Source organism: Dickeya oryzae (genome assembly GCF_009372235.1).
GTDB lineage: Bacteria > Pseudomonadota > Gammaproteobacteria > Enterobacterales > Enterobacteriaceae > Dickeya > Dickeya oryzae.
The window spans coordinates 54,158-111,828 of record NZ_ML762923.1 but is presented as its reverse complement, the minus strand read 5'-3'; the positions used below and the strand labels follow the sequence as shown (position 1 = coordinate 111,828).

The following is a 57,671-nucleotide window of genomic DNA, read 5'->3' as shown; positions in this document are numbered from 1 at the left end:
TCGGGTTATGGCTGGCGGTCACTTCAATACCGCCGTCCATGCCAAAATGAAATGTCGCAAAATAGACTTCTTCTGTACCGGATAAACCGATGTCGTAGACATCGACGCCGGCATCGCGCAGGCCATCGGCCAGTGCGTGTTTCAATGACTCACTGGTTAGCCGAACATCGCCCCCGACAACGACACGTTGAGGTTGAATAACTTCGGCATAGGCCCGTCCAATGCGGTAGGCTATCTCTTCATTAAGCTCAACGCCCAATTCACCGCGAATATCATAGGCTTTAAAGCAGGTTAATGCGGACATCTGCCCTTCTCCCTTTATACCCGACCATAACGGTCATGCAAACGAACGATGTCGTCCTCTTCCAGATAGCGGCCTGAACGCACCTCAATCATCACCAGATCAATCAAACCGGGGTTTTCCAGCGTGTGTACTGCCCCTGGTTGGATAAACGTGGACTGGTTTTCCGACAGAAAATAGGTGTTGTCATCAACCTGAACCCTGGCCGTGCCGGACAGCACGATCCAGTGTTCCGCTCGGTGAAAATGTTGTTGCAACGACAGGCCCTGCCCTGGACGCACAGTGAGTTTCTTCACCTGATAGTGCTCACCGGCATCAATGTTGCAGCTCTTGCCCCAGGGGCGAAATGACTCGGTGTGATCACGAAACTGATGGCGGTTTTGCGCTTTCAGACGCTCTACGACTTTTTTGACGTCCTGCGCCCGTTCTTTCGCCGCGACCAGCAATGCATCCCCGGTGTTGACGATAATCGCGTCATCAATACCGATGGTCGCCACCAGCGGTGCAGAAGTAGAAACGTAGTTGTTGTGGCTATCCAGCGTGATGACATCCCCTACGGTTACGTTGCCCTGCTCATCCTTCTGCGATACCTCCCACAAGGACGACCACGACCCCACATCGCTCCAGCCAGCATCAAAGGCGATAACGACCGCATCGTGCGTTTTTTCCATCACGGCGTAATCAATGGAATCATTGGGGCAATCGCTAAACGCACGCGACTCCACGCGGATAAAGTCCATATCACGCTGACTGCGTGCCATCGCCACACGCGTCAGTTCGTAAATATCGGGTTGATGGTGTTGCAGTTCATCGAGGTATTTGGCTGCACGAAACATAAACATTCCGCTGTTCCAGCAATATTTACCCGATGCCAGATAACGCTCGGCGGTTGCCAGACTCGGTTTTTCAACGAACTCATCGACCGTAAACCCGCCATCAGTAAGGGGTTCACCGGTCTTGATATAGCCATAACCGGTTTCCGGCGTGGTCGGGACAATACCAAACGTCACCAGCTTGTTTTCGCAGGCATACGGCAACGCCTGCTGAACAGCCAGATGGAAGTTTTCGGTTTTCTTAATCAGATGATCGGCGGCCAATACCAGCAATATGCTGTCAGGGTCGGTTTTAACACTCAGGTGGGCGGCCAGCGCAATCGCTGGCGCGGTATTGCGCCCGGTGGGTTCCAAAATAATGTTGCCACCCAGTTGTTGCTGTTCGCGTAACTGTTCGGCGACCAGAAAACGATGATCCTCATTGCAGATAACCAGTGGTCGCTGCTGTACCAGAAACGGCACCCCCTGCAAGCGCGCCAGCGTATTTTGCAATAAGCTGTACTGGCTTTCATCGCCCAGAGACAAAAACTGTTTGGGAAATAATTCTCGGGATAGCGGCCATAATCGGCTACCACTGCCACCAGCCATAATGACAGGAATAATGTTAGACATATCACACCTTACTAAATGTGGTGGTGATACCCACATATTTCAGGCAGCAACGACGTGCACACGTTGCGCCTGAATCATATTGGGCATAGGGGTATTACTGAAGTTTATTGAATAAAATAAATCTCAGATTGAAGACGTAATTCAGCCTGTCACCAGGAGTAATTAATCTAATTCATCGATAAATTGATTAATAAAAAAACTAACTACAACGAGGGTGTTTGCCCCTAAAAAATGCCTGAATGGCAACCAAAACCGTTTTAAACCGCAACCGAGTAAATTGCTTAAACAGCCGCCAGCCAAGATGATAATACAAATGAAACTTGGGATATCGACGCGCTGATACCGCCAAATCAATCAGGTTTTCCGTTATTCTGAATTCACTTTCTTTCTTTTCAGAACGAGAAAGCGCATGCTCCAGATAACAACTGCTTTTCAGCAAAAAGTTTTCGCCGCCTGCACTCAGCCGGTGTATACGACGAAACACGCTGACATCAACCCCGTACAGCGCATAGTTCTCATCGAATAATGATAACCCATGCCGCTCAAACACATCCCATAACCGACGGTGAATAATCAGCCCCGAGCCAATAGAAAACGCCGTTGCCGGATCTAACTCCTGCTCATTCAGTACAATCTCCCCTTGGGATACTGGGTAGTAAGTTTTGTAATTAATACTGGAAATAATCCTGGGGCATTCAATATCAGCCTGACTATGTTCTACCGCAAACCAGAAAGATTCATTTATGGTGGTATCATCATCTAAAATGACCCATCGTTCCACCTGCAGATTATGCATAATAAATTGATTATATACCTGACTCAGTGGTTTATTCTCAAGACAATTCACCAGGTCAACTTGCTCATAAATCGTTTTCAGTCGCAGAAAAAAAGCATCCTCCTCAGAAATACGAAATGGTCCGTTATTATGAATCGTTAATTTAACATGTTTAAATGGATGTTGGATCAACGTCTGCAGCGTTGTCGATGATTCCAGTCCCTTATTGTACAACACCACCAGAATGGTATTTCTTATCATGACTCTCTCCTGGGAAAACAGGGTGACAACAGCGACCCCATTCAGATACTCGGTATTATCCCCGTTTATGATTCAATGCTGATACAGTCGTTACATTATTGATGGGATAGCTATTGATGGGTTAGCTTATTGGGATAGATCTGCCATCCGATGACCCAGTGTGTTCTTTTTCATCACCATGCCAAAGAAGAGTACGGTAATGATAATTTCCGTCGCCCCGACGGCCACGGCGACGCCCGCAACCCCCCACCATTCGGCAAAGAAAAACAGATAGGAAAAGTGGCATAACAGCCCAACGAAATAGACGCGTTTCAGATAAAGACTCAACCCGGCAGGAATAATGATCAGATTAACCAGAATGATCGACAATGAAATCACAAACTGCGTGACTATCATGATGGTCAGCAGCGCATTAACATTGTACTCCTTACCGAACACCCAGTGGATTAACGGCGCACCCACCAACAGATTGCCCAAAAAAGCGCAGCCGGTCAGCAACGAAAACATCATGAGTACCTTTTTCAACCGGGCCCGAATGGCACTGTACGCCTGCTGATTGTACAAACTGCAAATATGGCTGAAATTACCCTGCACAATCGGGTTATACAACTGACGTAATACGGATGCCAGCCTGTCCGCTACTGCATAGTGGCCCAGTGCCGCATCGCCAAACAGAAACTTGATGAAAACAGGGTTAAGATAAGTGAACCCCAACGTGAAGAGTGACGCAGAGAAGTTGTGAAAACTCTCTTTGATTTCACCCATCACGGTTTGCCGATTGATACCTGATAACTGCCAGCTTACCGATTCGCGACGTTTCAACTGGCACTGAATTACCAGCCCAACCAGCACTGGGGGAAACAGTTGAATCAGGGCTGCCAGATAAATATCCGCTGGTGAAGCCACCAGCAAAAAGATCAGGCCCAGCGCCAGCACGCGAAAAATCAGGTTCAGGATAGCAAGATGGGAGTTTTTCCCCATCCCTTGAAAGAGCCAGGCGGCTGACAGCAGCGAACTCAACGACGACACTAAGCCGATAAAAAACAGGATACCGTCCATTTTCGACTGCGCCATTAACAAATCCAGCACGGTTCCTGTCACCATCATTACCGCGAATAATAGAGTCTTGGCACATTGCACATTCGAATACAGGATAGTGATCGCGGCCATGTCACCGGCATAAGCGCTGACTTTTCTGGCGGCGGAGAAGTTAAAACCAAAATCGACAATAAATAGCGCGATAAAGCTGATGGACTGGGCGTAACTGAGCTTGCCGAAAAACTCCGCACCTAACACTCTGGCAAGGTAAGGAAACGTCACCAGCGGCAGCAGCATGTTGGAAATCTGGATAACGTAGAGAGAGATAACCTCGCGCTTTATTGCCTTTTTATCACTCATACCATCCACCAGATTGCACAACTCAGCAGCTTCCGCTCGCCGTTACGTGCCCGCCGCATCAATGACAGCTTGTGCCGCATTCCAGCTTCTCCGCGGATCACGCGTAGAAAATCGGTATGTTCAGACTGATGCTGCTGACAAAAGAGCTTCAGTGCGCTCAGCATCATATGGCTGTGTTTGCGAGTGGTGGGATAACTTCTCAGGCACAGCAGGCTGTCTGGTAACAGACGTTTTCGCAAAAGACCAGGCGCACCAACGGTATTGTTACCATGCTGACGGTATTTAATCAGCGGCCTATCCACATAGGTTATCTTGCCGCTATGGGCAGCTATCATCGCAATCCACCAGTCGTGCATGCGGATATCGTCCGGCATCGGTTCTATCAACTGCTTCAATGCGCGGTTAAACAACATCGCGCAACCTGGAATATGGTTGCTGACGACAAAATCCTCCGGCTGGCAGGCCGCTGACGATTTAATCGAAGCACGGTAGAAAGAGGGATACAGCGGCTCCAACTCTGTATCCACAATTTCCAGATCGGAAAACGCCAGCACCGGCATACTTCCGCCCTGTTCATGGGATTGGACCTCGTTTAACAACAACGCCAGTTTTTCCGGTACCCAATAATCATCCTGATCGCACAAGGCAATATAACCGTCTTCACAGCAGGCAATCGCACGGCGGAAGTTTTTCATCGCGCCAAGTCCTCCCTCGCCAGGATAAAGGCAGATTTTACCTTGCTGATAAAGCGCATGGCTGCGCACCACATCCAGTGTGTTATCACGGGAACCGTCATCACACACATGGATCATGATGTTCTGATGCGTCTGATGCTGAATAGAATCCAGTTGTTGTTTGATATAACGCCCACCGTTATAGGTGGCCAACGCGATACTGATTCGATCGTGACCTGTCATCTTTGCTACCGAAGATAAGGAAATACGAAAACGATGTGCGGTAAATCCATGCACGGAATTTACCGCGCCTGATGATTATCAGCGTAATTTAGGAATGATAGTGCTTAACGCCGCCCGCCAGTCGGACGGTGGAATGCCAAGACGGGCTATCTTGGCGCAATCCAGTGTGGAATACGCCGGTCGCGCCGCTGGCGTCGGATACTGCTCGGTGGTAATCGCGTTGACCACCGGCACACGGGCCAACACCTGCTGCTCATTAGCCAGGGTAAAGATAGTGCTGGCAAACTCATGCCATGATACTTCTTCATCACCACAGAAATGGTAGAGCCCACCATCAGCCTGCTGCTGTAACAAACCCATAATGGCATCGGCAATATCACCGGCATAAGTTGGGCAGCCTCGCTGATCCGCCACCACCCCCATGCTCTCGCGCTCCCGGCCCAGGCGCAGCATCGTTTTAACAAAATTGTTGCCGTATTCGCTGAATACCCAGGCCGTGCGTACAATCTGCGCGGCCGGGTTCACTTTCAGCACAACCCGCTCACCGTCGAGTTTTGTCTGACCATAGACACCCAGCGGGTGAGTGGTATCCGTCTCGATATACGGTCGGGTAGCGGTTCCGTCGAACACATAATCGGTAGAGACATGGATAAAACGGGCCCCCTGCTGACGAGCCGCGCGCGCCAGATATTCCGGCCCAGCCACATTGATACGCGTAGCTAATTCCGGTTCCGACTCCGCTTTATCAACCGCGGTATAGGCGGCAGCATTGACGATGGCATCCGGCTGCCACGACTTTACCGTCGCCTGCACCTGTGCCTCGTTAGTGATATCCAGCGAATCGGCGTCCGTCGCCAGCACCGACCATCCTTGCAGCAACCGATCCTGAAAGCAGCGCCCCAGTTGACCGTTAGCACCGGTTAACAATACTTTCATCCCCATAGCTCCTTAAATGTTTTACCTTTTTTATCTTTCTCTGATAACAAAGGCGACGCTATCGGCCAGTCGATGCCGATATCCGGGTCATTCCATAACAAACAGCCCTCATGTGCCGGGTTGTAATAGTCGGTGCACTTGTATTCAAAATCCGCCAGTTCAGACAGCACCACAAAACCGTGTGCCAAGCCGGGGGGGATCCAGAACTGGGTTTTATTTTCCTCTGACAGCGTAACGCCATCCCAGCGGCCAAAGGTGGGGGAATCGGGCCGGATATCCACCACAACATCAAACACAGCACCACGCACTACGCGTACCAGCTTGCCCTGTGGGTTCACCATCTGAAAATGTAATCCGCGCAATACGCCTCTGGCCGAACGGGAATGATTATCCTGTACAAACTCCAGGTCGATATCCAACATCTCCTGATAGCGTTTTTTCTCAAACGTTTCCAGAAAAAAGCCTCTGGCATCACCAAAGACTTTAGGCTCAATCACTTTTACACCCTGAATGGCAGTATCATGAACTTGCATATCATATCCCTGTCAGCAACTGGGCCAGATACTGGCCATAATGGGTTTTAGCAAGATAACGGGCTTCGTCCGCCACCTGTTCACGGGTCAGCCAGCCTTTACGAAACGCAATTTCCTCAAGGCAGGCGACCTTGAAGCCCTGACGTTTCTCGATAGTACTGATGAACTGGGATGCCTCCAGCAGGCTGTCATGGGTGCCGGTATCCAGCCAGGCGAAACCACGTCCCAGCACTTCCACATTCAGCTTGCCCTGTTGCAGGTACATTTCATTGAGTGTGGTGATTTCCAGTTCGCCACGCGCTGAAGGTTTAACCTGCTTAGCCATTTCCACCACCTGATGGTCATAGAAATAGAGCCCGGTTACCGCCCAGTTAGACTTTGGCTTGCTGGGTTTTTCCTCCAGGGATATGGCCTGATTGTTAGCATCAAACTCCACTACACCAAAACGTTCTGGATCCATCACCTGGTAACCGAACACCGTCGCCCCCTCAGTACGGGCGGCGACGCTCTCCAGTTTTTTACCAAAGCTCTGCCCAAAGAAGATATTGTCACCCAGTACCAATGCGCAGGTATCACCGTCGATAAAGGTTTCGCCAATCAGAAACGCCTGTGCCAAACCGTCCGGTGACGGTTGCTCGGCATAGCAGAGATTCAACCCGAATCGGCTACCATTACCCAGTAACCGACGATACGCAGGCAGATCCTCTGGCGTGGAAATGATCAAAATATCCCTAATGCCAGCTAACATTAGTACCGAAATCGGATAATAAATCATCGGCTTATCGTAGATGGGCAACAGTTGCTTCGATACCCCACGGGTAATCGGATAGAGTCGAGTGCCGGAACCGCCTGCCAGTACAATGCCTTTCATTGAACTTTCCTTAACTAGAATACGATTAAAGGGGTAAACCTAAGCGTTCACCGGTATAGGAGCCATCCTTAACGCTGCGCCACCAGGTTTCGTTCGCCAGATACCATTCCACTGTCTTACGGATACCGGACTCAAAGGTTTCCATTGGTTTCCATCCCAATTCCCGGTAGATCTTCGAAGCATCGATAGCGTAACGCAAATCGTGTCCCGGCCTGTCGGTCACATGGGTGATAAGCTCAGCGTAATGGTGGATGCCGACCGGTTTCTCCGGTCTCAGCTCATCCAGCAACGCACAGATGGTTTGCACCACCTCAATATTTTTCCGTTCGTTATGACCGCCGATATTGTATGTCTCCCCGACCTCACCGGTAGTGACGACGGTGTAAAGCGCCCGCGCGTGATCTTCGACGAACAACCAATCTCGAATCTGGTTGCCTTCGCCGTAAACCGGCAGCGGCTTACCTTCCAGCGCATTGAGGATCATCAGCGGGATGAGTTTTTCCGGGAAATGATATGGCCCATAGTTATTGGAACAATTAGTCACCAGCGTCGGTAAACCGTAGGTTCTCAACCAGGCACGCACCAGATGGTCGCTGGCGGCTTTGGAGGCGGAATACGGACTGCTCGGCGCATACGGCGTGGTTTCGGTAAACAGATCGTCAGTACCATGCAGATCGCCATACACCTCATCGGTCGAAATGTGATGGAAACGAAACGCTTCTTTACGTACTTGCGGTAACGCCGACCAGTACTGCCGCGTAGCTTCCAACAACGTATAGGTCCCGGTGATATTGGTTTCAATAAAGGCGGAAGGCCCGTCTATAGAGCGATCGACATGACTCTCCGCCGCCAGATGCATCACCGCATCCGGCTGAAAGGTCGTAAACACCCGATCCAGCGCAACCCGGTCGCAGATGTTGACTTTCTCAAACAAAAAACGGGGATCGGCCGCGACCTCTTTCAACGATGCCAGATTGCCGGCATAGGTCAGGCAATCAACTACCATGACCCTGTCCTGCGTATGCTGAATGATGTGACGTACCACGGCTGAACCAATGAACCCAGCCCCACCCGTTACCAGAATATTCATGAATAGTGACCTTTCAGAAATGAGTTAATACGCGGATTTACTCACAAATCCTTTGAAAATTGTCAGAAAGATAATCTTGATATCCAGCCAGACACTCCAGTTTTCGATATAAAACAGATCGCATTCCACCCGTTTTTCCATCTTCTCCAGTGTGTCGGTTTCACCACGCCAGCCGTTAATTTGCGCCCAACCGGTGATACCAGGCTTCATTTTATGCCGCAACATATAACCCTTGATCAGCTTGCGATACTGTTCATTGTGCGCCACCGCATGGGGGCGCGGCCCGACAATCGACATCTCACCACGAATCACGTTGATAAACTGCGGCAGCTCATCCAGCGATGTGCGGCGCAAAAAGGCGCCTACCGGTGTAATACGTTTATCCCCCTTACAAGCTTGAATAACCGTGTCGCCGTTTTCCATCACCGTCATACTGCGAAATTTCCACACTTCTATCGCTTTGCCGTCCATGCCGTAACGCGTCTGCCGGAATATCACCGGCCCTTTGGAGGTCAACTTGACCAGCAACGCAATACCCAATAGCAGCGGGGAAATAAGCACAATAATCATCGAGGCGACCACGATGTCCTCCAACCGTTTGAGCAACCGATTCACGCCGCTCATCGGCGAGTCATACAGTGACACCACCGGAATACCGTTGATGATGTCGCTACGAGACTGCAGTACGTTGAATGCCAGAATATCTGGCACCAGCATCACCGTGCAGGTGGTATCCGTCAGTGCTGACGTCAGGTGGTTGATCAGATCCGCTTCCTGCAACGAGAACGCGATATAGATCTTATCCAGATCGCCTTTGCGGGCCCGCCGTACCAGTTCCTCTACATCCCCCAGGCAGCGGATGCCATTGCGCTCATAGCTGTACTGAAACTGGCTGTTTTCAGAAAAATAGCCGATGATGTTCAGCCCCAGCCAGGGTGCCTGCTTAATACTCTCCACCAGATATACCCCAGCCGGTTGTGCGCCGATAAACGCCACATTGACCTTGTTGTAACCCAATTTTCGCAAATATTGTATCACGACCCGAATCAGGGTGCGTGATATCACAAATCCCGCCACGGTAAATAAAAACCAGACCGCATGGAAATGGTAACCAATATATTGATTAGGCACTAAAGACAGAATACCGGCACCAAATGTAACGCTGAGCCCCCAATTAATAATCAGCGTGCGGATCTCGGCATACAATCCTACCCCCCGCCATGAGCGATAAAAATGGGTAAAGCCCGCCAATAGTTGGAAAACAGAGAAGCTTATCAACGCAATCAAATACGACGCTGTTGATATTTCTTTTTTGGTTACCAGACATGCCAACACAACACTGATAAAGATTACAGCCATATCAGAAAAACGCTGTAATACCGACACCAGAGAGGGAATAGCATAAACCACATTTTCTTTTTTCCTGACCATAGTCGTTCACCTGTAGAAGTAGAAGTTATTGCCAGAATCTTTTATGCATACTCAGTTTGCTGATTAAACCATGAGGTATTTTTTGATAATGCTGCCCTAACTTATATCCCGCAATTTTCAGGGCATTGTGCACACAGGCACGAGGGATCCACAGATAATGATTTTTTTTCATCAGATAACGGAGCTCGGAAAAAATAAACCGCATCCCTTCGCCGCCAGCACCGCCAAACGCCTCCCTAATCCATTTTTCGTCACAGTGGAAAACACCAATATCGAAATAACGTTTAAATTCCTCTATCGGCGTGTAATTATGCGAATGCTTAACCGCCGCTTGTGCGACATAAGCAACCCGATATCCCGCCAGTACCGCCTGGGCTGCCAGATACATATCCTCACTGAGAATTGTGTTAGACGGGAATCCACCTAATTCATGGAATACCTTCACCCGGTAGGCGGCAAACGAGTTCGAACTGAACACCGTCTTGATGCCATGCTGCGCCTTATTCATCATCCCCATAATCTGACTGCGAGAACGGTAATTAAAGCGGCGCGCATGGCAGGCCAGCGGGTTGGCATCGTCATGTGGCAACTGACGGCCATACGCCACGGCAACCCGCTCATCAGTGAATGCCGACACAATCTCACGAATAAAATAAGGCTGGGGAATCGCATCCTGGGTCAGGAACACCACCACATCACCGCCACTCATTTCCACACCGAGGTTACGCGTGCCACCGTGATTAAATTCGGCGGAGGTAATCGAGTGACAACGAAAACCATAGTGGGCAGCGACATCAAGCGAGTTGTCCCGTGATGACGAATCAATGACCAGCACCTGCTGAGGTGACAATTTTTCAGCGACCAGACAGGCATGCAGCGCCGCCGCACACTGCTCCCAGATACTGCCGCCGTTATATACCGGAACGACAAAGTTGACTTTCATATCGATTCTCTTGCACATCTGAATGGCACACAGGAATAGCGAAAACGCTATTGGTTTGGTTACACCGCACAGGGTCTCAATGCTCCAGTACACGTAACGTTTCAGATGCACACCGCTTCCAGGTCAGCGATCGCGCGAATGCTTCACCGTTTTCCCGCATCCCTGTCGGCCCTTGACCGGCCACCAACTGGTGAATACCTTCAGCGATAGATTCCACCGACAATGGGTCGACCAGGATCGCCCGTTTTTCACACAACTCTCTCATTGATGTGGTGTTGCTGGTTAATACCGGCAGGCCATAGCACATGGCTTCAAGCGGCGGTAAACCAAAACCCTCGTACATCGAGGGATAACAAAAACCGCGCGCGTGCTGATACAAACTCACCAGCGCTTCATCACTGACATGGCCGGTAAATACCACCGCTGGGTTGTCGGCCAACGCTTGCGTCCCGTCATCCTCAAAAACCCGTGAGACGCCTTTCTTACCCACAATTACCAGACGCATATCCGTGTGGCTTTCCTGCCTGAAGCGTAGAAATGCCTTGATTAATCGGGGAATATTTTTCCGTGGTTCCAGTGACCCCACCGACAGTAAGTAATCACCATCCACCACTGGCAGACTTTTTCTCGTTTCACTACCGTCAGCCTCTGGCTGTAACACATCCACGCCGTTATAAATCACCGACACCTTACTTGCGGGTACGCGTAAATGGTGGATGATGCGTTCTCGGGAAAATTCAGAAATAGTGATGATGTGTTCTACTTTTTTCGCCAGACGCGGCTGCATAAATTGATACCAGGCCACAAATTTTCTATTCAGCCATTCGGGGTGGTCAAAAGGCACGGTATCGTGAATAGTGACAATCTGATTTTTAATCAATAAAGGCCCAGTATTACAAGGAGACCATAATATTTCTCGTGAAGAGATATTCATTGGCAAAGAAAATTGCTCCCATAAATGCCCTTTCATTCCGTAAATAACCCGTTCAGGCTGTATTGACGCCACCCTGACACCCTCAGTGGAAATATAATCAATAATCTTTCTGGTATAACGTTGCACACCGGTAGTGTGCCCCAGTAAATTACGTGTATTCACATACATGAATGACATCCCCTTCCAGTTACACTAAATAGTGAAACCGTTTAGATAAGATAGAATATTTTTGCTGGGTTTCCTTACCCAAAGACAAGTGAGTTAATACATTGATCGCGTTAACACATCGATCGAGTTAATACGTTATTCAATTTAATACACTGATGTGTTTTATTTTTCACCTTCTGCGGGTGATAAATAATGCTGATGGTATTCAGGCATCAGTATTTTCATGTAAGCGCATTCAAATTCACCGGCAATTTTCTCTGGCGTGAAGGCATGTAGTACTTCCGGACTGATCGGCTCAACATGTTTATTAATTACTGACTCGAGAGAGTTCTCTTCCATGAAATAAATGTTCGGTAATAGAGTCGATAATTCACTGACCGCCCCCATACGGTTAGTCAGTACCCTCTTTCCATAAAACACACTCTCTACCACTACCCGACCGAAGGGTTCATGCCATTTCACCGGCAATACCACAATATCCACCTGTTGCATAAACGCCTCCAGGCTCACAAAGCCCAGTAACGTCACCCCGCTATCGCGAGCTTCCGCCACCAACGGATTACCAGGATTGATATGCCCAGCAGCACAAAAGACATACTCCGGATGATGACAGTAATGGCGAGCCAGCAGGCAAAATTCGTCAAATCCCTTATCCTGAGCCAGCTTACCGATAAAACCGATACGCCAGCGTTTTCTGTTGTCTGCGACTACCGTGTTTAATTCAGCATCCTCAACCGCAGGTAACACAATGTCATAAACGAACGACTGCGGTACGCCAGGAAAAAATCCTGCCCGATGATGGCGTTCAAAAATAAACTGGCTAATACCGACATAACCATCCACCAGTCGGCTATAGCGTCTTTTCAACCAGGACAGCAGACGAATACTGGCAGCAGATGGATCCTGATTTCTCCCCCGGCTAAACAGCGTCGCGTTAGGATGAAACAGATAATAATCCCGACTGGTGTGCAGAATTTTTACCCCACAAGCTTTCGCTGCCGACCAGGACGATACCGAAAATCCAGCAATATTGTTGGTGTGAACCAGATCCGGTGCAAAATCCCGAATAACCTCCATCACAGTGGCACGCATCTCACTGTTGTAGTGATCTTTCAGATGCCAGCGTATTTTTTGACAGAAAGATCTTTTTTCACCATCAAACGGCCAGTAATTGTTAGCTAATGGCACATAACACACAGCAACGCCATTGATTACCGTTTCACTGCGCTGCTTTTCCGGCGTCAGACACAGTACTTGTACCTGGTGATGCCGTTGAACCAACGCTTCCGCCATCAACTGCACGGAAACTTCGGCTCCCCCTACCTTATAAGGGTGATATAGCGTATTAATAATCAGAATTCGCATGTTGCATTGTCCCTGGCAAATACGGGGTCGGCACAGACGATGGCCGCCTTCTCCGTACTAAGTAAATGATGTTAAGAATCAAATTGATAGCAAAACAAACCCAGAGTAAATTAAAGCAATGCGTTAAAGACCACATTCTTGATTGCAGCACCATGACCGCCAGTGCAACATTATGCGTTTTCTTTATTCATCATTTCATAGGCAAAAGCGAAACTGCCTTTGTCTATCAATATACGGCTGATTGATTCAGCTCACGTGAAACACACTGATACGTTGGATTGTGTTGTATTAAGCGGGTATATCAGACACCCAGTACGTTGTGGTACGCCTGTTCATATTCTTGCGCGACCCGGCTGGGTGTGAAATGTGCCAGCATGTCGGGACAAAGTGGTTCAACATGTTCCATCACATCGTCAACCAGAGTCTCCTCCATGAAATAGATGTTCGGTAAAATAGAGGCCAGCTCACCCACAGCCCCCATTTGATTGGTCAGAACCACCTTTCCATGGAATATGCTTTCTACCACCACGCGACCGAACGGTTCGTGCCATTTCACCGGTAACACAACCACATCGACCTGTCGCATAAAATCGTCCAGATTGACAAAACCCAACAATCTCACTCCACACTGACGAGCCTCTTCCACCAGTAGGTTATCCTGAGTGATACAACCTGCGGCATAAAAGGCATAGCCGGAACGATGATGGTAATGTCGGGCCAGCGCGCAAAAATCATCAAACCCTTTATCCGCCGACAGTTTGCCAATAAAACCGATTCGCCTGACATCCGTTTGCACGGCGCGCTTCTGATTTTCGCTACCGCCTCTGACTGCCGGTACCGTGTTATAAATAAAGACATGGTGAGCATGAGGGAAAAAACCGGCCTGACGATGCATCTCGCTAATAAACTGGCTGATGCCGACATAACCATCGACCAGACGACTCAACCGTTTTTTCATGACTGACATCAGGCGTATAGCTGGCGCATCGGGATCCTGATTACGTCCTTCAGAAAACAGGGTAGCATTATGGTGAAACAAGTAATAATCCCGGCTGGTGTGCAGAATTTTCACCCCGCAGGCTCTCGCCGCTGACCAGGCCGACACCGAAAATCCGGCAAGATTGTTGGTGTGTACGATATCGGGCAAAAACGCCTGAATTTCACGCATGACCGCCTTGCACATATCGCGGTTATAGTAGTCTTTCAGGTGCCAGCGTATCTTCTGAACGAAAGTGCGCTGTTGCCCGTCGAACGGCCAGTAATGATTTGCCAAGGGCAGATAGCACACCTCTACGTCATTGACTTTCTGCTCACTGCGCTGTGGGTCAGGCGTCAGGCATAACACCCGAACCTGATGGCCGCGTTGCACCAGCGCTTCAGCCAGCAACTTAACGGAAACCTCTGCGCCGCCCACTTTATAAGGATGATATAAGGTATTGATAATCATTATTTTCATGTTGGCTATCCTTATTCTAATCGTTTATACCCGTCCCAATTCCTGATGGCCGCCCTCTTTCCCCCTTATGCCTGACATAGCGCCAGGGGAACCAAGCCAGCGCCATATCCTGTCACTTCTCTCTCTTTTTTCAGTGCTCCCGGCGCTTTCGATGTGCCATCAGGACATACGTCATCCTGATGCACACGCCTGACTACTTTTTATCTGAACCGTAAGAATACTGATAAGAATCATAACCATAGCTGTAATAACTTAATGCCCGGCGGATAACCGCGTTCAGGATAACCCCCTTGATCGGTGCCCCATTCTGCTCAAAACGCCGGATGCTGATTTCCACTTCTTTTGGCGTATTCGTTTCAAAACGCGCCACCAGCAGCGAGGTCCCCGCCTGTCGGCTGATAATTGCTGCATCGGTCACCGCCAGAATGGGCGGCGTATCTAACAGTACAATGTCGAATTGCCGGGTCGCCCAGTTGATGAAGTCGGTAAAGTGACTGTGCATCAACAGCTCTGAAGGATTAGGCGGGATCTGACCGCGAGGAATAAAAAACAGGTTCTCCACCACCGTGGTACGCAGTGCTTGTTGCGTCTCGATCTGCCCGGACAAGATATCCGACAACCCACGCTCAGGCGTCGCTCCCAACAGGTGGTGGGCATACCCTTTGCGCATGTCACAATCGACGATCAACACTCGCTGGCCCGCCTGAGCGATCACCGCCCCCAGATTGGCACTGATAAAGGATTTACCGATCCCTGGACTAGCGCCTGAAATCATCAGCACATTGTTTTTCGCCTCCATCATGGCGAAGTGCAGGCTGGTGCGCAGACTACGAATCGCTTCGATCGCCAAATCGGCTGGATTGCCCACGGCTAACAGCGAATCAGAGCGGGCATTGCGTTTGCGGTTCTTGCCGACGAATTCCCGATCTTTCTTCTGTTGCCACTCCGACAGTGGCACACTGGCGTATACATTGATGCCAAGCTCTTCGAGTTGCTCCGGGCTTTCAATCCCGCGATGCAGCAACGTTTTCAGCAACACGAACCCGATAGCCGCCACACCACCCAGCATTGCGGCCAGCACAATTACCAGCGTTTTCTTGGGTTTCACCGGTTTTAACTGCACCACTGCAGGATCGATAATGCGCACGTTACCGACGGTGCTGGCTTTATTGATGCTCAGTTCCTGTTGCTTATTCATCAACTGGACATACACTTCCTGCCCGACATTCACATCCCGTGTCAGACGGACAATTTCCTGCTGAGTTTTCGGCATGCTGCTAACGCGCCGATTCAGGCTGTCCCGCTCCTTTTCCAGCGTGACGCGTTTTTCCAGTAACGCCCGATAAGCCGGATGCTCACGGGTATACAATTTGGAGATTTCCGCTTCGCGGAACGTCAGTTGGTTGAGCTGAGACTCGACATCCACGATGGTATCCAGCACTGACTTGGCTTCCAGCGACAAATCCACCGAGTCCTTCTGCTGACGGTACTTATTGAGTTTGTCTTCCGCTGTTTCCAGCGACGCCCGCACCAGCGGCAATTGTTCCTTCAAAAATGCCAGGCTTCTGGCCGCCTCTTCTGACTTGCGGTCCACATTCTGTTGCAGGTAGTTATCGCTGATACTGGTCAGCGTCCTCTTCACCAGTGCAGGGTCGCTGCCTTCCAGCGTTAACTGCAATACGCCGGTATCCTTCCCCTTATCCGCCACCGACAGTTCCGCCAGAATGTCATTGATAGCCGTTAGCGTATTTTTTTTCCTGACGGTAAACACGGTTCCCGGTGGTGCGTCGGTACTGCTTACCAGCAGACTAAAACCATGCTGAGAGGCGACTTGCCCAATGTGGCCGGTAAAATCCGCATCCTTACCGGCGCTAAAGCGATAAGTGCCATTCTCCCCGATAGCCAGCGTCATTTTTTCATCCAGCCAACTGTCTGGTACCGATAAACGGGGCACCACCACGCGAGCCGGTTCTTCATTTTTCAGGCGGGCGAGACCTTTGCCGAACAGTGGGAAGTACTGCTGCTCCACCTCGGTATCCAACCCCAAATCCTGTACGGTTTTCCCGACCACCATCCGGGAGCGGAGCAATTCGACTTCCGGCGCGGACTGCGGTTTGGTATCCGGCAACACTTTGGAAATATCGCTCATGAGCGAATCGCTGACGTTCTGTTCGACCTGTACCATCGCATCCGCCTGATACACCGGGGTTGCCAACAGCGCATACAGAATACCCAGCATGGTAAAGATGGTGGTGATACTGATAATGAGCCAGCGGTGATCCAGTACGGTGCCCAGTAAACGTCCCAGGTCAATTTCATCCGCCTTGTCCGCTTCAGCTGTTTTCACGGCAATTCTCTCTGACATCGTAATCCCTGACTGGTTAACGGCTCAGCGCCTGTGCCCATTTACGGGCAGATTGTTCAAGTTGGGTATACACAAACTCAAAGGCTTCCCGGCTCTTACGGTACGGGTCGGTGATCTCCTGCTGGTTAAACCAGTGCCCGAACAACAACGTTTTCCCCCGGACTTCCGGGGCGAAACGGCACACGGCATCAATTTGAGCCTTTTCCATCACCAGAATCAGGTCGTAATGCCGACACAACGGCGAGGTCAACTGACGCGCAACATGTCCATCTAGCGATATACCATGCTCAGCGGCGACCAGACTGGCCGTTTCATCGGCCGGTTTCCCCTCCATCGCTCGCCAACCAGCGGAGGCCACGGTTTTCTCCGGCAAGGCCTGTTTGAGTAAACGCTCACCGGTCGGTGAACGGCAGATATTGCCCTCACAAATGACCAGAATACGGTTAAACATCAACACCTCCCTCGGTAATTACGGCCAGTTACGAACGCGCAAGCTGCCTTCACTCAGGTTATTAAACCCACTGATAGTCGGTACCAGTTGCGAAATCAGGCGGTTCCAGCGTGCGACCGGCGCAGAGGTGACATACACCACGTCATAGGGTTGCAACGGGAACTCAGATCCCATCACCAGTGCTGTAGCGTCTTTGGTGTTGAGCTGATAAATGTTGGCCAGTTTTGGCCCTTGCGTACCGCGTAGCGGACGGATAACAAATATGCCGGTCGCATCAGCCACCTGTTGGTTTATCCCTTCTGCACTACCCAGCGCTTCGGTTAGCGTCATGCCGCTACGATCCATCTTCAGGGTCGATTGTTTATTCACTTCCCCCATCACGAAAACTTTCAGGTCATCGTTACGGGGTACAAACAGAATGTCGCCGGGGTACAACAGGCGATTCTGAGACAAATCTCCGTTTTGCATCAGTGCCTGTAGGGAAATCCGTTCATCCTTGCCGTTATGCGTCAATACCAGGTTGCGCCAGTCAGCGAACTCGCTCAACCCACCGGCATTGTTTATGGCATCCAGAATCGTCAGCGGTACATTGGTGATAGGTTGTTGCCCTGAGTGCACCACTTCCCCTGTCACATAGGTTTTTTGTGAACGGAATGCGGCGACGCTGACCTCTACCTGCGGTGATTCGATGTATTGCGCCAGACGGCGCATGATTTCATCACGCACTTCGGTCAGTGTTTTGTCCACGACACGCATCTTGCCGATATAGGGATAAAAAATGGTGCCGTCGGCGTGAACCCAGTTACCGGTGTCGGCAGCCGTACGGTAAGTCCCTGCCGGTGTGGTCAATTCCGGGTGATCCCACACGGTTACCATCAGTACATCGCCGATACCAATGCGGTATTCGTAGCGTTTTAGTTCCGCCTCCAGCGACGGGTTATTCTGGGCAATCGCCGGTCGCAGGCGCATTTTATCTATCAGCAATGGGGTGATAGGGTAAATGTTGACCAGCTTATTGATATTGAAATCATCATCCGGCTGTTCTATGACCTCTTTTCCACTGGTAGAAAGGTGTGTGCCTGGCACCAGCGTACAACCCGCCAGGAATGTCGCCGACAACATCAGCGGTATAACTTTCAGTGTTGGTTTTAACATCCTTTATGCCATCGCTTTTTAGTAAAGTAAGAAACAAAAGAGCAGCATTGCTTGACCGATCCCGCTTCGGGCAACCAGACGCTTTTCGCTCATGCGCTGATCGGTAATGAATTGATGAGATGTATTTTCGCTCCTGTTCCAACGTCAAATTCGTATAACCAGAGCTGCCGTCGCTATAGCAACGCGCTCAAAAAGAAAACAAAACGGTGATGTCAGCGGATAAGCCGCAGAATGTCGGGCACGACAACCCGAAGGACTCCCGGCGTGGGAAACCAGGTGGATAAAACGGCGGCATAACGCGACGTTGCTATCCGAACATTGTGTTTGAAAATCGTATTTGAAAAGTGAGGGAGCGCGTGAGCACCAGCCGGTTGAAAACGAATCAATCGAAAACAAGTCGTTTCATCAGGTCGCGCGGTTACATCGCTGTGGGCAGAACAAGGCGACGCGGAGGCGAATAGTGCGCCGGTCGGGGGAAATGTCGCTGGTTGTGCCAGCGGTATAGGTTTTCGTGTCAGAGTAAACATGCTTACGCCATCGCCTTTCAGTCAAGTGAGTAACAGGCAGCCCACACGTCAGGATTCACGGTGGACCCATCGACCTTGTCGCCGTTTCGCTCATCACTAACCGGCAATCCGGTAGCTGAACGGTTTCAACGTCATGGAGGGCATATTCTGAAACACCAGCGTACGCTTGCGGGAGAGCGGTTCAGGTACGCTACCGCCCTTGGCTTGTAGCTACCAACTCGCTGCCTCAATGTTGTTCCAGACTCGCCCAACTATTGCTGTGACTCGTCATTAACTGACTCGTAAAAATGGCTTGCAAAAACATTAATGACACTAAAGTTTCGAATTAAATATTTTTAAAGTTGTGTCAATATCGCCACACCGGAGAGTAGTAAAAAATATTTGTTTATAACAAGACAAATATCTCCCTGATGTTTTTTTTCGGAAAAATACTAATATTCCATGCAATTCATCTTATGACATAGAATATTTTTATTCTTTAAAAACAATGAAATAAATATATAGGAGACATCTTAATAAATATTTCACTTTCATATAATAATACTGTTAACACATTAGCAAACACCTAATGAGGCCACCGATTGCGCTATTTTGCCGACGTTTTAGTGCATTCGGCATATAATGCACCCCCTTAATGAAATAGATTGTTTTTTGACCTAACTACTGTTTTTTCTGTTTCTCAAAATGCATTGCAATCCATTCCATCTTGCTGAAAGTATTGTGATCACTCTCACAGGAGAAAAGTGGGATAGCGTTGCCCGGTAATTTGATATCTATCAATCGAGATCGGTCGCGTTATGGTTGAGCGACGCAACGCCTGATACGCTATGCGCAATGTAATTTGAAAAGGAAAAGGTGAACTCAGCCTATGGAATGGATCGTTGATCCGACAATGTGGGCCGGTCTGGCTACTCTGGTGGTGCTGGAACTGGTCCTGGGTATCGACAACCTGGTTTTCATCGCCATCCTGGCGGAGAAATTGCCGGAAAAATCACGCGATCGGGCGCGAGTTGTCGGGTTATTGCTGGCTTTGTTGATGCGGTTCGTGCTGCTGTCCTCCATCTCCTGGCTGGTCTCGCTGACTCACCCACTGTTTAGCGTTCATGGGCATCCGTTTAGCGCACGCGACCTGATTATGCTGGTTGGTGGCCTTTTTCTGCTGTTCAAAGCCACGATGGAGCTGAACGAACGGCTGGAAGGTAAAGATCAGGCGCAGCAAACCCAACGTAAAGGGGCGCGCTTCTGGCCGGTAGTCGCCCAGATAGTGGTGCTGGACGCCGTATTCTCACTGGACTCGGTGATTACCGCCGTCGGGATGACAGATCACCTGCTTATAATGATGGCCGCAGTGACCATCGCCATCGGGCTGATGCTGCTGGCCAGCAAACCCCTGACACGTTTCGTCAATGCACACCCCACCATCGTGATTCTGTGCCTGAGTTTTCTGCTAATGATAGGCTTCAGCCTGGTGGCGGACGCGTTTGGTTACCTGATTCCAAAAGGTTACCTTTACGCTGCCATTGGTTTCTCAGTGATGATCGAAATGCTCAACCAGCTGGCACAGTTCAACCGTCGGCGTTTTCTCTCTTCATCGACCCCATTGCGCCAACGCACCGCTGAGGCGGTACTGCGATTACTGCGCGGCGAACATGACGAGGCGGAGCGTGACAAACCCGCCACCGAACGGGTAGCGGATAACACCAGCAATGCCAACCAGCCAGTGTTTAACCGGCAGGAACAGCGCATGATCGAGCGCGTACTCGGCATGTCGCAACGTTCTGTCAGCAGTATCATGACCATCCGCCATGATATCGAGCAGGTGGATATCAACAGCGATCCCGCCGATATCCCGGCATTGATGGAGAAAAACCAACACACACGGCTGGTGATGTTCGACAGCCATGTGTCCAGTGAGCCGTTAGGTGTGGTGCACGTGATAGACCTGCTACGCCAGCAATTAAACGGCCAGGCATTGGATCTGCGGGCACTGATCCGCCAGCCACTGGTATTTCCGGAGCAACTATCGTTGCTGTCGGCGCTGGAACAATTCCGTGAGGCTCACACACATTTCGCCTTTGTCGCTGATGAATTTGGGTCTATTGAAGGCGTTGTCACCCTGAGCGACGTCATGGAAACCATTGCCGGTAATCTGCCGCTGGAAGGGGAAGAGCTGGACGCCCGCCACGATATTCAGGAAAACGACGATGGTACGCTCATCGCCAACGGTTATCTGCCAGTCGAAGACCTACAGATGTACATTCCACTGCAACTGGATGAAAAACGGGAATACCACACGCTGGCAGGTCTGTTGATGGAGTATGCGCAGAAGATTCCCCAGGAAGGGGATGAAGTACATATCGACAATACCTTGTTCCGGGTACTGGCGGTAGAGAGTCATCGCATCATGAAGGTGCTGATTATCCCTGAAACTGACCCACAGCCGGATTATGAAGTGTAACTCACGCGACAAATCAGTCGGTATGTCATAGCAACGGGGGTAATGACAACAAGAAAGGCGACCTGAGTCGCCTTTCTTGTTTCATCAAACATACCGCAGGCACATTACGGATTTGTGGCCGGGGCCTTAGCGGCAGGTTGATTTTTCTCCGCCCAATCACTCAGGCGTTTTTTCATCTCATCCTGTAGCCGTTTACGCAGCACCTGATCGACCTGCAACTGGTAGTTTAGATTACCGAACTCACCGTACAGCCGGAATGGGATAGCGGTATCCTGCAATATCTGCACCCACCGGTCATCTCCTTTCCATCCCTGCTTCACCCGCACATTCATATTGATGTCGCAGCGCTGGGCCGGTAAATCGAACTGACCATCCCCCCCTAACGTCAGGGCCGCTGACTGCCCGGACAACGATTGCAAATTCAGTTTGCCCGCGTTAAGCGTTGCCTCACCACTCATCTGTTGGATATCGGTATAGCGACTATAGTCATCAGGGGCTTGAACGCTGCTGTTATTGCGCACGACCGCTTGCTGGATCAACTGCTGGATGTTCAACCCGGAAAGCCGCAGTTGGTCAACCTGAACTGATGCAGAGCCCTGCCACTGAGAGATAAACGCCTGTCGTGACAGATCATTACCGCTCAGCCGCCCTTGCAGACTCACTTTCCCGTCCAAACCGTCAGGCAACTCAAACACCGGCAACAGCGTAGCGAGCGGCAAAGCGGTCAGCGTTGGTTGAATAGAGACAACCGGAGAAGCGTACACATCCATAGTTCCCGGTATGGTAAAATGCCCCTCGCCAATCTGACCGCTAAAATCCGTCACGCTCACCTTGCCGCGCTGATTACTACCTTTCAGCACAAATGCCTTAACCGTCATACCGCGGTAGACCAGGGTCGTCGCGTTCACCGCTACCCGCGCAATCGAATTACGCAAGCCTTGATAAGGTTCGGGCGGTTGGTCGTGCGAGAACACCGGTTGTGCGATGACCGCTTTGTCCCCACCGTCACCGGATGAGGTAGCATGCGCCAGCCCCAGCAGGGCATCCAGATCCAATTTTTCTGACTGCAACGTCAGCACGTATTCCGGTACTGTGCCGAATGTCGCCGATAACGCCCCATTCAACTGGCTGTTATTGGCGCTAAGTGCGAATTGGTTGACGGTCAGTTTCTCTGGCTGGCGCTGGTAGCTGCCGCGAATCGTCCCTTTACCGCTGATACCTTCTGCTGGCAACCCCGCGCCTTGCAACTGGTAACTGATGCTACTGACATCCGCAGCAACCTGTTGCGGGTAGTTTTGCATATTCAGTACAGCGTCGAGCGAAAACGACAAATCACGTTGATCGCGATTAAAACGGCTGGAAAGCGATACCTGCACCTGGCGGGACGCATCGCTGCGCATGGTCAGGTTAATGTCCCGGACATTCAGTGCCGGTGCGTTGCCGCGCTGGAATACCAACACGCTATCGGCCACTTCAACCTGATTGATATCGAAATGCCACGGTGTATCGGCCTCCGGTGCCGATGGCCCTGCTGGTGCAATCGGTGCCGGGCTGGCAAGACGCGCTTCGCTATCCGGTGTCAAACGAATCACAGCGCCTTTCAACATCACCTGCTTGACTTCAAGCTTGTGGGACAACAGCGGCCAGAGTTTCACATCCAGCCGCATGTTTTCAGCGTTGATTACCGGTGTGGCAGCACCCGGCGCACTGACCGACACCTTACCGGACAGGATGCTCAGTTGCGGCCAGACGTGCCAGCGCAGCTCACCGTCCAGACTCAATCGATAACCGGTACGCATCTCGACCTGACGCACCATATAAGCCCGAAAATCGTTCGGGTTGATTAGCACCACCAACGCCGTCATGCCTGCGGCCAGCACCACCAGCAGGATTACCAGCGTGGTAAACAATCTTCTCATGCCATCCTCATTCGCTGTCGTACCTGGCCCAGCTAGTCTTTATCTATCCGGCTTGCTACTGCGCCCTGCTGGTCCTTGTATTTCGCGTCTTCACGGCGGTTATACGGCCGCGCCGCCGGGCCGGAGAGCGGTTCAAAACTCAATGCGCCGATAATCATTCCCGGGCGCAATGCCAGCGGCAGTTTACCCGAGTTATAGAACTCCAACACGATGCGCCCCTGCCAACCCGGATCGATACGATGTGCCGTCACATGCACCATCAACCCCAGACGGGCCAGCGAAGAACGGCCATCCAACCACCCCACCAAATTATCGGGCAGTATCACCGATTCCAGCGTCACCGCCAGCGCCAGTTCACCTGGATGGAGGAAAAAGGCCTCGCCCTCTGCCAGATTGATTTCATCGCTCATGACGCGATCCAGCGCGGCGCTCACTTCATCCTTTGGCCCGCTCAGATCGATAAACGGTGCGGTATGACCGCTAAATACCCGGAACTGATTGCCTAATCGCACATCCACCGTCGCACCATTAATCCGTTCGATCGGGGGACGTGGTGTAATCACCAGACGGCCATCATCCAGCCAGGCTTCAATGTCACGGTCGCACAGTCTCATCATCTTCTCCAGTCAGACTCTTGCAGGTGTCCAAACTGCCACAGCAGCGCCGGAAATACCACGCCGATCCCACCTGCTTTAAGGATTTTCTCAGCGAACAGCTTACTCAAAGAACTGGCTGATTTTCGCCTTCAGAATATCAATGGCGATACGATTTTTGCCGCCACGCGGGACGATAATGTCCGCATACTGTTTGGACGGTTCGATAAATTGCAGGAACATCGGGCGCACGGTTTTCTTGTATTGTTCCATGACGGAATCCATCGAGCGACCACGCTCGTTGACATCACGGCGCATGCGACGCATCAGGCAAATATCCAGCGGGGTATCGACAAAAATGGAGAAATTCATTTCATTGCGCAGTCGCGCATCGGTCAACAGCAGAATACCTTCAAGAATAATCACCTTTTTCGGTGCCATCTGTAGCGTTTCCTGCAAACGCGTATGCTGCACATAGCTGTACTGCGGCAACGCGATCGGCTGACCGGCTTTGAGCATCTGCAAATGGTGCAACAACAGGCTGTGATCCATCGAACTCGGGTGGTCGTAGTTGGTTTTGACCCGTTCTTCCATGGTCAGGTGAGATTGATCCTTGTAATAGCTGTCTTCCGGAATAACACCAATGTGTTCATCACCAACCTGATCGCGCAATTCACGATACAGCGTACTGGCAATAAGACTTTTTCCGGATGCGGACGCGCCGGCAATCCCGATGATGACACACTGGCGAGACTTATCAGTCATGGCAATAAAGACCTGATTAACAATAAAGAGGGAGGGGGACACACCGGACGGTTCAGGCGCGATTCGCACGGGATCGTGCACCGAAGGATAACCATCAGCAACAGGCGCGGTTGATTGCGCAACACAGTCAAGGGTGTCTGGACGCGGGCAATTATAGGGAGTTAGCACGATTCGCGCCAGCATTACACAGGCCAATCCTCTGATCAGATGCGTCAGTTCCCTGACGGATACGACACACTGGCATGACCGGCCCGCAATACCAAAGGCAACGGATACCGCACACCTCACAGTATCCGCTTCATGAGGGTCAAACCGCGCGAAACGCGATTTCCGTCGGGATGACTTCCCCCTGCCAGTACAACTGTGCGGCTACCTGGCCTGCCAGTTCGCGGTACAACTGGGTAAACTCGCTGTCCGGTTTACTGACTACCGTCGGTTCGCCACGATCCAGGTCTTCACGCAATGAAATGTGCAGCGGCAACTGGCCCAGCAAGGCGCAGTGGTATTTTTCCGCCAGCTTTTGCGCACCGCCGGTACCAAAAATCGGCTCCAGATGACCGCAATTGCTGCAAATGTGCACACTCATGTTTTCCACGATACCTAATACCGGCACGTTCACTTTCTCAAACATCACGATGCCTTTCATGGCATCCACCAGTGCGATGTCTTGTGGCGTGGTGACCACCACCGCCCCGGTCACCGGTACGTTCTGCGCCAGTGTAAGTTGGATATCACCGGTACCCGGCGGCATGTCCAACACCAGATAATCCAGATCCGGCCACAGCGTATCCTGCAACAATTGCAGCAGCGCCTTACTGGCCATCGGCCCACGCCATACCATGGCGTTATCGTCCGTCACCAGATAGCCGATAGAGTTGGTGGCAAGCCCGTGCGCCATGATCGGTGCCATGTGCTGCCCATCTGGTGATGTTGGCCGCTCGCTGGCCGCCCCCAGCATGGTAGGAATCGACGGCCCATAAATATCCGCATCCAGAATGCCGACATTAGCCCCTTCGGCTGCCAGCGCCAGCGCCATATTCACCGCAGTACTGGACTTCCCGACACCGCCTTTACCGGAACTGACGGCGATAATATTTTTCACGCCTTTCACGCCAGCCTGATTGTTAACGCGACGCAACGTGGCGATGTTATGCGTCAGACGCCATTCCACTTCACGCGCGCCACACAAACGCAGCAATTCCTCACTGACGCTGTCTTTTAAATCGGCCAGCCCGCTCAGCCAGACGAACGGCATGGTCAGTTCGATATGCAACACATCGTCCAGCAACGCACAATGATGCAACGCATTAAGGGTGGTCAGGTTATTTTTCAGCGTCGGGTGCGAAAAGGAGGACAGTACGCCATTCACCATGGCGCGCAACATCTCGGGGTTTTGCGCGGGGAGTTTATCGTTCATCCCGGCTCCTTGAGTTTGAATTAAAGTCGTTAACAGCGGCCCTAGCATAACAGAACGCTTGCGCGTGGGTGTACCGCACACCGCTCGCAGAAATGGAAAAAATGGATGGAACGGCTTTCCGTGCACGTCCACACAGAGACTCTCTGTCGGTTTATTAACGGTTCTCTGTCGGTTTATTGAAGAGCAGCGGATGGGTTTTGTTGCAGCCTATATCGCCGCAAGGTTTACGCATTACGACGCGATGGGGTAACATCAAGGCTCCTTCTTAATTTATTCACCAACCAACAAGCAAGTTCCCCACTATGACTCAAGTCGCAAATAAAATTTTGGTAACGTGCGCGCTGCCTTATGCTAACGGCCCGATCCACCTTGGCCACATGCTCGAACACATTCAGGCGGACATTTGGGTCCGTTACCAGCGAATGCGCGGCAATCAGGTCCACTTTATTTGTGCGGACGACGCCCACGGCACACCGATCATGCTCAAAGCACAGCAGATGGGTGTAGCGCCTGAGCAGATGATTGCGACGGTGAGTCAGGAACACCAGCAGGATTTCGCCGGGTTTAACATCAGTTACGACAACTATCACTCTACGCACAGCGAAGAAAACCGTGAGCTGTCCGGGTTGATTTACCGTCGGCTGAAGGAGAACGGTTTTATCAAAAACCGCACCATTTCCCAGTTGTTCGACCCGGAAAAAAGCATGTTCCTGCCGGATCGCTTTGTAAAAGGCACCTGCCCGAAATGTAAGGCTCCGGATCAGTACGGCGATAACTGCGAGGTGTGCGGCGCAACCTACAGCCCCACCGAGTTGATTGACCCGAAATCCGCTGTGTCGGGTGCCACACCGGTGATGCGCGAATCCGAACACTTCTTTTTCGACTTGCCGGCATTCAGCGACATGCTGCAAAGCTGGACCCGCTCCGGCGCGTTGCAGGAACAGGTCGCCAACAAGATGCAGGAGTGGTTCGATGCCGGGCTGCAACAGTGGGATATTACCCGCGACGCCCCTTATTTCGGTTTCGAAGTACCGGATGCACCGGGCAAATATTTTTACGTCTGGCTGGATGCGCCAATCGGGTACATGGGGTCATTCAAAAACCTGTGTGATAAACGCGGCGACCTCAGCTTCGACGAATTCTGGCGTAAAGACGCCAGCACTGAGCTGTACCACTTTATCGGCAAAGACATCGTTTATTTCCACAGCCTGTTCTGGCCAGCCATGTTGGAAGGCAGTGGTTTCCGCAAGCCGACCAACCTGTTTGTACATGGGTATGTGACAGTCAACGGTGCCAAGATGTCCAAATCACGCGGCACCTTCATCAAGGCTGACACCTACCTCAAGCATCTGGATGCCGACTGTCTGCGTTATTACTACGCGGCCAAACTGTCGTCGCGTATTGATGACATCGACCTCAATCTGGAAGACTTTGTACAGCGCGTAAACGCCGATATCGTCAACAAAGTGGTCAACCTGGCATCACGTAACGCCGGTTTTATCAACAAACGCTTTGATGGCCAACTGGCGGATAGTCTGGCTGACCCGGCGCTGTATCAAACCTTTATCGACGCGGCGCAGACCATCGCCGAAGCCTATAGCAGCCGTGAATCCGGCAAAGCGGTTCGCGAAATTATGGCGTTGGCAGACCTCGCTAACCGCTATGTGGACGAGCAGGCCCCTTGGGTGGTTGCTAAACAGGAAGGCCGTGATGCCGACCTGCAGGCCATTTGTTCGATGGGCATCAACCTGTTCCGCGTGCTGATGACGTACCTGAAACCGGTACTGCCGTCACTGGCAGAACGCGCTGAAGCCTTCCTGCAAACGGAACTGAGCTGGGATTCACTGTCGCAACCGCTGACCAATCATCGGGTCGGTACGTTTAAGGCACTGTTCAACCGCATCGACATCGCGCAGGTGCAAGGCATGGTCGACGCGTCCAAAGAGGAAGCCGCCGCGGCAGCCAAACCGGCATCTGGCCCGTTGGCCGACAATCCGATTCAAGACACCATCGACTTTGCTGACTTCGATAAAGTCGACATGCGCGTTGCCTTGATCCAGAAAGCCGAACTGGTAGACGGTTCAGACAAGCTACTGCGGTTGACGTTGGATCTGGGCGGTCAGACCCGCCAGGTGTTCTCCGGTATCCGTGCTGCCTACCCGGATCCCTCTGCGCTGGAAGGTCGTCTGACTGTGCTGGTCGCCAATCTGGCACCGCGTAAAATGCGCTTTGGCGTTTCCGAAGGCATGGTGATGGCCGCAGGCCCCGGCGGGAAAGACATCTTCCTGTTAAGCCCCGACAGCGGTGCCCAGCCAGGCATGCAAATCAAGTAAGCACACTTACATCAGGCCGCGTCGTCGGCCTGATGTCTCTTCCCTGCCTCGTCTTATTCCACATCCGTTGTTGACACCTCCGACCTATCGCTATTTCAGATAAACGACATAGCGCTTTCACCGTGGGCATGATAAACAGTGTCTCGGCGTGATTATCACTTCACGCACATAGAGGTATGCACGATTGGCCTGACCTTCACACACCCGGTGATGGCCGCACCGTCATACCCACCGTCGATCATGGAGGAATATCGGAGGAATATCGAATGTCTCGTATCACCCCGTTGCTGCTGAGCGCAGCCCTGCTTGTCACCGCCGCACCAGCCATGGCGTCCAAATCATTGAAGAGTGCCAGCGATGTCATCACCGCCCTGAATCAAGGGCGCAGTGTTAACGTCACTATCGATTTATCCGCTTGCACACCTCAGGATGGCACCCCAGTCAGTAAAACGCGTGGTGGTCTGCATATCAGCGCTTATCGTCTGATTGATAACGGTACGCTGTCATTTAGCGATGAGCACTTTACTGTCGCCAATGACGGCACGCCGATTCAGCAGTTCATGCGTTACCAGGTTCAGCCGGATAATACCGTGCGTTTCACCACCTACATGTTTAACCTGCCGGGCCTGCAGCAGCGCGGCAATACCCTGAGTTACCAGTGCAAACTGGGTCAGGACATCGGCTTCTTCGTGCAATAAGACTCGCCCGACATACCCGGCAGACCGGGTATGTCTTTTCCCTCAGCGATATTCCCCTCAACCAAGCTCGCCCACTTGAACAAAACAAAAAGTTATAAGGTAAGCGCAAAAGGCATAATTCCCCCCCTTTGCACACCGCCAGGTTACCCGCTATGATTCCTCATCACTAAAATAGACATCCAGACATAAAGATATCTATAAGATATCCATAAATAGCAAACTTGCTTCACAACACCGAGGATTGAACATGAAGAAATTCCCTGTCGCACTGTTGGCCCTGAGCCTGACGGCTTCTTTCTCCACGCTGGCTGCAGAAACTCCCGCCACCGCCGCCCCGGTTCCTGCCGCCATCGCCAACCATCAGGGACCGGTACGCATCGCCGTCATCCGCAACCTCGGTTCAGATGACAACACCACCCAGTTCGTTTCCGGCGTGCTGGAAGAAGGCAAAAAGCTGGGTTTTAAAATCAGCACCTTTCTGAGCAACGGTGACGACGCTAAATTTCAGGATTTCGTGAATCAGGCCATCAGCCAGAAATACGACGGCATCATTCTGTCGCAAGGTCGTGCACCCTACTCCACCGATCTTATTCAACACATTGTCGACAGCGGCATCAAAGTGGCCGTGTTTGACACAGCTGTTGATCGCACTATTCCCGGCGTGACAGTCAGCCAACAGGATGACGCCTCGCTGGCTAACGAATCCCTCGGCCAGTTGGTAAAAGACTTCAACGGCAAAGCTAACATCATCAAGCTGTGGGTGGCCGGTTTCCCGCCGATGGAGCGCCGTCAGACAGCCTACCAACAAATTCTGAAAGACAATCCCGGTATTAAAGAACTGGAATCCATCGGTGCGGTGTCTTCCGACGTACAAGGTGATACCGCCAATAAAGTCGGCGCAATTCTGGCGAAATACCCGAAAGGTAAGATTGACGCTATCTGGGGTGCGTGGGATGCCTTCAGTCAGGGTGCATACAAAGCGCTTAAAGAAAACGGCCGTACCGAAATCAAACTCTATAGCATCGACATTTCCAATCAGGATTTGCAACTGATGCGCGAAGCCAATAGCCCGTGGAAAGTCAGTGTCGCGGTAGACCCGAAACTGATCGGTAAGGTCAACCTGCGTCTGGTCGCCAACAAGATTGCCGGTGAGCCGACACCCGCCACCTACCAATTCCGTGCCGCCAGCATTCCGCAGGCGCTGTTGGTCAGTCAGCCTGGGCCGGTCAACGTGGCTGGACTGGCAAAAATCATCCCAGGATGGGGCCAGACCAATGACTTTATTGCGCCGTGGTTTGCTACACTGGAAGCCAAAAGCAAATAAAGGTCTGTCATAACGGAGGCTTATATGGCATCAGCGCCCCTGCCCATGCCGGAATACAGCCGCAATATGCGGCTGATTGGACACAGCGATCAGGGCGGGCGCCCTGATGGCGTACAGGTCATGGTGCATCGTGGTTACGCCTATATCGGACACATGGTGTCGCAGGGCGTATCCATTGTCGATGTGCGTGACCCGAAGAATCCCAAACCAGCCGGTTTTATCGCCGCACCACCGGGTACCTGGAACATCCATCTGCAAACCCATGATGACCTGTTGCTGGTGGTCAACGCACGCGACCTGTTCGCCGATGCACGCTTCGCGCAAGAGAAAGTCTACTACACCCGCTCGGTGGCAGAGACCGTCAGCAGCGGCCAGCAGGATAAACACTGGAGCGCCGGACTACGGATATTCGATATTTCCACCCCCGACCAACCGCGTGAAATCAGCTTCCTGCCGCTTGATGGCATCGGCATTCATCGTATCTGGTACGTGGGCGGACGCTGGGCGTATGTTTCAGCCCTGCTGGACGGCTACAGCGACTACATCTTTCTGACCATTGATCTCGCTGACCCGCGCAAACCGGAAGTGGCCGGTCGTTACTGGCTACCCGGCATGCACACAGCTGGTGGTGAAACACCGAGCTGGCCAGAAGGCAAACGCTACGCGCTGCACCACGCCATTGTCAGCGGCGACACCGCCTACGGCAGCTGGCGTGATGGAGGCCTGACACTGCTGGATGTCAGTGACCGTACCCAGCCGAAGCTCATCAGCCATCGCAACTGGAGCCCACCGTTCGGCGGTGGTACCCACACGGCGTTGCCATTGCCGGATCGCGACCTGCTGATCGTACTGGATGAAGCGGTGCTGGATAATCAGGAAGACGGAGAGAAACTGATTTGGGTGTTCGATATCCGCGAGCCAGCTAACCCGGTCAGTATCGCCACCTTCCCGCAGCCCAGTGAAACCGATTATGTGAAGAAAGGGGCACACTTCGGCCCGCACAATCTGCATGAAAACCGACCGGGTAGCTTCATCAGCTCAACACTGATTTTCGCCACCTATCAGAACGCTGGCGTGCGCGCGTACGACATCAGCAATCCATACCGGCCAAAAGAAACCGGGGCGCTGGTGCCTGCTGCACCTGAACGTATGATCGATAAACGCCCTGGGCGGCCACAGGTGATCCAGTCTTGTGACGTGTTCGTTGACGCGCAAGGGATTATCTACAGCACCGATTACAACGCCGGGTTATCGATCATCGAATACCGCGGCTGAGCACCGGGCGAATACGCGCTGCCTTACGGCAGCGCGTGATACAAACCTTGCCTGGCAGTGATTAATCCAACGCCAGTACTGACACCCACATCGGCCCTTTTCCCACCGCGTAACGCGCCAGCGGCGTCAGGTTACCGTTGTCCGGCTCAATGCCATAAACCTCAATATGGTGAGATTTCTGACCAGCGGCGATCAGGAACTGGCCGTTATGATCGATGTTAAAACCACGCGGTTGCGTTTCCGTCGGCTGGTGCCCGGTCAGGGTCAATGTCCCGTCTTGCGCGGATACATCGAAAATGGAAATCAGGCTGGCGGTACGATCCGTCGTATACAGATGACGGCCATCCGGCGTGATGTGGATATCCGCCGCCCAGCAGGTGCCGGTGAAATCGGCTGGCATGGCATTCAGCGTCTGGATCCGTTTGCCTTCGCCCTGCGCATCCAGCTCGAATACATCCACCGAGCTGTTCAGTTCATTAATGCAATAGGTGAAACGGTTGTTCGGGTGATACGCCATATGGCGCGGCCCGGCACCGGCGGCGGCACGCTGCTCCGCAGGCTGGTGATCACTCAGACGGCCATCGCTGCCGACATCATACAATCTGATGCGATCTTCTTTCAGACAAGGGGCCCACAATACGCGATTCGCCGGGTCGATATTGGTCGAATGGCACCCTTCCAACCCGTCGAGTTGCTGACAGGGTTCCTGTACCACACCATCATCGCCAATAGGGCTGACGCTAACACACGCATTGCTGTAAGAGGCGCTGAACAAGAAGCGTCCGGCGTGATCGGTCGACAAGTGGGTTGGGCTGCCCGGTAACGATGCCACACCGGCTTCGGTCAGTTTGCCTTGCCCATCAATCCGGTAGCTGATGACCCGAAATTCAGGACGAACACCGACATACAGATGACGCTTATCCGGCGCGATAACCATCGGTTGCACCTGTCCGGGGACATCAACTACCTGTAACAAGCTCAGCGCCCCGCTGGCGGCGAGCTGCCAGACATGAATCTGCTGACTTTCCGGACTGGCGATATAAACCACTTGCTGCATTCGATTCTCCTTGTTGGCACCGATGAGGCGGCAGGTGCGCCTCGTTACGCTCAGGCTAGGCTTTCATTTTTCTGTACTGACTTCCAAAGTCAGTACAGAAAAAGGCTCTGTCGCTTCAGAGGGCATCCAGTGTACCATCCCAAAGAAGTGAACCCGATAACCTGTTGAGAATACCATGACCTATCGCATCATTGCCCTCGATCTGGACGGCACACTGTTAACGCAAAAGAAAACGATTTTACCTGAATCCTTACAGGCGCTGGCACAGGCCCGGCAGGCCGGTATCAAGGTTATTATCGTGACCGGCCGCCACCACTCGGCTATCCACCCGTTTTATCAGGCGCTGGCGCTGGATACCCCCGTTATCTGCTGCAACGGCACCTACCTTTACGATTACCAAACCGGACAAACCCACGACGCCAACCCGCTCACACCGGCACAGGCCAAAAGCGTGCTGCAACGCTTGCAGCAATTCGCCATTCACGGCCTGATGTACGCCGACGACGCGATGCTCTACCAGCACATTACCGGCCACATCACCCGCACCCAGACCTGGGCGGAACAGCTTCCCGAGTCTCAGCGACCCGTGTTTCGCCAGGTCGATGACCTGATGACCGCCACTGACCACAGCCGTTCTATCTGGAAATTCGCCACCCACCATACCGATACCGCCGTGTTGAATGACTTCGCTAAACAGGTTGAAGAAGAGTTAGGTCTGGCTTGCGAGTGGTCATGGATGGATCAGGTGGATATTGCCCAAACCGGCAACAGCAAAGGCCGTTTACTGCAACGCTGGGTGGAATCGCAAGGGTTCAACATGAATGACGTCGTCGCGTTTGGCGATAACTTCAATGATATTAGTATGTTGTCTGCTGTTGGACTGGGTGTCGCGATGGGTAACAGCGCCGACGACGTCAAAGCTCACGCCGATCTGGTGATTGATCATCATGAAAAACCCGGCATTGCAGAGGTTATCCGCCGTCGGGTTCTGGCCTGACACCGTCACGGCCCACGTACAGGTGGTGCCGTGACACGTCACAAACACACTCACGGCGTGCTCGCAAACTCATGGCGTGATCGACACGCTCTTAACCTGAGCGTACAGGCGTTGCCCAGCCGTCAGCGCCAGTTCATCACGCGCCCATGGCGTGATGCGGGCCCACAGAATGTGCCCACCGAGATCCAGCTTAACTTCCACCTGCTCGCCGACCTCAATACATTCCACCACACGCGCCGACAGCACATTACGAATGCTGCTGACAGCGGGTCGTTGCGTCACCAGTGACACATCAGCCGCATTGATACGAATGCGCAGCTCATCTCCCTGCGGTACGTCAACACGCGCCACCCACAGCGGCTGTTCACCCAGTGACAGCGCCGTCATCGCGTAATGCGGATGATGCTCCATCACCGTCACCTTCAGAATGCTGCTCTGCTCTTCTCGCGATAACCAGGCGCGCAAGGCGTTACTGGCCCATACTTCCTCCAGCGAGCCTTGCGCCTTCACCTGCCCTTTATCCAATACCAATACCCTATCCGCCAGCCGCACCACTTCTTCCAGACTGTGGCTGACATACAGAATCGGTGTATTGACCTCACGGGCCAGGCGCTCCAGATACGGCAACAGTTCGCGTTTACGCGGTGCATCCAGCGATGCCAATGGCTCGTCCATCAGCAGCAATTCCGGTGCAGTCAGTAACGCGCGACCGATCGCTACCCGCTGTTTCTCACCGCCGGACAAGGTCATCGGGTAGCGTTTGAGCAAGTGCCCGATACCGAGCAACTGCACGATATCGTCAAACTGCGCCTGCATCGAGGCGGCCATACCGTAACGTAAATTCCCCAACACCCGGTAATGCGGGAAGAGTCGTGCATCCTGAAACACATAACCAATACGACGCTTTTCCGGCGGCAGGAACACCCTTTGCGCGCTGTCTGACAGCACCCGATCATTAAGCTGAATAAGCCCGCTATCCGGCCGGGTCAGGCCGACAATAGCATTAATCAGCGAGGTCTTCCCGGCCCCCGAGACACCGAACACAGCGGTAATGCCACTGGCGGGAAGCTGGGCGGCGACACGGAGCGTCAGGTCGCCCAATTGCTGAGTAAAATCCAGTTGCAGCATTATCCCCCCAACCGTTTACGGCTCCAGCGGGTGAGCCATTCCGACAACAACAGTGACACCAGTGACAACCCAATGGCGATAACGCACAAGCGGGCGGCCTGCATTTCCGCCCCCGGCGTTTCAATCAACGTATACATGGCATTGGGAATGGTACGGGTTTCACCCGGAATATTAGACACAAAGGTGATGGTGGCACCGAACTCCCCCAGCGAACGCGCGAACGCCAGTACGGTGCCGACAATAATGCCCGGCAACGTCAGCGGCAGCGTGATGGTGAAAAAAACGCGCCAGCGCCCGGCACCCAACGTTCGCGCCGCCAGCTCCAGCCGGGTATCCACCGCCTCCAGCGCCAGTCGAATGGCGCGCACCATCAACGGAAATGCTACGACCGCCGACGCCAGCGCCGCGCCATGCCAGCTAAAACTGAAGCTAAAGCCAAACCAGTGGTAAAGCCAGCCGCCTACCACGCCTTTGCGCCCCATGACAATCAGCAGCAAATAGCCGATCACCACCGGCGGCAGCACCAGCGGCAGGTGGATCACGCTATCCAGCAGCGATTTTCCGACAAAGCGGCAACGCGCCAACACCCAGGCGGCCAGAATGCCCAACGGCAAACTGCAACTGACCGCCACCAGCGAAACCTTCAGGCTCAGCGACACCGCCTGCCATTCATAATCACTGAGCAGCATTAACCGGTGTAAATCCATATTGTTTAAACACGACAGCGGCCTGCGGCGTTTTCAGGTAATCAAAGAAGGCGTTGACCGTTGGGGTGTTATGCCCTTTCACGATAGCCATCGGGTATTCCACCGGTTTGTGGGTGTTATCCGGGAAGATGCCAACCACTTTCACTTTGGTACTGGCAACCGCGTCCGAGCCGTACACAATCCCCAACGGCGCTTCTTCACGTTCAACCAACACCATAGCGGCACGGACGTCATTGGCGCGAGCCATCAGTGGTGACAAAGTGTCCCAAGCGTTCAGCTTCTGTAAGGCTTCTTTGGCGTAGATACCGGCTGGTACATGGTCCGGGTCGCCGACAGACAAACGACCGCCTTTCAGCAGCGCTTTCCAATCGGTTTTCTCGTCTATTTTAAAACCTTTTGTGTCAGCGGATTTAGGCGCAATCACCACCAGTTGATTGCCCAACAGTGTGTAGCGGGTATCGTTTTCAACCAACTGCTTACCCTGGGCATAATCCATCCACTGCTGATCAGCGGAAATGAACAGGTCCGCGGGCGCGCCCTGTTCAATCTGACGTGCCAGCGTTGATGACGACGCATAGGATGCAACGATAGAAACCTGTTTTTCCTTTTGGTATTGTGCAGCGATATCCTGCAAGGCGTTGGTCAATGAGGCCGCAGCAAACACCGTCACCTTCTCCTGCGCCAGTGCACTAGTCGCACTCATACCCAGTGTCAACGCAGCGGCGGTCAGCCAATAAGTCCATTGCTGTTTCATATTATCTCCAGAGATTATCGTTATGTAGTGAATCACATAACGATAAATACCGAATCTTAGCCGCGTTGTCATTGTTCTTAAGCAAAAAAAATCCGGCCAGGGCCGGATTCTTTAAAACAGGAACGCAGGGAACGGATTATTTACGCGCCACAGAGGACTCGCGGTGGCCGATGGCGGAAAACAGGTTGAACACTTCGCCCAGCCCATAAATAGCCCCCAGAATCAGTGCCATCATAACCGGCACCATGCACACCGCAAACAGCAGGCTTTTCAGCAATTCCAACATATCGACCTCATCTTTCACCGTCGCTGGCCGTTGTGCCACCAGCATCTGATTAACTCAGGATAGACTATTCTAACCTCATTGCTGTCGATGAGTTTACCTGAATCGCCGGAATTAGAGCGGCCATTTGTGCGGTTTGCCTGTTTGACGCAAAACGATGACAATACAAATGATTAGCCGCCCAGATACGGATGTGACCATGCAAGCAGAAATTCTTCTTACCTTAAAACTTCAGCAACGGCTCTTTGCCGACCCGCGTCGCATCGCTCTGCTCAAGCAGGTGCAACAGACCGGCTCCATCAGCCAGGGCGCGCGCCTGGCTGATATCAGCTACAAAAGCGCCTGGGATGCGATCAACGAAATGAACCAGCTCTCGGAGCAGACCATCGTCGAGCGTACCACCGGCGGCAAAGGGGGTGGCGGCGCGGTGCTGACACGCTACGGTGAACGGCTGCTGCAACTCTATGACCTGTTAGGGCAGATTCAACAAAAAGCGTTCGATGTGCTACAGGATGACACCCTGCCGCTGGACAGTCTGTTGGCGGCTATCGCCCGTTTTTCACTGCAAACCAGCGCCCGCAATCAGTTTTTCGGCACCGTTCTGGAACGCGATCAGCAGCAGGTTCAGCAGCATCTGTCTATTCTACTGGCAGACGGTCATACCCGTATTCAGGCTGCTCTGACCCAGCAGAGTGCCGACAGGCTGCAACTCACCGGTGGCAAAGAAGTACTGGCGTTAATAAAAGCGCCGTGGGTGACCATTACCCCGCAAATCACCTCAACCCCCGGCCACGACAATGTGTTGCCGGGCCGCATCAGCCACTTGCAACCCGGCCAGACACAAAGCGAAGTGCTGGTGACACTGGAAGGTGGTGAGGTCGTCTGCGCCACCTTATCCAACGATGAAGTGACACGGCAAGGTCTTCAACCGGAGATGGCGGTCTATGCCAGTTTTAATGCCGACCAGGTGATTATCGCTACCCTGTGTTAATTGTCAGATAAGTTCAGTCGTGGTGTGTGGCCGTAAGTGGGCGTAAGTAGAACCAATACATTAACATTGCTAAATATTTTATTGACTCTGCCGTTTATTGGATCTACCGAACAGGATTCTTTGTCACAAATAGCCTTCACGTAAAGAAAGCATTCGCTGGGACTATAGTTATTAGCGATATTTCCACGCATTTGATGATGTGACAAATCGCAACGTATGCGCTAACAGAGGATTACAGCATGGAAATTCGCTCCGATAACACCCCCTATATTCAGGTTAAAAATACATCGGACAACACGCCTAAAGTTGCTCAAAGTGAACTTTCACAAACTGATAATCAACAAGCATCGCTGTCGAATACTCAGCAGGCAACGTTCAGTGGTAAAGGGTTGATGATGTCTCGTCTGTTTGGTGATTCTAGCGCAACTCCCGCCGTTCAAACTCAATTGACTGATACGACAATGAAAATGTCATCAGTTCACTTTCTCACCAGTGAAGACAGAGACATGCTTTCAGCACTGTATGCTACTGCCCAACAATCTGGCGTAGACTTGCAATATGTTGATGATTTAGCGAGAGATCTTGGTGACTACCGCATGTTTGGCAGTGTAAGCGTTAGTGTAAATAACGGCAAAATGTACGACATGAGTGGCCGTGTACAGACTTTCCAGTTCACTGATACCGATGCGGCTACCGCCACGCAAATTCAGAACAGTAAAAGTATCAACACAACCACGTTAGACACCGGATTCTTGCAATACCAACTCGACCCTGGTTTCTCGTTCAATCACCGAACAAACTTTGCCTTTCTGGCTGAAGTGCTGAACACATTTGGTCAGGGAGCCTCCGGCCCCAATGTAAATGAGCCGATGAGTTCCTCATTTTCGGTTTACCAGCCACAGGGAAGTAACAATTTTGTTATTAAAACGGCCAGTGACAGCACCCTCGCTGTCGAAGAACCCGATTTCAGTTCAGTTGATGGCGTTATCTCTATTACACCAACCGGAGCAAAGAATGGGTTTCATTTGGTCAATGGTAAGTTGGTACAAAACTTCGGCCTGACACTACTGGATTTATTGACTTCTGGAGGAAATCCCGTGTTAAACAATCTGTGACCGAGTCCCGCTCAAGTGCCAGAAACAATATTCTGGCGCAGCCTTGACAAGCCGCTGGCTTCCCTTTACCCGTAAAGGGTCTGTCATTTCGTAAAGGGAATCATCATGTCATTGCTGCACATCCATCAGGCACAGTTCCGGTTAAGTGATACCCGAATGATGCGTCTGGATGAACTTACGTTGCATCAGGAACAGTGCTGGGCATTTGTCGGTGCTAACGGTAGTGGAAAATCGGCGCTGGCGCGCGCACTCAGTGGTGAGCTGCTGTTGCTATCAGGGCAACGTCAGTGCGACTTTCAGCGTGTGGCGCGCCTGTCATTCGAACAGTTGCAACAGTTGGTATCGCAGGAATGGCTGCGCAACAACACCGATATGCTCAGTGTCGACGAAGACGATACCGGGCGTACCACCGCCGAAGTCATTCAGGACAGCGTGCGCGATGTCGAGCGCTGCAACCAACTGGCGACACAATTCGGCATCGCCCATTTATTATCACGCCGCTTCAAATACCTCTCTACCGGTGAAACCCGTAAAACCATGCTATGTCAGGCATTGATGGCACAGCCGGACCTGTTAATTCTGGATGAACCGTTCGACGGGCTGGATGTGGCCTCACGCACACAGTTGACCGATTTGTTAGCGTCGCTGGCGGCCCAAGGGCAGGCATTGGTGTTGATTCTCAACCGCTTTGAAGATATTCCGGCTTTTATCGGGCAGGTCGGCGTACTGGCGGATTGTACGCTGACGCGCCAGGGTGCTCGCGAAACGGTGTTGTCCGACGTGCTGATATCGCAACTGGCGCACAGCGAAACGCTGGCCGCTACTGCGTTGCCAGAAGCGGAAGACCCGACTCAGCGGCCGACATTGCCGCCGAATCAACCCCGCATTCGGCTATTGCACGGTGTGGTGAGCTATAACGATCGCCGCATACTGGACGATTTAAGCTGGGAAGTGTTGCCCGGCCAGCACTGGCAGATAGTCGGCCCGAATGGTGCGGGTAAATCCACCCTGCTCAGCTTAATCACCGGTGATCACCCACAAGGCTACAGCAATGACCTGACGCTATTTGGCCGTCGGCGTGGTAGCGGCGAAACCATCTGGGACATCAAGCGCCACATCGGCTACGTCAGCAGTAGTCTGCATCTGGAGTATCGCGTCAGCACCAGCCTGCGCAACGTTATTCTCTCCGGGTTCTTCGACTCCATCGGCATTTATCAGGCGGTATCAGACCGTCAGCGTTTTCTGGTCGCCGAATGGTTGTCGCTGCTCGGCCTGCAGGACAGTGTGGCTGATGCGCCATTCCAGTCCTTGTCCTGGGGGCAACAGCGGTTGGCATTGATTGTGCGGGCACTGGTCAAACACCCGGCCTTGTTGATCCTCGATGAACCGTTACAAGGGCTAGACCCGCTCAACCGTCAGCTCATTCGCCGCTGGCTGGATATCCTAATCGGTCAGGGACAAACCCAATTACTGTTTGTTTCCCACCATGCGGAAGATGCGCCGAACTGCATCACTCACCGTCTGACCTTCGTACCCGATGGCGATGGCTACTGTTACCTGACAGAAAGCTGCTGATCTTGCACACGCGGTTTCGCGGTAAGCGAAACCGTCATCTCACAGGCAATAATAAGCACATTAGTGATAACGTTACCACACCAGTTGCAATCTATTTTCATCTGAGCGTACATCGCGCTATGCTGCTCTTTCATCATCCTGGGAAGAGGTGGGTTATGAACCAACAGCCCTAATATCGCTATTTACGGCGTTGATCACCTTTTTCCGGCCACGCTCATGCTATTTTTCCACTCAGTTTTCTGCAACAGAGGTCATTATGAAAGTATTGGTTACAGGTGGTAGCGGTTACATAGGAAGCCATACTTGTGTACAACTGATCGCCGCCGGTCATCAGCCGGTTATTCTCGACAACCTGTGCAACAGCAAAGCCAGTGTGGCGCAGGCGATTACCCACGTCAGCGGGCAGACGCCGGTGTTTTATCAGGGCGATATTCGCGATCGCGACCTGTTGCAGACGATTTTTTCTGAGCATGATATCGGCGCGGTGATCCATTTCGCCGGTCTCAAAGCGGTGGGCGAATCAGTACGTGAACCCATCAGCTATTACGATAACAACGTCTACGGCACGCTGACGTTGGTGGAAGCCATGAAGCATGCCGGTGTTAAGACACTGATTTTCAGCTCGTCGGCTACCGTATACGGCGACCAGCCGCAAATCCCCTATCAGGAAAGTTTCCCCACCGGTACCCCCGCCAGTCCTTATGGTCGCAGCAAACTGATGGTAGAGCAGATCCTGCAGGATTTGCAGCGTGCGGAACCAGATTGGAGCGTGGTGCTGTTGCGCTACTTCAACCCGGTGGGCGCACATCCATCAGGTGAAATGGGTGAAGACCCACAGGGCGTGCCTAACAACCTGATGCCCTACATTGCGCAGGTCGCGGTAGGCCGTCGTGAGTCGCTGGCGATTTTCGGCAATGACTATCAGACCGTTGATGGCACCGGCGTGCGCGACTACATCCACGTGGTAGACCTGGCAGACGGCCATGTCGCCGCCATGAATACGCTACACGGAAAAGCAGGCGTACACATTTATAACCTGGGCGCGGGCGTGGGTTACAGCGTACTGCAAGTGGTGGAAGCCTTCAGTCGCGCCTGCGGCAAGCCGTTGCCCTACCATTTTGCACCACGTCGTGATGGCGACCTGCCTGCCTACTGGGCCGATGCAGAAAAAGCCGCGCGCGAGCTTAACTGGCGCGTCAGCCGGACACTGGATGAAATGGCGGCCGATACCTGGCGCTGGCAATCCCGCCATCCAAACGGCTTTTCAGACTGATAGCGGTTTTCAGACTGATAACAGTGCCCTGATAACAGTGTCCTGATAACAGATAGCAGCGTCGCCTTGTTTTGCAGTGCGTGATTTGTGCACAAATCGCTGTGAAATCACTGTGTTGATGACGAACATTTTTCGATGAGAAAGTAAGGTATCCGAATGGTGTATTTTGATCCCGTTGAACATCCGCATCGTCGCTACAACCCACTGACCGGGCAGTGGGTGCTGGTGTCGCCACACCGTGCCAAACGTCCGTGGCAGGGGCAACAGGAGAGCGTGTCATCCGACCCGCTGCCGTCACACGATGCCACCTGTTTTCTTTGCCCCGGCAACGTGCGGGTCACCGGCGATACCAACCCTGACTATCCGGGTACCTTTGTGTTCACCAACGATTTTGCCGCACTGATGGCAGACACACCGCCAGCCCCGGAAAGCAACGACCCGCTGATGCGCTGCCAAAGTGCACGCGGCACCAGCCGGGTCATCTGTTTTTCACCAGACCACAGTAAAACCCTGCCGGAACTGCCGCTCAGCGCACTCGAACAGGTGGTCGCGACCTGGCAACAACAGAGCGCCGAACTGGGGCAAACCTACCCGTGGGTACAGGTGTTTGAAAACAAGGGCGCGGCGATGGGATGTTCTAACCCACATCCGCATGGTCAGATCTGGGCCAACGATTTCCTGCCCAACGAAGCGGAACGGGAAGACCGACTGCAACGTGATTATTTCCATCAGCACGGTTCTCCCCTGCTGGTCGATTACCTGCAACGCGAATTGCAGGACGGCGCACGCCATGTGGTGGAAACCGAACACTGGCTGGCGGTAGTCCCCTACTGGGCAGCCTGGCCTTTCGAAACCCTGTTACTGCCCAAAGCCCACACCTTGCGTCTGCCGGACATCACCCCGGCACAGCGCCAGGATTTGGCACTGGCGTTAAAGCAGTTGACCAGCCGTTACGACAACCTGTTCCGGACCTCATTCCCGTATTCCATGGGCTGGCACGGCGCGCCCTTTACTGACGGTGACCATCAACACTGGCAGTTGCACGCCCATTTTTATCCGCCGCTGCTGCGCTCCGCCACAGTGCGTAAATTCATGGTGGGGTATGAAATGCTGGCGGAAACCCAGCGTGATTTAACCGCCGAGCAGGCGGCTGAACGGCTGCGCGCCGTTAGCGACATTCATTACCGTGACAGTAGTCACTCTCGTGATTCAGGAGTTCAGGCATGACCTTATCAGCACGCACCCAGGCGGTTTTCCAGCAACAGTTCGGTTACCCGGCAACCCTTACCGTTCAGGCGCCGGGACGGGTCAACCTGATAGGTGAGCACACCGACTATAATGACGGCTTTGTGCTGCCTTGTGCCATCAACTATTCCACCACTATCAGTGCTGCCCCACGTGACGACCGGCAAATCCGGGTTATCGCGGTGGACTACGACAATCAGCAAGATAGCTTTTCGCTCGATGCGCCGATCGACCACCACCCGCAGTGGCAGTGGGCAAACTATGTACGTGGCGTCATCAAGCACCTGAAGACCCGTAGCGATGCCTTTGGCGGAGCAGATCTGGTGATAAGCGGCAATGTGCCACAGGGCGCAGGCCTGAGTTCGTCAGCGTCTCTGGAAGTCGCGGTCGGTAAAGCCATTCAGGCGTTATACCAATTGCCACTGGACAATGTGGCGCTGGCACTCAACGGCCAGGAGGCGGAAAACCAGTTCGTCGGCTGTAACTGCGGCATCATGGATCAGATGATTTCAGCCCAGGGCCAACGTAACCACGCGTTACTGATCGACTGCCGTTCGCTGGAAACCCGTGCGGTATCGATGCCGGACAACGTGGCGGTGATGATCATCAACTCCAACGTCAAACGTGGTCTGGTAGACAGCGAGTACAACACGCGTCGCCAGCAGTGCGAAGCCGCCGCGCGCTATTTTCAGGTTAAAGCACTGCGTGACGTCAGCGAGGCCGATTTCGCGGCCAAAGCAGCCGGTCTGGATGACGTGGTAGCACGTCGTGCACGTCACATCATTACCGAAAATGCCCGTACACTGGCGGCAGCCGATGCGCTGACGCGAGGCGACCTGCGCCAGATGGGCGAACTGATGGCCGCGTCTCATGCCTCGATGCGGGATGACTTCGAAATCACGGTGCCGCCTATCGACACACTGGTGGAGATAGTCAAAGCCGTGATCGGCGATGAAGGGGGTGTACGCATGACAGGCGGTGGATTTGGTGGCTGTATCGTGGCGTTGATCCCACAACAGCAAGTAACAGCGGTGCAAAATGCCGTGATGCGGGAGTATCCGGCAAAAACCGGATTACAACCGACCTGTTACGTTTGCCAAGCCTCGTCAGGAGCCGGTTATGTCGAATGACCCAGTTGAACCACGAGCGCCACACACGGCGCTCGCCCCAGATGGTCAGCCATTTCAGCTGACCATACTGCAAAACCGCCACGGTACGCGGGTAACGCTGATGGACTGGGGAGCCACCTGGCTCTCTTGTCAGTTACCGTTGCCCGACGGAACGGTGCGAGAAGTGCTGTTGGGCTGTGCGCCTGAGCAATACCCCCATCAGTCTGCCTATCTGGGCGCATCGGTGGGGCGTTACGCCAATCGCATCGCCAACGCGACCTTGCATCAAGGCGATACCGCTATTCACCTGCTGGCTAATCAGGGCGAGCACCAGTTACATGGCGGGCCGGACGGTTTTCATGCTCGCCGCTGGCAAGTTGTGGAACAACGTGACGATCAGGTTACTTACCAGCTGTTTTCACCGGATGGTGACCAGGGTTTCCCCGGTGCACTGACCGCACGGGTCAGTTATCAACTCACCGATCAAAACGCACTGGATATTGAGTATCAGGCCGAGGTCGATCAATCCTGCCCGGTATGCCTGACTAATCACGCCTATTTCAACCTCGACGGTGAACCAACCGATGCGCGTCACCATCAATTGCAACTGATGGCGGATTACTATCTGCCGGTCAATCAGGATGGCATCCCCGGTGATGCGTTGCGGGAAGTGGCCCACAGCAGTTTCGATTTTCGTCAGCGCAAAACCTTGCTGCAAGATTTCCTGTCCGATGCCGACCAGCAGGCGGTTCAAGGTTATGACCACGCCTTTTTGCTGCACCGTACTGGTGGTTCCAGTGAAAGTCCGGCCGCTAACCTGTGGTCAGCAGACGGCAAGGTGCAGATGCAGGTCTACACCAGCGCACCGGCGCTACAGCTCTACAGCGGTAACTTTCTGGCGGGTACGCCCTCACGCGATGGGTCGCCTTATGCCAACTATGCCGGGCTGGCGCTGGAAAGCGAATTTCTGCCAGACAGCCCCAATCACCCCAACTGGCCGCAGCCTGACTGCTGGCTGAAACCGGGCAAGCGCTACCGCTCACTGACCCGTTACGCGTTTATCGTCACGCCAGCGGACTGATATACACCAGAGAGCCAGCACCGCTGGCTCTTTACAAATCTGTGCAAATTCCTGCTTGTCCGGCGTAGAGAGCGCCTTTTACACTGGCTGCTCTTGTTATAAGGACATTTCTTCATGACCGCCTCGCGCCCTCATCCACTCAGCTTGCGACATCTGCGCTATAAAAGCAGATGGGGCTGGATGTTGGCATTATGCTGGCTCTTGCTGAACACTCAGTTGGCTATCGCCAGCCACCGTTGCGATGTCCCCCTCATCGCGGCGGCACCCGTAAATGTTCAGCATGATACCCATCGCATGCAGCAAGACGCCATCATGCCTGACATGTCAGCCGGGTATGATGTTCAAACGACAGCGAGCGTCGGCCCACTGTGTGAGAAACATTGTCAGCCTGACACAGCCAGCCAGGATTTACCGTCGTTATCGTTACTGGCATTGCCAGTCAGCAGTGAACTGTTGCCCGTACAACCACCGCAACCTGTCACTGTCAGCAGCAACCGCTGGTTTACACCACCTGTCGCCGGTCCCCCCGCCGAAATCCGTTTTTGCCGATTCAGAGAATAGCTTCCGCGATAAACAACCTTTGTGCGTTTTCACGCAATGACTTGTTATTTATCGTATTTATGGAGCTATTATCATGCGTACACTGTCTATTACTATTGCTGTCTTACTCTTCTCCACCCCTTTATTGGCTGAACAGCCCCAGACCCACACCATGACCGGTGAGATGAACGGCATGTCTCACTCGATGACTGGCAGCATGCAGCATAGCGATATGCAGCCTGGCAATATGTCTATGCCACCTGCCCCGACCGAATCCGCAACGATCTACCATGCCACCGGCATCGTCAAACAATGGAACGCCGACAGCGTTACGCTGGCGCATGAAGCCATTCCCGCGTTGCGCTGGCCAGCGATGACCATGACCTTTCGTCTGCCTGTAAACGATAATCTGACGCCGCTGCAACCGGGCAGTTCGGTCCGTTTCAGCTTCGTGCAACGTGCGGACGGCTACACCCTGACCGACATCAAACCGCAGCAAAACTGACCGGAGACCACCATGCACATACGCACGCTCCGCGCTTCGCGCGCGTGGCTGGCGATGTTGTTGTGGCTGCCTGCCGCGTCATTCGCGGCAGCACTGGATCTGGATGGCGCACTGCAGGCGGCGGAACACTATTCCGCCGACCTGTCTGCCAACCAGCACCAGATGGGCGCGCTGCAAAACATGGCCGACTCCGCCACACAACTGCCGGACCCACAACTGAAATACGGCATCGAAAACGTACCGATTGGTGGCAACAACACCCGTCGCCTGACACGCGAGGGCATGACCATGCAACGCATCAGCATCATGCAAACCTATGTCAGCGCCACCAAACGCGAACGTAAAGCCCAAACCATTCTGGCCCAGGCCGACGCGGTACGCAGCAACAGTGACACCCTGCGCGCTCAGTTACAGCGTGATACGGCCCAGGCCTGGCTGGAACTGGCGCTGGCTCGCCAGACACGGCAAGACATCGTCGCACTGGTACAGGAAAGTCAGCGTCAGATTGCCATTCAAAAAACCAGCGTGGCCGCGGGTGGGGAATCCGCCCGGGTGCTGGATGCCCGGCTGACGCTTTCGGCGATGCAAGACCGGCTGGCAGATGCCGAGCGGGATGTCACCATCGCGCAGGCCCGGCTCACCCGGCTGACCGGCATCAGCGACGTCACCACACAAGGGCCATTACCTCACTTCGAGCGCCTGCCTGCCGAACCGGCAGTCTTGTACGCTGCTATCGCCCAGCACCCGGAGATAACCCAGGCCGAACAGGAAACCCGTCTGGCACAGGCCCGGGCGGCGCAATCTGCGGTAGCGGCCATTCCGGATGTCGGCGTCGAAGTGTATTACGGTCGGCGCGGTAACAATTTCGACGATATGGCTGGCATCGAAATCAGCATGGATTTGCCACTGTTCCAGTCCAGCAGGCAGAACAAAGATCACGCCGCCGATGTGGCGCTCAGTATGGAGGCACGCGACCGGGTCACCCTCGTCCAGCGAGAACACCGGGCGCAGCTCGACACACTGCTGGCACAGTATCAGGCCGCCCAGTCCCGCTGGCATCGCCAAAATGACGAGGTGCTACCGTTGCAGCAACAGCGCATCCGGTTGCTGCAAAGCCAGTATCAGAGCGGCAACAGCGATCTGACCAGCATACTGGAAGCCCGCCGCGCACTGCTGGATAGCCGTATCGCCGCGCAAAACGCTGCCCGTGACATGGCGGCACTGTGGGCCACCCTCCGTTACCTGACGCCACAAGGAACCGCCGCAAAATGAACCGTACTTTTACTGTCAGTCTGATTGCCATCGCGCTGGTGGCGGCTACAGCCGGTTACGCCGTGGGTTACTACCGTAACGGCAGTCACACCACCACGATAGCGAATCATGCCGCCACCGCCACACCCGAGGCCAACAACGGGCGTCAGGTTCTCTATTGGTACGACCCGATGGTGCCGGATAAACGCTTCGGTCAACCCGGCAAATCCCCCTTTATGGATATGCCGTTAGTACCGCGCTACGCCGATGAGGTGCAGGATAACGGCGGCGTAATGGTCAGCCCACGCCAGCAACAAAACCTCGGTGTACGCACCGCTCGGGTTGAACGCCGTGAACTACGACCTCAGGCAGTTGGTTATGGCACCGTGACGTTAAACGAACGCACGCTACGCACCGTGGTCGCTCCCAGTGGCGGCGTGGTGGAGCAGCTTAACGTCAGCGCAGTGCAGCAGCCGGTACAGAAAGGCGAAACGCTGGCGGTGCTGTGGAACCCAAGCTGGGCAGCCGCTCAGCAGGAGTATCTGGCGGTGCGCCAGTTGGGGGACAGCGGGCTCAGTCAGGCTGCACGACAAAAGCTAGCCTTGATGTTCATGCCGGAAAGCGTCATCCGACAGGTTGAGCGTAGTGGTAAACCGCAACCACGTCTGACGATTACTGCGCCAGAGAGCGGCTACATCAACCGGCTGGATGTGCGCAGTGGCAGCCAGTTAACACCGGCACAGCCGTTGTTTGAGCTGGCCAGTCTCGACCCGGTTTGGGTTGAAGTAGAATATCCGGCTGCACAGGCGTCAGCGTTGCATATCGGTGACGAGATGCTCGCCACCAGCGACAGTTGGCCGGGCGAAACCTTTCGTGGACGCATCGCCGAATTGTTGCCGCAACTCGACACAGCCACCCGCACGCTGAAAGCCCGCGTTGTCCTGGACAACCGCCAGCAACGCCTCAAACCCGGTATGTACCTGACCGTTCGACTGGCTACCGGCACCGCTCGCCAGACACTGATGGTCCCGCAACAAGCACTGTTAGTCAGCAGCCGCCAGAACCGAGTACTGCTGAGCGACGGTCAGGGCTATTTCACCCCACGTCCGGTTGAGGTAGGCCTTATTCAGGACGGCTGGGCAGAAATCCGCTCCGGCCTCACCGACGGCGATAATGTCGTGATCTCCGGCCAGTTCCTGATCGACTCTGAGGCCAGCCTGCGCAGTGCACTAGGCGCGTTTAGTGATAGCTCACCAGACCAACCTACACCGCCTGCAGCCACAGCCGCCAGTGACTACCAGACCCGAGGTGTCATCAAAGCCATCAAGGGCAAACAGGTCACCCTTGCCCACGACGCCGTGCCAGCGCTCAACTGGCCGCCGATGACCATGGATTTCACCTTTGACGGTAATACGCTGCCCGCGACTCTCCAGCCCGGCATGACGGTGACATTCCGTTTTCGACTGGATGATAGCGGTGCACACCTGCTGGCTATCCAGCCTGTTGATACGACGATTCACGGAGGCCACCTATGATCGCCTCAGTGATTCGCTGGTCGATAAAAAACCGCTTTCTGGTGCTGATCGCCACCCTGATGATGGCGGCGTGGGGCGTCATTTCACTGCAAAAAACACCGTTGGATGCACTGCCTGACCTCTCCGACGTACAGGTGATTATCCGGGTCAGTTATCCCGGTAAAGCGCCACAGGTGGTGGAAAATCAGGTCACCTACCCGCTAACGACCACCATGCTGTCGGTACCCGGTGCGAAAACCGTGCGCGGCTTTTCCATGTTCGGTGACGCGTATGTCTACATCTTGTTCGAGGATGGCACCGACCCTTACTGGGCGCGCTCCCGCGTACTGGAATACCTGAGTCAGGTGCAATCTACCCTGCCCGCCGAGGCGAAAGCCTCGCTGGGACCAGACGCCACCGGGGTCGGTTGGATCTACGAATACGCGCTGGTTGATCGCAGCGGTCAACACAGTCTGGCTGATTTGCGCGCTATTCAGGACTGGCTGCTGAAATATGAGCTGAAAACCGTGCCCAATGTGGCGGAAGTCGCCAGCATCGGCGGTATGGTTCGTCAGTATCAGGTGGTGCTGAACCCGGAACGACTGCGCGCGCTTAACGTCACACACCAGCAGGTGATCGATGCGCTGCGGGCCGCTAATCAGGAAAGCGGCGGGTCCGTTATCGAGCTGGGCGAAGCCGAGTACATGGTCAGAACGTCCGGATACCTGCTAAAAGCGGAAGACTTTCTCAACGTGCCGGTAGGTCGACGAGACGGCATTCCAATACTCTTGCAGGATGTCGCCACCCTACGACAAGGCCCGGAAATGCGCCGTGGCATTGCCGAGCTTAATGGTGAAGGTGAAGTCGCGGGCGGCGTAATTGTGATGCGCTCGGGTAAAAACGCACTGGAAACACTGCGCGCCGTTCATGCCCGCTTACAACAGATTCGCCAAAGCCTGCCCGCTGGCGTCGAGATAGTCACCACGTACGATCGCTCGCCGCTGATCGAACGCGCTATCACCACCCTCAGCCACAAATTGTTGGAAGAGTTTGTGGTGGTCGCCTTGGTGTGTTCGTTGTTCCTGTTTCACTTCCGCTCTTCGCTGGTGGCGATCATCAGCCTGCCGTTGGGGATTCTGGGGGCGTTCATCATCATGCGCTACCAGGGTATCAACGCCAACATCATGTCGTTAGGTGGGATAGCTATCGCCATCGGCGCCATGGTCGATGCCGCGATTGTGATGATCGAGAATATGCACAAGGTGGTCGAACAGTGGCGACACCAGCATCCGGACACCGAACCGGATAGCGCCACCTGGTGGCAACTCGCAACACAAGCCGCGACAGAGGTCGGGCCCGCGCTATTTTGCAGCCTGTTAATCATCACCTTGTCGTTTATCCCGGTATTTTCACTACAAGCCCAAGAAGGCCGCCTGTTTTCGCCGCTGGCGTTTACCAAAACCTATGCAATGGCGGTGTCAGCCGGGCTTGGTATCACCCTGGTACCGGTGTTGATGGGGTATTTCGTACGCGGTCGTATCCCCGACGAACAGGCTAATCCACTCAATCGCTGGCTGATAGCGTTGTATCAACCGGTGTTGCAGCAGGTACTGCGTTTTCCCAAAACCACACTGGCGGTTTCGCTGGCACTGCTGGTACTGACGTTGTATCCGCTTTCTCGTCTCGGCAGTGAATTTATACCGCCGCTGGACGAAGGTGACCTGCTGTACATGCCCTCCACCCTGCCCGGTATTTCACCACGCGAAGCAGCCCGGTTACTGCAACAAACTGACAGGCTGATTAAAACCGTACCGGAGGTGGATAGCGTGTTCGGCAAAGCCGGTCGTGCTGACAGTGCCACCGACCCGGCACCGCTGACCATGCTGGAAACCACCATCCGTTTGAAACCGCGAGAGCAGTGGCGGCCCGGTATGACCATGGACAAACTGGTCGCCGAGCTGGATCGCACCGTCAGCCTTCCCGGCATTGCAAATGTGTGGGTACCGCCCATTCGCAACCGGATCGACATGCTGGCGACAGGCATTAAAAGCCCGGTCGGCATCAAGGTCAACGGAGACGACTTGCATGCGATAGAGCAGGTAGCCGCGCAGATAGAGCAGGTTGTGAAACGTGTACCCGGCGTGACATCGGCACTGGCAGAACGCGTGGCGGGTGGGCGCTACATTGATATCGATATCGACCGGCGGCGAGCTGCCCGCTACGGTGTATCGGTACAGGAATTACAGTCGATGGTCGCGACACTGATCGGTGGGGAAAATATCGGCGAAACGCTGGAAGGTCGCCAGCGTTACCCTATCAACGTGCGTTACCCACGAGAAATCCGCGACTCACTCGAGGCGGTAAAAAATCTGCCGGTGGTAACGCAAAGCGGCGCTCGATTGGTTCTCTCCGAACTGGCCGATATCCGTGTCAGCGAAGGACCACCGATGTTAAAAAGCGAAAACGGCCGATTGTCCGACTGGATTTATGTCGACCTGCGCGGACGCGACCTGAAATCCGCGGTGGAGGAGATGCAGCGCCAGGTGGCACAGCAGGTCTCATTACCACAGGGCATTTCACTCAGCTGGTCCGGTCAGTTCGAGTATCTGGAGCGCGCTACCGAGACCATGAAGCTGGTGATCCCCTTCACTCTGCTGATTATTTTTATCCTGTTGTTCGTGACTTTCGGCCAGATCAAAGACGCGTTGCTGATTATGGGTACACTACCCTTTGCGCTGATCGGCGGTGTCTGGCTGTTGTATCTGCTCGGCTATAATTTATCTGTTGCCGGTGCGGTAGGATTTATTGCGCTGGCAGGGGTAGCAGCGGAGTTCGGGGTGATCATGCTGTTGTACCTGAACCACGCGGTGGAAAAACATCGCCTGCCGGGGCAGACCCTGAGCAACGCGCAGTTGATGGCCGCTATCCGTGAAGGCGCGGTATTGCGTGTACGTCCGAAAATGATGACGGTTGCCACCATCATGGCCGGGCTGTTGCCCATCATGTGGGGCGGCGGCACCGGTTCGGAAATCATGCAGCGCATTGCCGCACCGATGATAGGTGGCATGGTCAGCGCACCGCTGCTGTCGATGCTGGTGATTCCGGCGCTGTTTTTGTTGCTCCACCGCAATAGGGTGGAGAAATATACAAGCTGAAACGATAAAGCCGCTTGTTTTATCGCCATTGTGGCGGCATATAAATCAGGCGGCTGGGTGACTAGCGATTGCCGATAACCGCTCTCCGGCCCTATAATGAGCGTAGTTATCATAGAAATCTTAGTATATGAAGGAGTTAAGCTATGGCTGTAACTAAGCTGGTACTGGTGCGACATGGTGAGAGCCAGTGGAACAACGAAAACCGCTTCACCGGCTGGATGGATGTTGATCTGTCCGAGAAAGGCGTCAATGAAGCCAAACAGGCAGGTAAACTGCTGAAAGAAGAAGGTTTCAGCTTTGATTTTGCCTACACCTCTGTGCTGAAACGTGCCATTCACACGCTGTGGAACGTGCTGGACGAGTTGGATCAGGCATGGCTGCCAGTAGAAAAATGCTGGAAACTGAACGAACGTCACTACGGTGCGTTGCAGGGCCTGAACAAGGCAGAAACCGCTGAGAAATACGGTGACGAGCAGGTTAAACTGTGGCGTCGCGGTTTCGCGGTCACTCCGCCGGAACTGACTCGTGACGATGAACGTTTCCCGGGCCACGACCCGCGTTACGCATCGCTGAGCGACAAAGAGCTGCCGCAGACTGAAAGCCTGGCGCTGACCATCGAACGCGTGGTGCCGTACTGGAATGAAAACATTCTGCCGCGAATCAAAAAAGGCGAGCGCGTGATCATCGCTGCACACGGCAACTCCCTGCGTGCACTGGTGAAATATCTGGATAACATGAGCGAAGAAGAAATTCTGGAGCTGAATATCCCGACTGCCGTACCGCTGGTTTACGAATTCGACGAAAACTTCAAGCCGATCAAACGCTACTACCTGGGCAACGCCGACGAAATCGCTGCGAAAGCAGCCGCCGTCGCTAATCAGGGTAAAGCGAAGTAATTCGTCTGATACACGTGATGTAAAAAGCAAAAACCCGGTTAAAACCGGGTTTTTTTATAGCCAGGACAAAGGCTGTCAGCCGCGACGCTGACGTACCGCCGCCGCCAACTGGCGCAGCAGGCTGTCGGTATCATCCCAGCCGATGCAGGCATCAGTGACACTCTTGCCATAAACCAGCGGTTCGCCGCTTTCAAGATTCTGGTTACCTTCCACCAGATGGCTTTCCACCATGACGCCCATGATAGCTTTCTCACCACCCGCTACCTGACGGCATACGTCTTCGCACACGTCCATCTGCTTTTTGAACTGCTTGCAGCTGTTAGCGTGGCTAAAATCGATCATCACCTGTGCTGGCAGGCCCGCTTTTTCCAGACCCACTTTCACCGCCTGCACATGCTCTTCGCTGTAGTTAGGCGCTTTGCCGCCACGAAGAATGATATGGCAGTCGTGGTTACCGCTGGTATTAACGATCGCCGAATGGCCCCACTTGGTTACCGACAGGAAACAGTGCGGTGCACGAGCGGCATTAATAGCGTCAATCGCAACCTTGATGGTGCCATCAGTACCGTTCTTGAAACCCACCGGGCAGGACAGCCCAGATGCCAGCTCACGGTGCACCTGAGATTCCGTCGTCCGGGCGCCGATAGCACCCCAACTCATCAAATCAGCCACATACTGTGGCGTGATCATATCCAGAAACTCACCCGCAGCCGGTAAACCGGTGTCGTTGATCTCCAACAGTAACTGACGGGCGATGCGCAGGCCATCGTTGATCTGGAAGCTGTTATCCATGTGCGGATCGTTAATCAACCCCTTCCAGCCCACCGTCGTACGCGGCTTTTCAAAATAGACGCGCATCACGACTTCTAAATCACCACGCAATTCTTCACGCAGTTTCAGCAATCGCGCCGCGTACTCTTTAGCCGCTTTCGTGTCATGGATGGAACAAGGCCCAATCACCACCAGCAGGCGATCATCATTGCCTTTCAGGATCTTATGAATAGCATTGCGGGCATTAAATACAGTCTGTGCTGCACGCTCAGTGGCTGGAAATTTCTCCAACAGTGCAACGGGGGGAAGTAGTTCTTTAATTTCTTTAATTCTCAAATCATCATTCTGGTAATTCATAATGGGTCCATGTCTCCATAGCAACAGACGATCATCCCCTGTCGACCCGGAGTAAAAACGAAAAAAATAATAACGTCGCCATTCATATTGCAGGCTGGCGAAGAGAAGTCAAGCAGCTCACACCTGGCGCAAATAATACTCACCGGTATTCAACCACGGTAACGACCACTATTCACTGTGCGTGAGAAAAATACTGAGTGCAGGTCAACCACGACCTCAAACACAGAACCGGACAGACATGCGAGCGGGTGCTCGCATGTCTGATTATCCGTTATAACGCGCGGGCAAGCGGCTGCGAGTGATTATCGCGGGCACCTTTTATCCATAGCCAGGTGCCGTTCAGCGCAATCAGCGTCAGCACCATATACTGCAGCGACATGGCGTACACCCCCTGATAAGCGAAAATCACCACGCTGATAATGTCGATGACGACCCACAACAGCCAGTTTTCAACATACTTACGGGTCATCAACAGCATAGCTGCCACCGACAATACCGTCATGGCTGAATCCCAGAAAGGAAACGCGTCCGGCTGCAACGTCGGCATCGACACATCCATACCCACGCCCTGCATTGCTGCCACCGCAATACGACTCAGCAGGAAAAAGAATGGGTCGATATACCGAGACATCAGTACAATCGCAACCACACACACCACGCTCCACCACAGAGCCTGCCGCCGCGATAACCAACGAACCTGTAACGCCGCCGCCTTGTCCTGCGTCGTTCTGCTCCAGGCATACCAGCCGTAGACATTGGCGGCGAGAAAGAAAATCTGCAACAACAGGCTGGCGTATAACTGAATCTGGAAGAAGATCAATGCAAACAGCGACACATTGACCAGCCCAAACAAGTAATTGCTGGTCTTTTCCAGACTCGCCAGCCAGATACATACCAGACCGGATAACGTCCCCAACGCTTCAACCCATGACAGGTCATAACCGTTAGCCCCTAACGGGATGTGAACCAGAATATTGCTGGTACTAAAAAAATCCATCTCTACTCCTGAATGATAATGACTATGACCTGAGTGTAGCCGCAAACTCCAGCATCCGATTCAGTGGCACCAAGGCGCGCTCACGGATAGCGCCATCCACCTCAATACTATGGTGGGATGCCTGAGGCTGCTCCAGGGCCGTTGCAATCGCCTCAAGCCCATTCATCGCCATCCACGGGCAATGTGCACAACTGCGGCAGGTAGCCCCTTCACCCGCGGTGGGCGCTTCCAGCAGCACCTTTTCCGGGCACGCCTGCTGCATCTTGTAAAAAATGCCGCGATCGGTCGCGACAATCAGTTCTGGATGAGGCAACCGCTTTGCCGCCTGAATCAGTTGACTGGTCGACCCTACGGCATCCGCCATCTCAACGACGCTTTGAGGTGATTCCGGATGAACCAACACCGCCGCCTGTGGATACAGCGCCTTCATTCGCTTTAACGACTGCGTTTTGAATTCATCATGCACAACGCAAGCACCCTGCCAGCACAACACATCCGCTCCCGTTTGCTTTTGCACATAGTGCCCAAGATGGCGATCCGGTGCCCAGATGATCTTTTCACCTAAACTATCCAGATGTTCGATAAGCTCCACCGCAATACTGGACGTCACGACCCAATCTGCCCGGGCTTTTACCGCCGCTGACGTATTGGCATACACCACCACCGTGCGATCAGGGTGGCTATCGCAAAAAGCGTTGAAGGCTTCAACCGGGCACCCTAAATCCAGCGAGCACTCCGCTTCGAGCGTCGGCATCAGTACGGTTTTTTCCGGGCTGAGTATCTTTGCCGTTTCCCCCATAAACCGCACACCCGCAACGACCAGCGTAGTAGCAGGATGAGTACGGCCAAACCGGGCCATTTCCAGTGAGTCGGCAACACAACCACCGGTTTCTTCGGCCAGTGACTGAATCTCTGGATCGGTGTAATAGTGCGCCACCAGCACGGCGTTGCGTGCTTGTAGTTGGTGTTTAATCCGGTGGCGATACTGTTGCTTTTCCTCTTCGGATAGCCGTTTGGGTTTGGCGGGAAAAGGGTAATCAATAGCAGATGGTTCAAAAAACAGGCTCATCATGGGATTCCGTGCAGTTGCAGGCGTTAAGGCGACGTCATTTACGAGAAACGTGTTTTATATACTAAACAAAATATCGCAATAACATCATAAAGTCTGCTTTTTCTTCACTAAGAAATTTCAGAAATGCCAGATGTGTTTAATTTATTAAAAAGATAGATCCGTTGATGCACAAGGCGGCCAGAAAGACCGCCCGGTAGCCATCAGGAAAAGAAGCGGTGCCAGTATAAGGAGAAAGGAATAATCAGCACCAACGCTGGCAGGAAGTTAACCACCGCAAAGGTTTTTATCTGCGCAATGCGCAATCCGACAGCCATCATCACAATGCCGCCACACGCTGCGAAATCGCCCATCGTGATCTCGTTCATAAACGGCATGATAAGCCTGGCAGAGAAAAACAGCAGCGTCTGTACCAGTACCTGAGGAATGGCTATCGACATCACCGCCACCCCCAGCGTAATCGCAAAAATCAGTGCCGTGAAAATATCGAGCGCCGACTTAATGATTAATAGCTGGTAGTCACCGGTCAGCCCTTCCGTCATGGCACCGACCACACCGGTTCCACTGGCACAAAACAATACAATCAAGGCAGTAAAATTTTGGGTATACACATCCTGAGGTAACTTGTGCTCTGGCGATGGCACAAACCGGCTCAACAGGCGCTCTATCATTATCGCCCCTTTCTGAACACCGGCTTCAAGACGCAGCAATTCGCCAATCCCCACTCCCAGAATAATCGCCAGCGCCACTGCCGGGAGCTGGTGAACCTTGACCACCAGCGTTACGCCCATGGCAATCGATACCATCGCAAATGCGGGCGGTAACCCATCACGCATACGTTGGGGAATAAAACGGCGCAGCGCCACACCCAATGCGCCACCAATCAAAATAGCCGCGCCATTGATAACCGGACCAATCATCATCAATTATCTCTTAAGGCATATCCTTCTACGCACAGGACTATAAAGGAATATCGCCAGCCGTCAAAAAAGAAGCCATTACTATACGCCAAATGCTACGGTGTGATTGAACTGGGTTGAAGCAAAAAGAGATATAACAAAAGCCAGCGAAAACATCAGGGATCGGTGATGTAGAACCTGAGCGCAGCTTCTCACCTGCACGACAGCGTTATATCTGAAATACAGAGAGCGAATTAGAATGAGGTGATTTATTTAGCGGTGGTGGGTCGTGCAGGAT

49 protein-coding genes (1 of these 49 cut by a window edge) are annotated in these 57,671 nt (G+C 53.2%); 19 read left to right on the top strand and 30 right to left on the bottom strand.

The window, feature by feature from the left end; genetic code table 11:
- The 17 genes from cpsG to FAZ14_RS09300 all read right to left on the bottom strand — a co-directional run.
- A protein-coding gene (cpsG, locus tag FAZ14_RS09380; RefSeq protein WP_153508427.1) for a phosphomannomutase CpsG crosses the window boundary here: on the bottom strand, positions 1-304 show its 5' portion. It extends 1,070 nt beyond the left edge of the window; 304 of the gene's 1,374 nt are visible here — the first part of the coding sequence; it begins with the start codon at positions 302-304; its stop codon lies beyond the left edge, outside the window.
- A 14-nt stretch (positions 305-318) separates the two neighbouring features.
- Positions 319-1,746: a mannose-1-phosphate guanylyltransferase/mannose-6-phosphate isomerase gene (locus tag FAZ14_RS09375; protein WP_016941885.1), complete on the bottom strand. Its 1,428-nt coding sequence runs from the start codon at positions 1,744-1,746 to the stop codon at positions 319-321.
- 199 nt (positions 1,747-1,945) lie between these two features.
- Positions 1,946-2,782 (bottom strand): glycosyltransferase family 2 protein, encoded by an 837-nt coding sequence (locus tag FAZ14_RS09370; protein WP_016941886.1) that lies wholly within the window; start codon positions 2,780-2,782, stop codon positions 1,946-1,948.
- Between the two features lie 126 nt (positions 2,783-2,908).
- Positions 2,909-4,180 (bottom strand): oligosaccharide flippase family protein, encoded by a 1,272-nt coding sequence (locus FAZ14_RS09365; protein ID WP_153508426.1) that lies wholly within the window; start codon positions 4,178-4,180, stop codon positions 2,909-2,911.
- Positions 4,177-5,097 carry a glycosyltransferase family 2 protein gene (locus tag FAZ14_RS09360; protein ID WP_029456404.1) on the bottom strand — a complete coding sequence of 307 codons (921 nt, stop codon included), beginning with the start codon at positions 5,095-5,097 and terminating at the stop codon, positions 4,177-4,179. Before FAZ14_RS09360 ends, FAZ14_RS09365 begins: the two co-directional genes overlap by 4 nt.
- Positions 5,098-5,175: 78 nt before the next feature.
- Positions 5,176-6,033, bottom strand: a complete 858-nt coding sequence (gene rfbD / locus FAZ14_RS09355; protein WP_016941889.1) for a dTDP-4-dehydrorhamnose reductase — start codon at positions 6,031-6,033, stop codon at positions 5,176-5,178.
- Positions 6,030-6,566 carry a dTDP-4-dehydrorhamnose 3,5-epimerase gene (gene rfbC / locus FAZ14_RS09350; protein ID WP_016941890.1) on the bottom strand — a complete coding sequence of 179 codons (537 nt, stop codon included), beginning with the start codon at positions 6,564-6,566 and terminating at the stop codon, positions 6,030-6,032. Before rfbC ends, rfbD begins: the two co-directional genes overlap by 4 nt.
- A gap of 1 nt (position 6,567) precedes the next feature.
- The gene (gene rfbA / locus FAZ14_RS09345) at positions 6,568-7,437 is read right to left on the bottom strand and encodes a glucose-1-phosphate thymidylyltransferase RfbA (protein ID WP_016941891.1); all 870 of its coding nucleotides are present in this window, start codon (positions 7,435-7,437) and stop codon (positions 6,568-6,570) included.
- A gap of 25 nt (positions 7,438-7,462) precedes the next feature.
- On the bottom strand, positions 7,463-8,527 hold the full coding sequence (rffG, locus tag FAZ14_RS09340) for a dTDP-glucose 4,6-dehydratase (RefSeq protein ID WP_016941892.1): 1,065 nt from the start codon (positions 8,525-8,527) through the stop codon (positions 7,463-7,465).
- Between the two features lie 24 nt (positions 8,528-8,551).
- Positions 8,552-9,958: an undecaprenyl-phosphate glucose phosphotransferase gene (gene wcaJ / locus FAZ14_RS09335; RefSeq protein ID WP_016941893.1), complete on the bottom strand. Its 1,407-nt coding sequence runs from the start codon at positions 9,956-9,958 to the stop codon at positions 8,552-8,554.
- 25 nt (positions 9,959-9,983) lie between these two features.
- The gene (locus FAZ14_RS09330) at positions 9,984-10,901 is read right to left on the bottom strand and encodes a glycosyltransferase family 2 protein (RefSeq protein ID WP_016941894.1); all 918 of its coding nucleotides are present in this window, start codon (positions 10,899-10,901) and stop codon (positions 9,984-9,986) included.
- A 76-nt stretch (positions 10,902-10,977) separates the two neighbouring features.
- Complete coding sequence (locus FAZ14_RS09325; RefSeq protein WP_235914507.1) at positions 10,978-11,835, bottom strand: glycosyltransferase family 4 protein; 858 nt, start codon at positions 11,833-11,835, stop codon at positions 10,978-10,980.
- Positions 11,836-12,165: 330 nt separating this feature from the next.
- Positions 12,166-13,368, bottom strand: coding sequence for a glycosyltransferase (locus tag FAZ14_RS09320; protein WP_016941896.1), 1,203 nt, complete (start codon positions 13,366-13,368; stop codon positions 12,166-12,168).
- 301 nt (positions 13,369-13,669) lie between these two features.
- On the bottom strand, positions 13,670-14,824 hold the full coding sequence (locus tag FAZ14_RS09315; protein WP_153508425.1) for a glycosyltransferase: 1,155 nt from the start codon (positions 14,822-14,824) through the stop codon (positions 13,670-13,672).
- Between the two features lie 193 nt (positions 14,825-15,017).
- On the bottom strand, positions 15,018-17,189 hold the full coding sequence (gene wzc / locus FAZ14_RS09310; RefSeq protein ID WP_016941898.1) for a tyrosine-protein kinase Wzc: 2,172 nt from the start codon (positions 17,187-17,189) through the stop codon (positions 15,018-15,020).
- 16 nt (positions 17,190-17,205) lie between these two features.
- Complete coding sequence (locus tag FAZ14_RS09305; RefSeq protein ID WP_016941899.1) at positions 17,206-17,640, bottom strand: arsenate reductase/protein-tyrosine-phosphatase family protein; 435 nt, start codon at positions 17,638-17,640, stop codon at positions 17,206-17,208.
- Between the two features lie 18 nt (positions 17,641-17,658).
- On the bottom strand, positions 17,659-18,795 hold the full coding sequence (locus tag FAZ14_RS09300) for a polysaccharide export protein (protein WP_016941900.1): 1,137 nt from the start codon (positions 18,793-18,795) through the stop codon (positions 17,659-17,661).
- Between the two features lie 1,395 nt (positions 18,796-20,190).
- Here FAZ14_RS09300 and FAZ14_RS09295 point away from each other — a divergent pair.
- A complete protein-coding gene (locus FAZ14_RS09295; RefSeq protein ID WP_153508424.1) occupies positions 20,191-21,780 on the top strand; it encodes a TerC family protein in 1,590 nt (529 codons plus the stop codon).
- A gap of 104 nt (positions 21,781-21,884) precedes the next feature.
- Here the strand turns inward: FAZ14_RS09295 and asmA are convergent, their stop codons facing one another.
- From asmA to apbC, 4 genes are all read right to left on the bottom strand, one after another.
- Positions 21,885-23,699, bottom strand: coding sequence for an outer membrane assembly protein AsmA (gene asmA / locus FAZ14_RS09290; RefSeq protein ID WP_038926055.1), 1,815 nt, complete (start codon positions 23,697-23,699; stop codon positions 21,885-21,887).
- A gap of 32 nt (positions 23,700-23,731) precedes the next feature.
- Positions 23,732-24,313 carry a dCTP deaminase gene (gene dcd, locus FAZ14_RS09285; RefSeq protein WP_016941903.1) on the bottom strand — a complete coding sequence of 194 codons (582 nt, stop codon included), beginning with the start codon at positions 24,311-24,313 and terminating at the stop codon, positions 23,732-23,734.
- A 102-nt stretch (positions 24,314-24,415) separates the two neighbouring features.
- Positions 24,416-25,057 (bottom strand): uridine kinase, encoded by a 642-nt coding sequence (gene udk / locus FAZ14_RS09280; RefSeq protein ID WP_029456405.1) that lies wholly within the window; start codon positions 25,055-25,057, stop codon positions 24,416-24,418.
- A gap of 307 nt (positions 25,058-25,364) precedes the next feature.
- The gene (gene apbC, locus FAZ14_RS09275; protein ID WP_016941905.1) at positions 25,365-26,474 is read right to left on the bottom strand and encodes an iron-sulfur cluster carrier protein ApbC; all 1,110 of its coding nucleotides are present in this window, start codon (positions 26,472-26,474) and stop codon (positions 25,365-25,367) included.
- A 302-nt stretch (positions 26,475-26,776) separates the two neighbouring features.
- Between apbC and metG the strand changes: the two genes are divergently transcribed.
- The 4 genes from metG to FAZ14_RS09255 all read left to right on the top strand — a co-directional run bounded on the left by metG (position 26,777) and on the right by FAZ14_RS09255 (position 32,104).
- Entirely contained in the window at positions 26,777-28,807 is a 2,031-nt protein-coding gene (gene metG / locus FAZ14_RS09270) for a methionine--tRNA ligase (protein WP_016941906.1), read from the top strand.
- A gap of 266 nt (positions 28,808-29,073) precedes the next feature.
- Positions 29,074-29,505: a VirK family protein gene (locus FAZ14_RS09265; protein ID WP_016941907.1), complete on the top strand. Its 432-nt coding sequence runs from the start codon at positions 29,074-29,076 to the stop codon at positions 29,503-29,505.
- A 247-nt stretch (positions 29,506-29,752) separates the two neighbouring features.
- A complete protein-coding gene (locus FAZ14_RS09260) occupies positions 29,753-30,829 on the top strand; it encodes a sugar ABC transporter substrate-binding protein (protein WP_153508423.1) in 1,077 nt (358 codons plus the stop codon).
- Positions 30,830-30,853: 24 nt separating this feature from the next.
- On the top strand, positions 30,854-32,104 hold the full coding sequence (locus tag FAZ14_RS09255) for an LVIVD repeat-containing protein (RefSeq protein WP_016941909.1): 1,251 nt from the start codon (positions 30,854-30,856) through the stop codon (positions 32,102-32,104).
- Positions 32,105-32,165: 61 nt separating this feature from the next.
- On the opposite strand, the gene pgl is transcribed toward FAZ14_RS09255, so the two are convergent.
- Complete coding sequence (gene pgl / locus FAZ14_RS09250) at positions 32,166-33,161, bottom strand: 6-phosphogluconolactonase (RefSeq protein WP_153508422.1); 996 nt, start codon at positions 33,159-33,161, stop codon at positions 32,166-32,168.
- Between the two features lie 175 nt (positions 33,162-33,336).
- Here pgl and FAZ14_RS09245 point away from each other — a divergent pair, with 175 nt between their 5' ends.
- Positions 33,337-34,158, top strand: a complete 822-nt coding sequence (locus tag FAZ14_RS09245) for a pyridoxal phosphatase (RefSeq protein WP_153508421.1) — start codon at positions 33,337-33,339, stop codon at positions 34,156-34,158.
- A 69-nt stretch (positions 34,159-34,227) separates the two neighbouring features.
- Here FAZ14_RS09245 and modC read toward each other — a convergent pair whose 3' ends face one another.
- From modC to FAZ14_RS09225, 4 genes are all read right to left on the bottom strand, one after another.
- Complete coding sequence (gene modC / locus FAZ14_RS09240; RefSeq protein WP_038926060.1) at positions 34,228-35,286, bottom strand: molybdenum ABC transporter ATP-binding protein ModC; 1,059 nt, start codon at positions 35,284-35,286, stop codon at positions 34,228-34,230.
- Positions 35,286-35,975, bottom strand: coding sequence for a molybdate ABC transporter permease subunit (gene modB, locus FAZ14_RS09235; protein WP_016941913.1), 690 nt, complete (start codon positions 35,973-35,975; stop codon positions 35,286-35,288). Before modB ends, modC begins: the two co-directional genes overlap by 1 nt.
- A complete protein-coding gene (gene modA / locus FAZ14_RS09230; protein ID WP_038926061.1) occupies positions 35,962-36,747 on the bottom strand; it encodes a molybdate ABC transporter substrate-binding protein in 786 nt (261 codons plus the stop codon). Before modA ends, modB begins: the two co-directional genes overlap by 14 nt.
- Before the next feature lie 136 nt (positions 36,748-36,883).
- A complete protein-coding gene (locus FAZ14_RS09225; RefSeq protein ID WP_013317050.1) occupies positions 36,884-37,033 on the bottom strand; it encodes an AcrZ family multidrug efflux pump-associated protein in 150 nt (49 codons plus the stop codon).
- A gap of 196 nt (positions 37,034-37,229) precedes the next feature.
- Between FAZ14_RS09225 and modE the strand changes: the two genes are divergently transcribed.
- From modE to gpmA, 13 genes are all read left to right on the top strand, one after another.
- Entirely contained in the window at positions 37,230-38,021 is a 792-nt protein-coding gene (gene modE / locus FAZ14_RS09220; protein ID WP_153508420.1) for a molybdenum-dependent transcriptional regulator, read from the top strand.
- Positions 38,022-38,260: 239 nt separating this feature from the next.
- Positions 38,261-39,136 carry a hypothetical protein gene (locus tag FAZ14_RS09215; RefSeq protein WP_050567091.1) on the top strand — a complete coding sequence of 292 codons (876 nt, stop codon included), beginning with the start codon at positions 38,261-38,263 and terminating at the stop codon, positions 39,134-39,136.
- Positions 39,137-39,241: 105 nt separating this feature from the next.
- Complete coding sequence (modF, locus tag FAZ14_RS09210) at positions 39,242-40,711, top strand: molybdate ABC transporter ATP-binding protein ModF (protein WP_153508419.1); 1,470 nt, start codon at positions 39,242-39,244, stop codon at positions 40,709-40,711.
- A 256-nt stretch (positions 40,712-40,967) separates the two neighbouring features.
- The gene (galE, locus tag FAZ14_RS09205; protein ID WP_016941918.1) at positions 40,968-41,984 is read left to right on the top strand and encodes a UDP-glucose 4-epimerase GalE; all 1,017 of its coding nucleotides are present in this window, start codon (positions 40,968-40,970) and stop codon (positions 41,982-41,984) included.
- 156 nt (positions 41,985-42,140) lie between these two features.
- Entirely contained in the window at positions 42,141-43,211 is a 1,071-nt protein-coding gene (galT, locus tag FAZ14_RS09200) for a galactose-1-phosphate uridylyltransferase (RefSeq protein ID WP_016941919.1), read from the top strand.
- Positions 43,208-44,359 (top strand): galactokinase, encoded by a 1,152-nt coding sequence (gene galK, locus FAZ14_RS09195; protein WP_038926063.1) that lies wholly within the window; start codon positions 43,208-43,210, stop codon positions 44,357-44,359. Before galT ends, galK begins: the two co-directional genes overlap by 4 nt.
- Positions 44,349-45,419: a galactose-1-epimerase gene (gene galM, locus FAZ14_RS09190; RefSeq protein ID WP_038926064.1), complete on the top strand. Its 1,071-nt coding sequence runs from the start codon at positions 44,349-44,351 to the stop codon at positions 45,417-45,419. Before galK ends, galM begins: the two co-directional genes overlap by 11 nt.
- Before the next feature lie 114 nt (positions 45,420-45,533).
- Positions 45,534-45,980 (top strand): hypothetical protein, encoded by a 447-nt coding sequence (locus FAZ14_RS09185; RefSeq protein WP_016941922.1) that lies wholly within the window; start codon positions 45,534-45,536, stop codon positions 45,978-45,980.
- A 73-nt stretch (positions 45,981-46,053) separates the two neighbouring features.
- Positions 46,054-46,464: a copper-binding protein gene (locus tag FAZ14_RS09180; protein WP_153508418.1), complete on the top strand. Its 411-nt coding sequence runs from the start codon at positions 46,054-46,056 to the stop codon at positions 46,462-46,464.
- 12 nt (positions 46,465-46,476) lie between these two features.
- The gene (locus FAZ14_RS09175; RefSeq protein WP_038925210.1) at positions 46,477-47,736 is read left to right on the top strand and encodes a TolC family protein; all 1,260 of its coding nucleotides are present in this window, start codon (positions 46,477-46,479) and stop codon (positions 47,734-47,736) included.
- Positions 47,733-49,250, top strand: a complete 1,518-nt coding sequence (locus tag FAZ14_RS09170; protein ID WP_153508417.1) for an efflux RND transporter periplasmic adaptor subunit — start codon at positions 47,733-47,735, stop codon at positions 49,248-49,250. The genes FAZ14_RS09175 and FAZ14_RS09170 overlap by 4 nt, the downstream gene beginning before the upstream one ends.
- Entirely contained in the window at positions 49,247-52,384 is a 3,138-nt protein-coding gene (locus tag FAZ14_RS09165; RefSeq protein WP_153508416.1) for an efflux RND transporter permease subunit, read from the top strand. The genes FAZ14_RS09170 and FAZ14_RS09165 overlap by 4 nt, the downstream gene beginning before the upstream one ends.
- Before the next feature lie 143 nt (positions 52,385-52,527).
- Positions 52,528-53,280: a 2,3-diphosphoglycerate-dependent phosphoglycerate mutase gene (gene gpmA / locus FAZ14_RS09160; RefSeq protein WP_016941926.1), complete on the top strand. Its 753-nt coding sequence runs from the start codon at positions 52,528-52,530 to the stop codon at positions 53,278-53,280.
- Between the two features lie 75 nt (positions 53,281-53,355).
- Here the strand turns inward: gpmA and aroG are convergent, their stop codons facing one another.
- From aroG to FAZ14_RS09140, 4 genes are all read right to left on the bottom strand, one after another.
- On the bottom strand, positions 53,356-54,408 hold the full coding sequence (aroG, locus tag FAZ14_RS09155; RefSeq protein WP_016941927.1) for a 3-deoxy-7-phosphoheptulonate synthase AroG: 1,053 nt from the start codon (positions 54,406-54,408) through the stop codon (positions 53,356-53,358).
- 271 nt (positions 54,409-54,679) lie between these two features.
- Positions 54,680-55,405, bottom strand: a complete 726-nt coding sequence (gene pnuC / locus FAZ14_RS09150) for a nicotinamide riboside transporter PnuC (RefSeq protein WP_016941928.1) — start codon at positions 55,403-55,405, stop codon at positions 54,680-54,682.
- A gap of 22 nt (positions 55,406-55,427) precedes the next feature.
- Positions 55,428-56,474, bottom strand: a complete 1,047-nt coding sequence (gene nadA / locus FAZ14_RS09145; protein ID WP_153508472.1) for a quinolinate synthase NadA — start codon at positions 56,472-56,474, stop codon at positions 55,428-55,430.
- Between the two features lie 203 nt (positions 56,475-56,677).
- Positions 56,678-57,394 carry a DUF554 domain-containing protein gene (locus FAZ14_RS09140; protein WP_029456408.1) on the bottom strand — a complete coding sequence of 239 codons (717 nt, stop codon included), beginning with the start codon at positions 57,392-57,394 and terminating at the stop codon, positions 56,678-56,680.
- Positions 57,395-57,671 lie beyond the last annotated feature (277 nt).

Bases quoted from the DNA above. Each gene is read 5' to 3' on its own strand.
- FAZ14_RS09375 (WP_016941885.1), bottom strand. From the start codon at position 1,746: ATGTCTAACATTATTCCTGTCATTATGGCTGGTGGCAGTGGTAGCCGA.
- FAZ14_RS09370 (WP_016941886.1), bottom strand. From the start codon at position 2,782: ATGATAAGAAATACCATTCTGGTGGTGTTGTACAATAAGGGACTGGAA.
- FAZ14_RS09365 (WP_153508426.1), bottom strand. From the start codon at position 4,180: ATGAGTGATAAAAAGGCAATAAAGCGCGAGGTTATCTCTCTCTACGTT.
- FAZ14_RS09360 (WP_029456404.1), bottom strand. From the start codon at position 5,097: ATGACAGGTCACGATCGAATCAGTATCGCGTTGGCCACCTATAACGGT.
- rfbD (WP_016941889.1), bottom strand. From the start codon at position 6,033: ATGAAAGTATTGTTAACCGGTGCTAACGGTCAACTGGGGCGCTGCTTT.
- rfbC (WP_016941890.1), bottom strand. From the start codon at position 6,566: ATGCAAGTTCATGATACTGCCATTCAGGGTGTAAAAGTGATTGAGCCT.
- rfbA (WP_016941891.1), bottom strand. From the start codon at position 7,437: ATGAAAGGCATTGTACTGGCAGGCGGTTCCGGCACTCGACTCTATCCG.
- rffG (WP_016941892.1), bottom strand. From the start codon at position 8,527: ATGAATATTCTGGTAACGGGTGGGGCTGGGTTCATTGGTTCAGCCGTG.
- wcaJ (WP_016941893.1), bottom strand. From the start codon at position 9,958: ATGGTCAGGAAAAAAGAAAATGTGGTTTATGCTATTCCCTCTCTGGTG.
- FAZ14_RS09330 (WP_016941894.1), bottom strand. From the start codon at position 10,901: ATGAAAGTCAACTTTGTCGTTCCGGTATATAACGGCGGCAGTATCTGG.
- FAZ14_RS09325 (WP_235914507.1), bottom strand. From the start codon at position 11,835: ATGAATATCTCTTCACGAGAAATATTATGGTCTCCTTGTAATACTGGG.
- FAZ14_RS09320 (WP_016941896.1), bottom strand. From the start codon at position 13,368: ATGCGAATTCTGATTATTAATACGCTATATCACCCTTATAAGGTAGGG.
- FAZ14_RS09315 (WP_153508425.1), bottom strand. From the start codon at position 14,824: ATGAAAATAATGATTATCAATACCTTATATCATCCTTATAAAGTGGGC.
- wzc (WP_016941898.1), bottom strand. From the start codon at position 17,189: ATGTCAGAGAGAATTGCCGTGAAAACAGCTGAAGCGGACAAGGCGGAT.
- FAZ14_RS09305 (WP_016941899.1), bottom strand. From the start codon at position 17,640: ATGTTTAACCGTATTCTGGTCATTTGTGAGGGCAATATCTGCCGTTCA.
- FAZ14_RS09300 (WP_016941900.1), bottom strand. From the start codon at position 18,795: ATGTTAAAACCAACACTGAAAGTTATACCGCTGATGTTGTCGGCGACA.
- FAZ14_RS09295 (WP_153508424.1), top strand. From the start codon at position 20,191: ATGGAATGGATCGTTGATCCGACAATGTGGGCCGGTCTGGCTACTCTG.
- asmA (WP_038926055.1), bottom strand. From the start codon at position 23,699: ATGAGAAGATTGTTTACCACGCTGGTAATCCTGCTGGTGGTGCTGGCC.
- dcd (WP_016941903.1), bottom strand. From the start codon at position 24,313: ATGAGACTGTGCGACCGTGACATTGAAGCCTGGCTGGATGATGGCCGT.
- udk (WP_029456405.1), bottom strand. From the start codon at position 25,057: ATGACTGATAAGTCTCGCCAGTGTGTCATCATCGGGATTGCCGGCGCG.
- apbC (WP_016941905.1), bottom strand. From the start codon at position 26,474: ATGAACGATAAACTCCCCGCGCAAAACCCCGAGATGTTGCGCGCCATG.
- metG (WP_016941906.1), top strand. From the start codon at position 26,777: ATGACTCAAGTCGCAAATAAAATTTTGGTAACGTGCGCGCTGCCTTAT.
- FAZ14_RS09265 (WP_016941907.1), top strand. From the start codon at position 29,074: ATGTCTCGTATCACCCCGTTGCTGCTGAGCGCAGCCCTGCTTGTCACC.
- FAZ14_RS09260 (WP_153508423.1), top strand. From the start codon at position 29,753: ATGAAGAAATTCCCTGTCGCACTGTTGGCCCTGAGCCTGACGGCTTCT.
- FAZ14_RS09255 (WP_016941909.1), top strand. From the start codon at position 30,854: ATGGCATCAGCGCCCCTGCCCATGCCGGAATACAGCCGCAATATGCGG.
- pgl (WP_153508422.1), bottom strand. From the start codon at position 33,161: ATGCAGCAAGTGGTTTATATCGCCAGTCCGGAAAGTCAGCAGATTCAT.
- FAZ14_RS09245 (WP_153508421.1), top strand. From the start codon at position 33,337: ATGACCTATCGCATCATTGCCCTCGATCTGGACGGCACACTGTTAACG.
- modC (WP_038926060.1), bottom strand. From the start codon at position 35,286: ATGCTGCAACTGGATTTTACTCAGCAATTGGGCGACCTGACGCTCCGT.
- modB (WP_016941913.1), bottom strand. From the start codon at position 35,975: ATGCTGCTCAGTGATTATGAATGGCAGGCGGTGTCGCTGAGCCTGAAG.
- modA (WP_038926061.1), bottom strand. From the start codon at position 36,747: ATGAAACAGCAATGGACTTATTGGCTGACCGCCGCTGCGTTGACACTG.
- FAZ14_RS09225 (WP_013317050.1), bottom strand. From the start codon at position 37,033: ATGTTGGAATTGCTGAAAAGCCTGCTGTTTGCGGTGTGCATGGTGCCG.
- modE (WP_153508420.1), top strand. From the start codon at position 37,230: ATGCAAGCAGAAATTCTTCTTACCTTAAAACTTCAGCAACGGCTCTTT.
- FAZ14_RS09215 (WP_050567091.1), top strand. From the start codon at position 38,261: ATGGAAATTCGCTCCGATAACACCCCCTATATTCAGGTTAAAAATACA.
- modF (WP_153508419.1), top strand. From the start codon at position 39,242: ATGTCATTGCTGCACATCCATCAGGCACAGTTCCGGTTAAGTGATACC.
- galE (WP_016941918.1), top strand. From the start codon at position 40,968: ATGAAAGTATTGGTTACAGGTGGTAGCGGTTACATAGGAAGCCATACT.
- galT (WP_016941919.1), top strand. From the start codon at position 42,141: ATGGTGTATTTTGATCCCGTTGAACATCCGCATCGTCGCTACAACCCA.
- galK (WP_038926063.1), top strand. From the start codon at position 43,208: ATGACCTTATCAGCACGCACCCAGGCGGTTTTCCAGCAACAGTTCGGT.
- galM (WP_038926064.1), top strand. From the start codon at position 44,349: ATGTCGAATGACCCAGTTGAACCACGAGCGCCACACACGGCGCTCGCC.
- FAZ14_RS09185 (WP_016941922.1), top strand. From the start codon at position 45,534: ATGACCGCCTCGCGCCCTCATCCACTCAGCTTGCGACATCTGCGCTAT.
- FAZ14_RS09180 (WP_153508418.1), top strand. From the start codon at position 46,054: ATGCGTACACTGTCTATTACTATTGCTGTCTTACTCTTCTCCACCCCT.
- FAZ14_RS09175 (WP_038925210.1), top strand. From the start codon at position 46,477: ATGCACATACGCACGCTCCGCGCTTCGCGCGCGTGGCTGGCGATGTTG.
- FAZ14_RS09170 (WP_153508417.1), top strand. From the start codon at position 47,733: ATGAACCGTACTTTTACTGTCAGTCTGATTGCCATCGCGCTGGTGGCG.
- FAZ14_RS09165 (WP_153508416.1), top strand. From the start codon at position 49,247: ATGATCGCCTCAGTGATTCGCTGGTCGATAAAAAACCGCTTTCTGGTG.
- gpmA (WP_016941926.1), top strand. From the start codon at position 52,528: ATGGCTGTAACTAAGCTGGTACTGGTGCGACATGGTGAGAGCCAGTGG.
- aroG (WP_016941927.1), bottom strand. From the start codon at position 54,408: ATGAATTACCAGAATGATGATTTGAGAATTAAAGAAATTAAAGAACTA.
- pnuC (WP_016941928.1), bottom strand. From the start codon at position 55,405: ATGGATTTTTTTAGTACCAGCAATATTCTGGTTCACATCCCGTTAGGG.
- nadA (WP_153508472.1), bottom strand. From the start codon at position 56,474: ATGAGCCTGTTTTTTGAACCATCTGCTATTGATTACCCTTTTCCCGCC.
- FAZ14_RS09140 (WP_029456408.1), bottom strand. From the start codon at position 57,394: ATGATTGGTCCGGTTATCAATGGCGCGGCTATTTTGATTGGTGGCGCA.